We start from the raw sequence: 56,849 nt of genomic DNA, 5'->3' as shown, positions 1-56,849 counted from the left end.
GAAAACAAGCTGATTGCCCAGCGCAAAGAAAAGCTTGCGTCCGTGCGTGAGCAGGGCATTGCCTTCCCTAATGATTTCCGCCGCGATAGCTACTGTGCGGACTTGCAGAAACAGTACGTCGATAAGACCAAGGAAGAGCTGGCTGACGCCGCGATTCCGGTCAAGGTTGCCGGTCGTATCATGCTCAACCGTGGCTCTTTTATGGTGCTGCAAGACATGACCGGTCGCATTCAGGTCTACGTCAACCGTAAAACCCTGCCGGAAGAAACCCTGGCTGCGGTGAAAACCTGGGACTTGGGCGACATCATCGCCGCTGAAGGCACTTTGGCACGTTCAGGCAAAGGCGATCTGTATGTTGAGATGAGCAATGTGCGCCTGCTGACCAAGTCCTTGCGCCCGTTGCCTGATAAGCATCACGGTCTGACTGACACCGAGCAGCGTTATCGTCAGCGCTATGTCGACCTGATCGTTAATGAAGAAGTCCGCCAGGACTTCCGTGTGCGCTCACAGGTGATCAGCCACATTCGTAAGTTCCTCGCTGAGCGTGACTTCCTCGAAGTTGAAACGCCGATGTTGCAAACGATCCCCGGCGGCGCTGCAGCCAAGCCGTTTGAAACTCACCACAATGCGCTGGACATGCCGATGTTCCTGCGCATTGCGCCTGAGCTGTACCTCAAGCGTTTGGTCGTTGGCGGTTTTGAGCGCGTGTTCGAGATCAACCGTAACTTCCGTAACGAAGGTGTCTCGACGCGTCACAACCCAGAGTTCACCATGCTTGAGTTCTATCAGGCGTACGCCGACTACGAAGACAACATGGACCTGACCGAAGAGCTGTTCCGTGAATTGGCGCAGTTGGTGTTGGGCACCACTGATGTGCCTTACCAAGGCAAGGTCTTCCACTTTGGCGAGCCATTTGTGCGCTTATCGGTATTTGATTCGATCCTCAAATACACCGATGTGACAGCTGACCAGTTGCGCGATATTGATGTCGCCCGGGATATTGCTAAGAAAGCGGGTGCCAAGGTGCTGGGCTTTGAAGGCTTGGGCAAGCTGCAAGTGATGATCTTTGAAGAAATGGTTGAGCCAAAACTGGAACAGCCACACTTCATTACGCAATACCCTTTTGAGGTGTCCCCGTTGGCACGTCGCAATGATCAGGACCCTAGCGTCACCGATCGTTTTGAGTTGTTTATTGGTGGTCGTGAGATTGCCAACGCTTATTCCGAGCTTAACGACGCAGAAGATCAGGCCGAACGCTTTATGGCCCAGGTTGCTGATAAGGATGCGGGCGATGACGAGGCCATGCATTACGATGCTGACTTTGTTCGTGCTCTGGAATATGGCATGCCGCCGACTGCGGGTGAAGGCATTGGCATTGACCGTTTGGTTATGCTGTTGACCGATGCCCCTTCTATCAGGGATGTCATCTTGTTTCCGCATATGCGACCACAAGCTTAAGCTGTTGTTAAAAAGCCGCCTTCGGGCGGTTTTTTGTTTCTGCAGCAGGGTGTCGCAAAGTGATATCACTTGGTCATCTGAATGAACCTCTGCAAGTCATACTGTTGGGCAATATAAGGGTGTAAGCCACCCTGTTATTTTTCGGGCACTATGAGGGCCAACACAATAGACAAGGCGCCGACTGTTTGCCGGTGAAGCCGAAAAGCCAAGGACGTTAAAAAATCGTTTAAGTATGTGTTAGAGGATTGCTGGCCTGTGAAACAACTTATAACTCAAGACACTGATACCACAGCTGTAACCGACAACATCCAGTATCAAGGGCGTAAAGCCAGTCGCGCCGGCAGTGAAAAACGTCGTCAGGCCATTCTTGAAGCTGCGCTGCGTATTATTGTGCGCGATGGCGTGCGTGCCGTTCGCCACAGGGCGGTGGCGGCTGAAGCGCAGGTGCCGCTTTCAGCAACGACCTATTACTTCAAAGACATCAACGATCTTATCAGTGACAGCTTCACACTCTTCGTTGAACGTTGTGCAGCGAATCAGAATGAACTCTGGAGCAGCAACGATGAGATGTTGCAAGAACGCGTCAGCAGTTTTGATGGTTCTCCAGCTACATTGCGTGCCTTCGCTGATGAAGTCGCGCTAATGGCCGTTGCGTTTGTTCGTGATCAGTTGATTAATCGTCGTGATCATTTACTGGCTGAGCAAGCGTTCCGCCATGAGGCATTGCTCAATCCCCGGCTGCATGATCTGGTGCGTGCGCAAGGGCAGATCCTTTTGCAAGGCACCACACGGTTCTTCACACTCATCGGTTCAAAACAACCGATTGAAGACGCAACAATCTTGACGACTGTGGTCGAGCGCATGGAGTATCAAGGTCTGATAGAGGGAGTTGATGCGCTGGACATTGAGGCAATGTTAGCCATTCTTAAGCGTTATATGTATTTGGTTTTAGGTGTCTAAGACGCTTGCAACCAGTAAGTTGCGGTCGAACAACAACCGACAGCTGTCGGAGCAGTACACAACCCGATTTCACAAGGAGAGCTGAATGAAAGCTTGGCGCGCGCTTGTCGCCTTGTCCTTCCTGTTGTTGAGTGGCTGCCTGGTAACGTTCAAAGATCCGATTCCTGCGAATGAAGCCGCACCCATTCCGCTACTGGGTGAGTGGTCGCGCAAGGATGAATGGGGCGAATTGCAGTACCTCGACATCAGTCGCTCGGGTTCTAATACCTACAAGGCGAGAAGCTTTGAGGGCAGTCTGGACAACATAGAGAACGCTGAAGAATACGGCTTTACCGTCGCCCATCATGGCAGTCGTTGGTATTTATCGACGGGCTTGCCGAAGCGCTTGGGGGCCAATTTTGTAATTGTTGGTTTTGAGCTGACGCACAATAATGAGCTGGTGCTGTACAGTCTCGACGTAGAGCGCATGCTGCAAGAGCTTGAAGAGGGCATGTGGCAGGGCAAAATGGTTGAAATGCCGGTGGGTGAGGGCGTATTGATCACATCTCCCATGGAAAAAGTTTTCGATTATTTGAATGACCCCGCCAACTCGGACGTATTTATCGAGGTTGCGCGTTATCAGCGTGAGGCTGATTAATTCGGGTCATAAAGTCGCGAGGGCGTGATGAACAGCTATGTAGGTTTGGATGATTATCAGCTAATCGTCCGTGCGTTGTCAGACAGGATCGTCGAGGCGCAAACGCCCATTCGGGTATTGGATGCGGTGAAGTGGGACGAAAGCGTGCGTAATGAGTTCCTTAAGCACAAAGGAACCATGCTGCCTAAAGTCGACCGCGCATACTATGACAGCCGCCCGTTGGCTTTTGATGCGACAGCCAAAAAACTCGAATTTCAAAACATCGAGCGCGATATCACACGTCAACTTGGGCAATTCAATCCCGTTGGCCAGATAATGCGCCGTATGTGCCGTGAATACCGCATGGTCATACGCATGCTTGAGGCCCGAGGCACCGAGGATTTCGGTTTGATCTCGCAAGATCTCTACGGCGCGGCCTCAGACGCATTTCATGCTGGCGACCCAACGCTGGCTGATTTGGGTGTTATGTTTTCCGGTTTCCTCAACAACATTGATAGCCGTGGCGACTTAAAGGATGAGGTCAAGGACCTCAACGCCAAGGCTGCAGTCGATCTCTTGCAACACCGGCTGAACAAGGTATTCGGTGAGCATGAAGACACCATCCGTGTATTTGAATCTGACGGCATTTTGGCGGATGCAGCCGCCGGTGCTGATTACATAAAAATCCGTACCGATGCGATGTTCAACGAACGTGATGTCAAAGCCCTCGAAGTCCATGAGGGGCTGGTTCACGTTGCCACCACTCTTAACGGTCAGAATCAGCCGATTTGCACCTTCCTGGCTAAGGGGCCGCCATCTTCCACAGTGACCCAGGAAGGCCTGGCCATTCTGATGGAAGTGATTAGCTTCGCTTCCTACCCAACCCGTTTGCGCAAGCTGACCAATCGCACCCGCGCCATTCATATGGCCGAGGAAGGCGCCGATTTTCTAGAGGTCTTCGAGTTCTACCGCGAACAGGGTTTGGGCATGGAGGAGAGCTACAGCAACGCGAATCGCGCTTTCCGTGGCTCGACCCCGACCGGCTTGCCTTTCACCAAGGATTTGTCCTACCTGAAGGGCTTCATCATGATCTACAACTACATCCAGCTCGCAGTGCGTAAAGGCAAGCTGGAGCAGATCCCGCTGTTATTCTGCGGTAAAACCACCCTCGAAGACATGCGTACCTTACGGCAGTTGGTGGATGAAGGCTTGGTCGTGCCACCTAAATACCTGCCGCCGCAGTTCAGTGATTTGAACTCGCTGTCGGCGTGGATGTGTTTTTCTAACTTCCTCAACAACCTGAGTTTGGATCGTATAGAAGCCGACTACGCCAACATCCTTTAAAGCGTCCTGTATTTTGGTGATGCTGCGTTGGAATGGCGCCCGAAACTGCTCATTGGCTGGAGTAAACTCCGCTTTGGTGTGTTTGACGGACGGGCTACTGCGCTTGGCGATACTGCGTTGCAGCCCTTCTGAAAACTGCTCATTGGCTGGAGTAAACTCCGCTTTGGTATGTTTGACGGACGGGCTACTGCGCTTGGCGATACTGCGTTGCAGCCCTTCTGAAAACTGCTCATTTACTGGAGTAAACTCCGCTTTTTCAGATGGTCTGCGCCTTGTCTGGCCTGCGCTCGCTACGCCCTCGATTGGTGTTGTCGGCAAGTATGAAAAAGCTCAAATTCGAGTCTCCCGCCTAAGGATTTTTAATGACCAGCCACGAACTTGAGTACGAAATTCTCGGCAACTCTGCGCAGAGTGTTGAGGTGATTCTGGACCCGGGAGAGGCTGTGATTGCTGAGGCGGGTGCGCTTAACTACATGACAGAAGATGTGCGCTTTGAAACGCGTATGGGCGATGGTTCATCCTCTGGTGTACTCGGCAAGTTGTGGAGTGCGGGCAAGCGCATGGTTACTGGTGAGTCGATGTTTATGACCCACTTCTCCAATGCCGGCAAGAAGCAAGCGCGTGTCGCCTTTGCTGCGCCCTATCCGGGCAGTGTCGTGCCGGTATCACTGCCGCAGGTGGGCGGCTCGTTGGTCTGTCAGCGCAATGCATTTTTATGTGCAGCACGTGGCACGTCCATTGGCATTAGTTTCAATAAGCGTTTGGGTGCCGGTTTTTTCGGTGGCGAAGGTTTTATTCTGCAAAAGCTTGAAGGCGATGGTTTGGTATTTTTGCATGCCGGTGGCACGGTCATTCGTAAAGAGCTGAATAATGAAACCCTGCGTCTCGACACCGGTTGCCTGGTTGGTTTCAGTTCGGGCATCGATTACGACATCAAGCTGGCAGGCGGCCTGAAAAGCATGCTCTTTGGGGGCGAAGGTATATTCCTTGCCACGCTCAAGGGCACCGGTACCGTTTGGATTCAGAGCTTGCCGTTCTCGCGGCTGGCAGACCGTATTTATGAGGCCACCTACAAGGCGCGCGAAGAAGTCCGTGCGGGCGGCGAATGATGCGGTTTTTTATACTGCTGGTAATCGTTTTGCTGCAAGGCTGTAGTTCGCTGTTGTTTTATCCCGAGAAAGGTTTGCCATTCACCCCTGAGCGCGCCGGACTTGAGTTTCGTGACGAATACCTGACTGCCGCCGATGGTACCCGCCTTAATGCATGGTGGTTGCCAGCAAAGGCTGGGGTTGCGGTCAAAGGCACAATTCTTTATTTGCATGGTAATGGCGGCAACATGGCCATGCATTTGGGCGGACCATGGTGGTTGCCTGAGCAGGGCTATCAAGTGTTGATGCTCGATTACCGCGGCTACGGTCTGTCCGAAGGTGAGCCGAGCTTGCCGGCCTTGTATGAGGACATTGATGCAGCCTTCACTCAGCTTGATAACGCAGCAGAGGTCCGGGGTAAGCCGGTGTTTGTGCTCGCTCAAAGCTTGGGCGGCGCCCTGGCGGTGCACTACTTGGCTGAGCGCCCACAACAGGCCAGCAAGATCGATGCGTTAATCATCGACGGCACACCGGCCAGCTACCGTGATGTTGCTCAATACGTGCTGAGCACATCGTGGCTCACTTGGTTGTTTCAAGCGCCACTCAGTGAGTTTGTGCCGGACAGTGATAGTGCAATTGCTGCAATTCCCAAGCTCAAAGGCTTACCATTACTTATGTATCACAGCATCGATGACGCCGTGGTGCCGGTGTCCAATGCGATTAGCTTGTATAAAGCTGCTCCGGCGCCAAGGGTTCTGCAACTGACCCGTGGCCCGCATGTGCAGACCTTTAATGACCCAACCTGGCGTCAGGTGTTGTTGATGTTTATGAGCGATCCGCAAGGCTTTAAGGGCCTGCGCCGCTTAGCTGAAGTTCCTAACTCTGAGAGTCCGCAATGACTGAACGTGATCCTGCAATTCCAATGATTTTGACTGCTGTAGCCACTGTCTGCGCTACCGTGGCGATACTGACTTATTATGGCTACATACAGTTTTCGAAGCCGGAGGATGCCTTGTTGCTGTCTGAGTTCACCATGCTCAAGACAGTGCCGGGTGAGGACTACAAAATCTCCCTGAAGCCTGCGTCTGAAGTGGCTCAGTGCGTTGATGGTGTTGTGGTGATGTTTGATACCGAGCAAAAAGGCCTGAGTGGCGTTTTGGTCAATAAGCACAAGCAGGCTGTGCATTGTGTCGGCGAGAAGACACCGCAAAAGATTGAACCCTAAGCCAGAGGTTCGCTTTGCAGAGCAAGTTTCAATCGCCGCGCAGCTGCTTTAAATCGACAGAAGTTGGCACCACGCAGGTTTTGCGCCTGCGTGAGGTCTAAGCCATTGGGCTAAATCGCCCGGTTCAGTGGTCCGTGCTTTGTTGCTGCTGTGTCAGGTCGTGCAGGTATTTGCGCGACAGCGCCAAAAAGCGCGGTGTCGGGCCGATATCTTCAAACAGCGGATCGCCAAGTTCGTCGGTTGCAACTACGTGGCTGCCCTTGACGTAAGGCAGGCTGGCTTCCAGCTCTTCAAGCGCAGCACCAATCAGCTCACCCAGAAGCTCCTCAGGGCTGCGTTTGGGGTACATCTCAGCTAACGCCGCTACACGTGCGGCCGCCTCAACGTCCAAGTGGATTTGATAAGGGCTGCGGGTCAGGCGACCTTTAGCATTCTCTTCCCAATGGCCTACAAGTTCGCGAATTCTCATTATTACCTCATCCTTTGCCCGCTCGTGGCAGGCTTCAGTGCGATCTTGGTTCGGCGTGATTTCCTGAAACACGCCTACTACACAAGACTAGACCCCTAATTGGCTTAATGAGTTCGATGTCGTGCGCTTGTAAGAGATTGCCGCAATGGGGCACTCTTGGGTTATGCATCACTCTGTTTAACGTAACGGGGAGCACGAATATGGCTGAGATTGACGCGCGTTTGCGCGAAAACGTCCACCAACTGGGTGAGTTGCTGGGGCAAACCATCCGTACCCAGTATGGCGATGAGTTCCTCGATAAAATCGAGCGCATTCGAAAGGGCGCAAAAGCAGCGCGCCGTGGCTCCAAAGAGGGTGCGCAGCAGCTCAGTGAGACCCTCAATAGCCTCAATGATGATGAGTTGCTGCCCGTCGCGCGAGCCTTTAACCAGTTCCTCAACTTGGCCAATATCGCCGAGCAATATCATCGCATTCGCCGGCGAACCAGTGCTGAACCAGAGCCTTTTGAATCGCGGGTGCTGAGTGAGTTGTTACAGCGATTGCTCGGCAGTGGCCATAGCCCCGATGAACTGGCCCGCCAGCTCAGCCGGCTGGACATTGAGCTTGTGCTCACGGCACACCCAACCGAAGTTGCGCGGCGTACCTTGATTCAAAAGTACGACGCTATTGCTGGCGAACTTGCGCATCAAGATCACAGCGATTTAACCGGCAATGAGCGAAAACAGGTCAGTGATCGTCTGCGCCGATTGGTTGCAGAGGCCTGGCATACCGAAGAAATTCGCCGTACCCGGCCAACCCCGGTTGATGAGGCCAAATGGGGCTTTGCCGTTATCGAGCATTCGCTATGGCAGGCTGTACCGAACTTCATGCGTCAGGCAGACATTGCCCTGCATGCAGCGACCGGCCTGCATTTGCCGCTGACAGCCGCGCCCATACGATTTGCTTCCTGGATGGGCGGTGACCGTGATGGCAACCCCAATGTCACGGCTTCGGTAACCCGTGAAGTTCTGTTGCTGTCGCGCTGGATGGCGGCGGATTTGTACCTGCGCGATATTGATCAGCTCGCCGCTGAGCTGTCGATGCAAGAGGCCAGTTCAGAATTATGTGCAGTGGTGGGGCAAACCGCTGAGCCCTATCGCGCCTTGCTTAAACAGTTGCGTGAGCGCTTACGTGCAACCCGTAGCTGGGCTCAAGATGCACTGCACTGTGAGGCCCAAGCCAGTGAGGCAGTATTGGCGGATAACGCAGAGCTGCTGGAGCCATTGCAGCTGTGTTATCGCTCATTGCATGAATGCGGAATGGGCGTGATTGCCGATGGGCCTTTACTTGATTGCCTGCGCCGCGCCGCTACATTTGGCCTGTTCTTGGTTCGACTGGATGTGCGTCAAGATGCTTCTCGACATGCAGCGGCTCTTAACGAAATCACTGATTACCTGGGCCTCGGCAGCTATGCCGATTGGGATGAAGATCGACGTTTGCAGTTTTTGCTGACCGAGCTGGAAAATCGGCGGCCGCTGCTACCTGAGCATTTCAAACCCAGTGCAGACACCGCTGAAGTGTTGGCAACCTGTCGGGAAGTGGCGCGAGCGCCAGCGGCATCCTTGGGTTCTTATGTGATTTCCATGGCCGGTGCTTGTTCAGATGTGCTGGCGGTGCAGCTCCTACTTAAAGAGTCAGGGCTGCTACGGCCTATGCGGGTGGTGCCGTTATTTGAAACCTTGGCAGACCTGGATAACGCCGGGCCGGTGATTGACCGCCTTTTAGGCATCAAAGGCTATCGCGCCAGGTTGCATGGCCCGCAAGAAGTGATGATTGGTTACTCCGACTCCTCGAAAGATGCCGGCACCACCGCCGCGGCGTGGGCGCAGTATCGGGCTCAGGAGGCCTTGGTTGATATTTGTAAGGCCCATGATGTCGAACTGTTGTTGTTCCATGGTCGTGGCGGCACTGTCGGGCGCGGTGGTGGCCCAGCGCATGCGGCGATTCTCTCTCAGCCGCCGGGCTCGGTTGCCGGAAGGTTTCGTACGACCGAACAAGGGGAGATGATCCGTTTCAAGTTTGGCCTGCCGGACATCGCCGAGCAGAATTTGAATTTGTATCTGGCTGCCGTGCTTGAGGCCACACTTTTGCCACCGCCAGCCCCACAACCTGCCTGGCGGGAGATGATGGATAAACTGGCCACAGATGGCGTCGGTGGCTATCGCGCAGTGGTCCGAGAGACCCCCGAGTTTGTTGAGTACTTCCGTCAGGCAACCCCTGAGCAAGAACTCGGCCGCTTACCCTTAGGCAGTCGCCCGGCCAAACGTCGCGCGGGTGGCGTTGAGAGTCTGCGGGCGATTCCTTGGATCTTCGCCTGGACGCAAACACGGCTGATGCTCCCAGCGTGGCTGGGTTGGGAGCGTGCCTTAAACAACGCGTTGCAACGTGATGAGGGCGATTTACTGGAACAAATGCGTGAGCAATGGCCGTTCTTCCGCACCCGTATTGATATGCTTGAAATGGTGCTTAGCAAGGCTGATGAGGCAATCGCAGGGCTTTACGATGAGCAGTTGGTCGACCTGGCGTTGCAGCCCTTAGGTGCTCATCTGCGCGACCTATTGTCGCAGGCTTGTACGTGCGTGCTAGGTCTGACTCAACAGTCGCAACTGCTGGGACACAGCCCTGAAACATTAGAGTCAATCACTGTACGCAACACCTACCTAGACCCACTGCATCTGTTGCAAGCTGAGCTATTGGCGCGCTCCAGGCTGCGTGAGAATCAGGCAGATAGCCCTCTGGAACAGGCTTTGTTGGTCAGTGTGGCCGGTATTGCGGCAGGTTTACGCAATACGGGGTAACTCAGTCGCTTTTCGGTGCCTGTTAATAGCCTTGCTAGCAGCGCTGCAGCCCCGTTCCAGCAGGGTTGTAGTGCTCAGTGCCTAAGTGGCCGTGCTCAGTGCTGAGGGATGTATCCGACTTTCGGTGGCTTGTGCAGGGTGGGACTGCTGTGTATCTTGATCGGCCTTTGGCAGTTTGTTGAGTGAGTTTGCGGCTGCCCTGAATATTCTGAGATTGGCCCCAAGAGGCGAGTCCACTGATTTAATACTTATAAGTTGAGGAGCACATCGATGCGCGTGATTTTGCTAGGGGCGCCCGGTGCCGGAAAAGGTACCCAAGCGGGCTTTATTACCAAGAAGTTCGCCATTCCACAGATTTCGACTGGCGATATGCTGCGTGCCGCAGTCAAAGCCGGCAGCCCACTTGGCTTGAAGGTCAAAGGTGTTATGGATAGCGGCGGTCTGGTCTCTGATGAAATCATCATTGACCTGATCAGAGAGCGTATCACCCAAGAAGATTGCGCCAATGGTTTCCTGTTTGACGGCTTTCCTCGCACCATCCCGCAGGCAGAAGCACTTCAGCAAGCGGGCGTGATCATCGATTACGTGGTTGAAATTGCTGTAGAAGATGAAGAAATCGTCAGCCGCATTGCCGGTCGTCGCGTTCACCCAGCCTCTGGCCGTGTGTATCACACCGAGCACAATCCCCCTAAGGTCGCAGGTGTTGACGACGAGACAGGTGAAGCGTTGATTCAGCGTGAAGACGACAAAGAAGAGACCGTGCGTCATCGTCTCTCGGTCTATCATTCGCAAACCAAGCCGTTGGTAGATTTTTACCAGAAGATGGCCGCTGCTAATGGCACGCCAAAGTACAGCGCTGTTGCTGGCGTTGGTTCTGTAGATGAGATCACCACCAAGGTATTGGCGGCGCTGTCTTAAGACAATTGCAAACAACTGGGCTCAACGCTTTGATTTGACCTCGGTATGATTTCACTCAACGGCTCGCTTAGGCGGGCCGTTGTTGTTTGGGCCATTTGTGTCGGCGCATAAACATCGTGGGTAGACAGCCGGGAGCCGTACGCCTACAGCTTCTTGGCTGCAGCGTTTATACTGCGCGGCCATCTGTTTGCTGGATCCAGCCATGACCACCCTGTTGGCCCTCGATACCGCCACTGAAGCCTGTTCGGTAGCCCTGCTGCACGACGGTAAATCCATCAGCCATTATGAAGTGATACCTCGCCAGCATGCTCAACGCCTGCTGCCGATGATCAAAACACTGATGGCTGAGGCGAATTTACCCTTGTCCGCACTCGATGCCATTGCGTTTGGCCGTGGGCCGGGTGCCTTTACCGGGATTCGCATCGCTATTGGGGTGGTGCAAGGCCTTGCATTTGCTCTGGATCGCCCCGTTATTCCTGTGTCAAACCTGGCCGTGTTGGCTCAACGCTCCCTGCGTGAGCAGGGCGCCGTGCAGGTTGCCGCAGCGATTGATGCTCGGATGGATGAGGTCTATTGGGGGTGTTATCAGGCGCAACAGGGGGAGATGCGTTTACTCGGGCGTGAAGCTGTACTTGCCCCCGAGTTAGCCGCTCTTCCGGAAGGGGTAAGCGGTGACTGGTTTGCTGCGGGGACCGGTTGGGGGACATTTGCTGAGCGCATTAATGTCCAGCCCAGCGCTCAGGATCCTTCGATGCTACCCCATGCGCAAGATTTGCTGACGCTGGCGCAATTTGCCTGGGCACGTGGAGAGTCTGTCGTGGCCGATCAGGCGCAACCGGTTTACCTACGTGATCAGGTAGCAACCCCCAAAGCGCCCCGTTAATGCACAGTTACAAGGCTATTGGTGCAAAAAATGCTTACGGCTGATCAGTTGTTGATTGCCAAGCCGCTCACGCAGGGCTAAATTGCAGCTGCAAGCACCGTGTTGACTGGATTTCAGAGCTCTAATTGATGCGCATTGACGGCTCCATACTCTCATACTCGCCAGATCGTGGCCCTCGCTCGGGGACTGCAGTCACCCCGTATCGCGAAGCCCAGCGCGAGGCTGAGACGCGCCGTGAACAACCTGCAGCAGTTGGCGCCACCCAAGGTTTTGAGACAACGCCTCAGATCCGTCGGGTACAGGCCTCCAGCGAATCCGGTCAGAGTCGCGCCTTGCAGGGGCAAGCACTTGCTTACCAACAGCCTGCCATCAGCAATCGAGCCTCCCAAGCGATTGCCAGCTATAGCAGCACCGCTGAGTTCATTACTGAATCCGATGCGCAGCAGGTGCTGGGTCTCGATCTTTACGCCTAGTGCTGCCGTATTTTCTCGGCTGTCCATCATGGAGTGAAGCTGCTTGGCGCGGTGCAGTTTATCCACAAAGCACCCCCTCCACAGCGTTCCTTAAGCACTATTGCCGACTGTTCAATGCGGTTGAAGGCAACACCACTTTTTATGCGCGCCCCGCACCTGAAACCATCATCAAATGGTCGCAGGCGATGCCGGAGCATTTTCGTTTTTGCGCCAAACTACCGCGTGATATCAGCCATGCCGGTGACTTGCGCGAGCAATTACATGCCGTGGATGACTTCCGTCGATTGTTGGCTCCGCTAGGAGCACGCGTGGCACCTTACTGGCTGCAATTGCCAGCCAGTTTTGGCCCGCAGCGCCTGAGTGAATTATCAATGCTGATAGAGCATTGGGGCGCGAGCTCGGAACATTTCGGTGGACGCGCTCTCGCTATAGAAGTGCGCCATCCAGCGTTTTTCGCCAAAGGCGATGCTGAGCGTGCGCTTAACCGGCTATTGCTGGATCAAGGCATAGAGCGCATTTGTCTGGATTCACGAGCACTGTTTAGTTGCGCCTCGACAGCCCCTGCAATTATTCATGCGCAGGATAAAAAGCCACGTTTGCCGACTCGACCCACTGCCTTTAGCAAGGCGCCGCAATTGCGCTTCATTGGTCATCCACAATTGCTGGAGAATGACCCATTCATGGCTCCGTGGCTGGATAAAGTTGCCAGTTGGATCGAGCAGGACCTGAGCCCCTATGTGTTTTTGCACACCTCAGATAACCGCTTGGCACCGCAGTTGGCCCGGCGTTTTCATGAGCAGTTGCAGGCGCGCTTGCCCGGACTGCCAGAGTTGCCAGCTCTCGATATAGAAGCCCCAGCTGAGCAACTGGGGCTACTGTAGGCGATTTAGCTCGCTTTTTTATGCATCAACAAATACGCCGCCGGTAATACAAACAGTGATAACAGAGGTGCTGTAATCATGCCGCCCACCATGGGCGCAGCGATTCGGCTCATCACCTCACTGCCGGTGCCGCTGCCCCACATGATCGGCAGGAGACCCGCAATAATTACCGCCACTGTCATCGCTTTAGGGCGCACACGTTGTACTGCACCTTGGCGTATCGCATCGAGTAATCCGCTTTGATCGCTGAAGCCTTGCTCTTGACGCTCCAACCAAGCGTTTTTCAGGTACAACAACATGATCACCCCAAACTCCGCTGCGACTCCCGCCAACGCGATAAAGCCGACACCTGTAGCGACAGAAAGGTTGTAGTCAAGCAGGTACAGGAGCCAGATGCCTCCGGTCAGGGCGAAGGGCAGGGTTGTCATAATCAACAAGGCTTCGCTGAACCGCGAGAAGGTCAAATAGAGCAGCACGAAGATAATCACCAGCGTTGCCGGAACAGCCAGTTTTAACCGCTCATTGGCCCGTTGCAGAAACTCGAATTGCCCGGCATAGCTCAAGCTCATGCCAGGTTGCAGAGTGACTTGTTGCTCCAGGGTATTGCGTAGGTCGACCACAACCGACGCCAGATCTCGACCGCGTACATCCACATAAACCCAGCCAGACGGGCGCGCGTTCTCGCTTTTGAGCATTGGCGGGCCATCGGTAATCTTCAAATCGGCAACGCTGCCCAAAGTGATTTGATTGCCCTGTTGGGTGTAGATAGGCAAGGATTCCAAGCGGCTCAATGAGTCACGCCACTCCCGTGGGTAACGCACGTTGATTGGGTAGCGAGCCAGCCCTTCAATCGTTTGGCCAACATTGGCTCCGCCAATTGCACTGGCAACAATAGCCTGCACGTCAGCAATATTCAGCCCGTAGCGTGCGGCGGCCTGACGGTTAATGTCGACGTCGATATAGCGTCCGCCGGTGAGTCGTTCAGCAAGGGCTGAGCTGACACCATCGACGCTTTTCGCGATGCGCTCTATGGCTTGGGTGACCTGATCTATTTGTTGCAGATTCGGCCCGGCCACCTTGACCCCAATCGGGCTTTTGATACCGGTGGCGAGCATGTCGATACGGTTACGTATGGGTGCAATCCAAATATTACTTAGACCTGGCACCTTCACCACGCGGTCGAGTTCTTCAATAAGCTTCTCAGGTGTCATTGATTGACGCCACTGGTCACGGGGCTTGAACTGAATGGTGGTTTCAAACATTTGCAGTGGTGCTGGGTCGGTGGCGCTTTCAGCACGGCCTGCTTTACCAAATACCTGTGCGACCTCAGGCACCGTTTTGATCAGACGGTCGGTTCTTTGCAACAGTTCGGCCGCTTTTTGTACGGATAAACCGGGCAGCGCCGACGGCATATAGAGCAAGTCACCTTCATCCAACGGCGGTAAGAACTCGCCCCCAAGCTGCGATGCGGGCCACGCCGCACTGATCAGTACCAGCGCAGCAACAGCCAAGGTTGCCTTGGGTTTGCGCAGCACTGTATCCAACGCAGGTTGGTAGATTTTGATTAACCAGCGATTGATCGGGTTTCTTTCTTCATCTGGAATTCGCCCGCGAATCCAGTAACCCATCAACACCGGAATGAGAGTGATCGACAGGCCTGCAGCCGCCGCCATTGAATAGGTTTTGGTGTAAGCCAGCGGGGCAAACAGGCGACCTTCTTGCGCTTGTAGGGTGAACACCGGAATAAACGACAGGGTGATAATCATCAGACTGAAAAACAGTGCTGGGCCCACCTCAACGGCAGCAGCGCAAATCACTTGCCAATGTTGTTCGCCGCGCAGTGCTTGATTGGGGTGTTTAGCGTGCCAGGCTTCAATCTTTTTATGGGCGTTTTCGATCATAACCACCGCCGCATCAACCATTGCGCCAATAGCGATGGCGATGCCGCCCAAGGACATGATATTGGCGTTGATACCTTGCTGCTGCATGATGATAAATGCGACCAAAATGCCAATAGGCAGTGAAACGATTGCAACCAGCGAGGAGCGCAAATGCCAAAGAAATATCAGGCAAACCAAGGCCACCACGATAAATTCTTCGAGCAACTTAAAGCTCAGGTTATCGATAGCCCGGTCAATCAATTGGCTGCGGTCGTAGGTGCTTACAATCTCCACGCCTGGCGGTAGGCTGGCTTTGAGTGAGTCGAGCTTATGCTTCACCGCTGTCAGCGTTTCACGCGCATTTTTGCCACTGCGCAAAATCACCACGCCACCGGCCACTTCGCCTTCGCCATTAAGCTCGGCAATACCGCGACGCATTTCTGGGCCAATCTGGATATTGGCAATATCACCCAGGGTAATCGGCACTGAATTGGCGTCAAGGCGTAAGGGAATGCTGCGAAAATCACTGAGGTTCTGCAGATAACCCGAGGCCCTGACCATAAATTCGCTTTCCGCCATGGAAATTACAGCACCGCCAGTTTCTTGATTGGCCTTGCCGATAGCGTCAGTGACTTGGCGTTGAGTAATACTCAGGCCTGCCATCTTCAAAGGGTCGAGCTGGACTTGGTACTGCTTGACCATACCGCCGATACTGGCTACTTCGGCAACATTGGGCAGGGTTTTTAACTCGAACTTGAGAAACCAATCCTGCAGCGATCGCAACTGACTGAGATCATGTTTGCCAGTGCGGTCGACCAGAGCATATTGGTAAATCCAACCCACTCCAGTGGCGTCCGGGCCTAAGACGGGCTTCGCGCCTTCGGGTAGCTTGTCTTGGATCTGACTGAGGTATTCAAGCACTCGTGAACGCGCCCAGTACAGGTCTGTGCCATCCTCGAACAGGACATAGACATAACTGTCACCAAAGAACGAATACCCCCGTACTGTTTTCGCGCCGGGCACTGACAACATGGTTGTGGTTAGCGGGTAGGTAACCTGATTTTCGACAATCTGCGGGGCTTGGCCTAGATAAGGCGTGCGGATGATAACCTGCACATCAGACAAGTCAGGCAAGGCGTCGATGGGAGTATTCTGCACCGACCAAGCCCCCCACATCGCTGCAAACGCAGTGGCAAGCAAGACCAAAAAGCGGTTGCCGATAGACCAACGAATCAGTGATGCGATCATGGCTGCATCTCCATTTTCACAGGTTCTATGTGCTCAATTACCAGCCCGCTATCACCTTCGCTTACACCCACTCGGACAGCGTCTCCAGCCTGTAATCCTTCGAGGAGTTCTGGGGCAGCAACAGGGAATTGCATGGTCATGCCTGGCATCGACAAGGTTTTGAATGGGCCGTGGGCGAGGGTGATGCTGGTCGTATCAAGGCTGACAATTTGCCCTTCAGCCTGATGCAATGCAGGTTTGATTACGGCGCGGCTTGAGCCGTCGAGTGCTGTTATCTCAATACCGCGTAAGCTGGCTTCTGAGTCGAGCAGAAACTGCCCCGATGCGACGACTTGTTGGCCGGCATCTAAGCCTTGAGTAATCTCGACCTGATTGCCTGATTCTTGCCCTAACGTCACTTCAGTTGCTTGATAGCGACCGTCTGCACTTGCCAGCATTACTAATGCACGACGCCCGCTGCGGATTACCGCTTCGCTTGGTACCAGTATTGCGGGTGCTGTTGCGCTTTGCATGAGGCGCACGTTGGCGGTTTGGCCGGGACGCAGTTTGCCTGCAGGATTATCCAACTCAACACGTACGCTCAGGGTGCGTGACTGCATATCCGCTTTAGGCAAAATGGCGCTGATACGACCCTTGATTACCTCGCCAGCAAGGCCAGGTAAGCGGGCTTCAATCGCTTGATTGGCAGCCAAGCCTGTGGCTTGAGCTTCTGGAACTGCGATGTCCAACCAAACGCTGCTTAACCCGTTGATACGGGCTAAGGTCATGCCAGCGGACACTGTCATGCCCTGACGAATATCGAGTTGCTCAATGACTCCGCCGATAGGGCTGGTCACTGTCCATTCGGGGTGTGGTTTTCCACTGCGCACGACTTCAGCGATCAGCCCTGCGGGCATACCCGACAGTCGCATACGCTGCTTTGCCGCGCCGATAAGGTTGGTCGCGCCGCTGCTACGTAGTGCCAGGTAATCCTCTTGGGCGCTGGACCATTCAGGTACGTATATCTCTGCCAGCGGTGCCCCGGCGGGTATTACATCTTGTGGAGCGCGCGCATACACGCGCTCGACGAACCCCATGCTGCGGGCTTGAACAACAGCAACATCGCGGTCATTAAGGGTCAAAATGCCGGCGGCTTGTATTTCAGGATTAAGCGAGCCTAATGTTGCTGTTGCGAGGCGTATGCCCAAGTTTTGCGTGACACTTGAATCAATGCTGACACCAGCAGAATCGCCAGCTTCACCGCCGTAGCGCGGCACCAGTTGCATATCCATAAAGGGCGACTTGCCTGGCTGATCAAACTTTTGTTGCGGGAACATTGGGTCGTACCAGTACAGGGCTTTTTTTTCTGTACTGGCAGCGTTATTTGGCATCTCTGCTGACATTGCGCTACTCGTGAGTCGCTGGTTGGCAAACCAGTAGCCTCCAGCTGCGCCGGCAGCAAACAAGACACTCGTAATGATTAATGTTGGAAAAATGCGGATGTTCACAGGCCTGCCTCCAAGTCAGTGAAATACAGGCGCGCGCTGGCCAGTGCTCGCTGCTCTTTGATATCAATTTGCTTAAGCTGGGCTGCAATAAGTTCTTGGCGGGCGCTGATCACTGTTGATAGTTGATTGCGAGCCGCGCGGTAGTCGGCCATAGACAGTTTTACTTTGTCTTCGGCGAGTGGAATCAATGTCATTTGGTTGCGCGTGAGTGCGCGATCCAAACGCCGGTAGCTGGCAAGATCGTCCTCAAGCTGTTGGATGTGCGCGCGCAGTTGTGCTTCGCGCTGTGCTTCGATTTGGTTTAGCGCAGAGCGGCGTGCGGCGATTTTTGGGTCTTGGCGTGAGCCACTGAAGATCGGTAGGTCAATGCTTACTTGCAGGCTCACCAAATCACCGAAATCCTGATCGCGGTTTTGGTAGGCGACCTCCCAGCTCCAGTCGGACTTTTTTTCAGCTTGTGCTTCGCGCAGCCGTGCTTCTGCCTGGCTGGTCATTGGCCCATAAACTGCCAGATTAGGGTGCCGGTCGAGGTTATGTTTGTAGTGCTGTGCATCAACAGGCCAGTTGGGCATCGGCCCCGTTAGTTGTTCATTCGCGCGCACGCCGACCCAGCGGCGCAATGCAGCACGTTGTTGAACAAGCTGCTGACGTAATTGGTCTTCCTGCTCCTCAAGCAGTGCCGCCTCGATTTTTGGTGCAACACTGTCTGCCGTTTGTCCCTTACCGCTGGCAAGGCGGGCTTTAACAGCTTTGCTAAACAATTGGTTCTCGGTGTAAAGGGTCTTGAACAGAGCAATTTTTTGCTCAATTGCCAAGGTTGAAATCCACGCCAGTGCGGTTTCGCGGCGCACCTTTAAACGTTCTACCTGTTGTTTAACACTGGCCCGTTCAACGCTGGCATGGGCGCTATCAACCCGGGCTTTGCGCTTATCGCTGTTGATCATTTGCTGTTTCACACCGATTTTTGTAAAGGTCATCGGTACAGCATTTAACTCGCCGCTATCGGGGCCGTTGATAGGGAAGTTTTGTAAGCCGAGCAGCAGCTTTGGATCAGGTAGTTCTCCAGCAGGTATCGCATCGTTGCGTGCGGCTTCCACTTCAGCGGCTTGGGCCGCGAGCGATGGTGCATCACGTTCTGCTGCGCGCATGGCTTCGCGAAGTGTTAGCGCATGAGCACCATTGCTGGTGAGCCCAATGGCTAAGGCCCAGGCGAGTGGGCGTAAGCCTGGATATCTAAAATTCATTACGACGATTCCAATCATGTGGAAGTTGCGTCACGTGCTGACTCCTGCAAAGGAGAAACAGACGCGCAACGACTAACCGGGATCGTTATGGATCCGGTTTCAACTCAGTACAGAGGGTGGGAATCAGGCGCGAGGAGGGCGCCAAACGCTGCTGGGAGCAGCGCTTGCGATAAACTCAGTGTTCGCCAAAACAACTGGCTGATGAGCATATTGGGTAGGGGGTTTAAAGCTTAGAAGCTGAACCATAATGCTTATGGCTTGGCACTGAACACCGCTTTTGCAGAGTTTTTTAGCCGTGTCCACTTGCTCAACGCAGCACTCCATTGCGTTGTGCTGCCTGGAGCTGGCCTCGTTCATTGGGCATGGCAAGCGCACCTCAGCTTGCACCAAGCCATTAAAGGCCAGTGTCAGGCAGATCAAAATGCGCAGTGCATGCTTAATAAACATATTCGCTAACTTTACTTCAGACCATATCGGCGGGCAACCAGATGGTCTAGCGAGAAAATGCCAGGCCCCTTGCTGATCAGCATTAAGAATACTGCCGCCCAGACGCCGTGTGTTGGGTAAGCGCTTGGATAAACGAGCAACTGAATCACCAGTGTCATCACCAACAAGCCTATCGCAGAGAAGCGGGTGGCAAACCCAAAAAGCACCAGTATCGGCAGAATATGTTCAGCGCTTGCAGATAGCGTGGCTGCAAACTCAGGAGATAAAAAAGGCAATTTGTATTCATCCGCAAATAGTGGAATTGCCGAAGGGGAGAGTGATGGAGCGCCTAGATTGAATGTGCCGGAAACTATGTCAATCTCAAGGCCTGAAACCTTGGTTTGTCCGGACTTCCAGAATACGGCCGCAATGGAGAAACGACCGATAAACGCAATCAAGCTGTAGGGGATTTTTTGCAGTAAATCGATCAGGTTGGTAATGAAGCGTACCGGTGCTGACGCCTGTTGATGGGTTAAGTCATTCATGTTTCGTCCTTGTTAGGCCGTGCTGTAGTTGGTAATTGCACCTGCTTGAATCAGGTGAGCTAGAGTCGGTGTTAAATCAAAATTAAGTTCGCAGGCCATGGCGTATTCGGCTGCATCGGCAAGTGTTTGGTGATCCATTAGCGCGCCAATAAACGCTGCCGCGGCAGCGGAGATTTGCATCACCTCAACCTCTAAATGATTGCGCAAAATCAGAGCATGCTCGGCGTTATTCGGATTGACCCGCGCTATATCCATGTGTCCTTGATGTGCACCCCACAAAGAAACAATCGCGTGGGCACAATTAAGCACTGTAAGGGAGGGGTGTAGGGTAAAGGTCATCCGTTCAAGCGCTTCGGGGTTGGCCAGTGCTTGAGCAATTTGCTCGGCACCTAAGGCAGGGGTATCGGCGCTGTGATACGCCTGGATACGCGCAAACTCAAGGCGTGAAACATCAGCAAGATAGGGCAGGGTTCGAGCGGGTGGAAAGGACTCGATAAACCGGGCAAGACCTGCGCCGTAGCTACTTAGAATGCGCGTCTGGGGTGGGAACTCGCGTACAAATATATTGGCCATTGCGCGGAAGAACTGCTCGCCGACCAACTGCAATGTCACCGGGAAGTTATCCGCCAGTGCGTTGACCAGCGAACTGACAACATTGTTGCGATACACCGCAAAACGGCTGCTGCTGTCCGAGCCATTCCAGGTTTTGAGCTGAGGTGGACAAGGTTGCTTCGCATTGAGTAATGCGCTGGAGAAATCACGCTGGCCGCTCATGTTTATGCGCGCTCCAGCAATTGCGGGTGCCGTGCCAATAACGCTTCAGCCTGTCGCGCTTCAGAGAGTAATACCGCAAGGGCAGGGATGTCGTTATCCCGTTCAATCAAGGTTGGCAGTGGGCCGGTGCGCTTGAGAACATCGCTGTACAGCGACCAAACAGCATTGTCGATGGGTGAACCATGGGCATCTATTAATAGGCGTGCACCCAAGCTGTCCTGGTCTTCAGCGAAGCCCGCCAGGTGTATTTCACCGACAGCTTCTAGCGGCAAGCTGTCGATATAATGCTGCGGGTTCCAATTGTGGTTAATGCAGGATACGTAGACATTATTAACGTCGAGCAATAGGCCGCAGCCAGTACGTTTAATGACTGCACTGATGAAGTCGGTTTCGCTCATGCTGGAGTGTGCGAACTCAACATAAGTCGAAGGATTCTCGAGCAGCATGGGCCGCTGCAACCGCTCTTGGACGCGATCAATGTGCTCACAAACACGGCTTAGTGTGGCCTGATCGTAGGGGATCGGTAATAGGTCGTTATAAAAGTTCTCGCCGTGGCTTGACCACGCTAAGTGCTCTGAGAACGAATGTGGCTGGTAGCGATTGAGCAATTCAGCCAAACGGTCCAGATGGTCTTCATCGATGGCGTGTTCCGCACCGATAGACAAGCCAACCCCGTGAATTGACAACGCATAACGCTGACGAATCTGAGATAGGTGGTGGTGAAAGGGGCCGCCTGCAACCATGTAGTTTTCGGCGTGCACTTCAAAAAAACCGATATCGGTTTTTTCGCTAAGAATTTGCTGGATGTGTTGCGTTTTTAGCCCCAACCCTACCTCTATAGGTAAGGCTGGGCTTTTCTCGCGGGCGCCGCAGGCATGGGACTGTGCGAGTAATGTCATGTGCGGCGCTCCACGTCGTCAGTGCTTAAGCTTTTGGCTTGTACTCAGTGAGCTGACCAAAGCCAGTTGGTGAGGTGGCCGACTCAGTTTTTTCACAGGTGCCCGTTGGAACATATTTCCAGGCGTTGGCTTGGTAGTCGGTTGTTGAAGTACCAGCGCATGTAGTGCCAGCACCTGCTGCACAATCGTTTTTGCCCTTCATGGAAATACCGAAGCATTTTTCGTTATCGGCAGCGTGTGCAGTCGTGACTGCTGCAGAGGACAGTGCAACAGCAGCACCCAGTGCGAGTGCGAGGCTAGCAGCGGAAACAGTACGAGTTTTGCCATTCATAAAGGTGAATCTCCGTTCGTAGGATGCGTTAGGGTCAAACTCAGGGGTGGCGACACACATTACAAGCGCTGTGAGCGCATTCAATAAGCAGGTTGGCTAGTCAATAGAACGTCTAGGGAACGATTTATGTGAGTAAGCGCGCCTGCTATTAATGAGAATCTACACAGCGGTTTGTTACAGCTCTAATCGAAAAAACATTTAAAAGGTGCGAACCAACCATTGGGTTTGCAGGTGGGTATTACTGCGTTGTGCATGTCAGCCACCATTACCCGCTAGGCTCTGGCAAAATAGGCATCAGGTTAGCGGCGGTAGTTCTGCGCAACCCAGACCAATTTAGCTGCAGATGAGCAGATGTAGATGAGTGAACAAACACAGATCGCCTTGGTGCGTTTGGATGCCCTGGCCCCACACTTGGCTGGCGCGGCTGCGCAATGGGCTGCACGTTTGGGTTTGCCGCAAAGCGGTGAAGCTGAGTTTGCTCTGCAATTAGGCGAAGGCGGCTTGCAATTGGCCGAGTTGGGCCCGCAAGCACCTGGACCTGTACGGGTTGATTTTGTTGAGGGCGCTGTGGCTCATCGGCGCTTATTTGGCGGCGGTAGCGGTCAGATGATTGCCAAGGCTGTGGGTATTCAGTCGGGTGTGCGTCCGCTTGTGCTGGATGCAACTGCCGGGCTTGGGCGCGATGCTTTTGTGCTGGCAAGTTTGGGTTGCACAGTGAGCATGATTGAACGTCAGCCGCTTATAGCAGCCCTGCTTGAGGATGGTTTGACGCGTGCAGAACGCGACCCTGATGTGGCTGTTATTACCGCACGTATGCAGTTGTTGATTGGTAATGCGATCAGTCTGATGGCGGAGTGGCAAGATGAGCGCCCGCAGGTGATCTACCTTGATCCAATGTTTCCCCATCGCGATAAAAGTGCGCTGGTAAAGAAAGAAATGCGCGTATTCCGCCCATTGGTGGGGGATGACATGGATGCCCCAGCGCTACTCGCGGCGGCGCTAAAATTAGCGACACACCGGGTGGTGGTTAAACGTCCGCGTAAAGCGCCAATAGTTGAGGGTGCAAAGCCTGGTTATGCGCTTGAAGGAAAATCCAGCCGGTACGATATCTACCCCTTGAAAAAACTGGCTCCAGCGGACAAGTAACCAGGCACTAATCGGCTTTGTAAGCGCGGATAAACATGGCGACGTGTTGCTTGATGTGGTGCAGGGCCTCATCACCTTCAAGGGCGTCCTCCAGACCAATCAATACGCAGAAGTTTGCGCCGCCCTTTATCAGGCAGAAAAACTGATCCGCGGCGATATGGCTGTCTTCAATTTTAAGCTTGCCGCTGGCGTTGGCGCGTTCCAGTAAGCGCTGCATGTCATGGAGTAAGCGCTGTGGCCCGGCTTCAAAAAACAGCTTGGACAGTTTGGTGTCCTGGCCGCTCAGGCTCACCATGACCCGGTGCAGCTCAATCGACTCGCGGCTGTTAATCAGGGTATGAAAGGCCAGGGCTACATTGAGCAATGTTGTCTCGATGGGCGTGTCATCGCTCAGTTCAAATAACAGTTCGGGTATTTGCGCTTCGCATTTGGCTTTGACTGCTGCTGAAAACAGGGTCTCTTTATCGGTGAAGTGGTTGTACACCGTGAGCTTAGAAACCCCAGCCTCTGCAGCAATCGCATCCATGCTGCTGCCGTCATAGCCATTGCGCAGGAACAGCGTTTTAGCTGCTTCCAAAATGGCGCTGCGCTTTGCAAGATCCTTGGGGCGACCTGGGCCGTTTGTCTGCAACAACTTGTTTGGCATTGGCGTTTTTTAATACTGGACTGGTGAGTTTGGTATTTATACTATACCGACGAGTATAAATATTCTAAAACTTTCCTCAAAGGCCTTCGGTCATGTTCCAGGTTGTCTTGCGAGCTGCACTTCCTATAAGTCTTATGGCCGCCTTGGCCGCCTGCGGTAACGGTGAAAAAACCGAGCCGGTGGTGCGTCCGGCATTGGTGGTGCAACCGGTGCCTTCTGCAGCGCTGCAGGATACCTATCCGGGTGAAGTGCGTGCCCGTTATGAGCCTGATTTGGCATTCCGAATTGGCGGCAAGGTGATCAAGCGGCAGGTCGATGTGGGTGATCGGGTCAAAAAGGGCCAGCCATTGGCCGAGCTTGACCCGCAAGACGTGCGTTTGCAGCTCGAGTCGTCCCGCGCACAAGTGGCGTCTGCACAGGCGAATTTGCAATTGGTCAAGGCCGAGCGCGACCGCTACAAGACTCTTCAGGGCCGTCAGTTGGTCAGCCGCTCGCAATATGACAACGCTGAAAACCTTTATCGCGCAGGGGCTGCACGTCTGAAGCAAGCTCAGGCGGAGTTTAATGTCGCCAACAACCAGAGTGACTATTCGGTACTGGCCGCCTCGCAAGACGGCGTGATTGCTCAGCGAGAGGTGGAAGTCGGGCAGGTTGTCGCAGCCGGCCAAACGGTCTTTTCACTGGCTGTGGACGGTGAGCGTGAAGTGCGTATTGATTTGCCGGAACAAGCCTTCGAGCATTACCAGGTGGGCCAGCAGGTAACTGTTGAGTTGTGGTCACAGCCGGATAAACGCTTTAAAGGTCATATCCGCGAGATGTCACCGGCAGCTGATGCGCAGTCACGCACCTTCGCCACGCGTGTGGCTTTTAACGCAGGAGAAGTACCGGCAGAGTTGGGCCAGAGCGCTCGGGTGTACATTGCCCGTGAAGGCGAGGTGGCGTTAGCCGTGCCGCTTTCTGCGCTCACAGCTGATGCTGGCGAGCCCTATGTATGGGTGGTTGATCCGCAGCATTCAACGCTGAAGCGCACGCCCGTGCGTGTTGGGCCGTACAAGGATAACTCTGTACCGGTACTGGCCGGCCTCAAGGCGGACGACTGGGTGGTTGCGGCGGGCACTCAGGTTTTGCAAGAGGGTCAGCAAGTTAAGCCATTGGATCGCGACAACCGCGCAATCAAGCTGACGGCGAAGGACTAACTCCGATGGATTTTAACCTTTCGCGCTGGGCACTTAACAACCGGCAGATCGTTCTCTACATCATGCTTTTGCTAAGTGTGGTGGGGGCAATCTCTTACACCAAGCTAGGGCAGAGCGAAGATCCACCGTTTACCTTCAAAGCCATGGTTATTCGCACCAATTGGCCAGGCGCTTCGGCTGAAGAAGTGGCGCGGCAGGTGACTGATCGCATCGAAAAGAAGCTCATGGAAACCGGCGAGTACGAGAAGTTGATCTCGTACTCGCGCCCGGGTGAGTCCCAGGTAACCTTTTTAGCCAGCGACTACCTCAAGCCTGCTGAAGTAAAAGAGCTGTACTACCAAGTGCGTAAGAAAGTGGGCGATATCCGCCACACCTTGCCGCAAGGTATCCAAGGCCCGTTCTTCAATGATGAGTTTGGCGATACCTTCGGTAATATCTATGCACTGACCGGCAAGGGATTTGATTACCCGATTCTGAAAGACTATGCCGACCGCATACAGCTGCAGCTGCAGCGCGTTCAGGACGTCGGCAAGATTGAATTGCTCGGCCTGCAGGATGAAAAAATCTGGATTGAACTGTCGAATACCAAGGCCGCGACTTTAGGTTTGTCCTTGGCCGCTGTACAGCAGGCGCTCAATCAGCAAAACGCCGTGACCACAGCTGGTTTTTTTGAAACCCCGACCGACCGTGTCCAGGTCCGTGTCGACGGTCGATTCAAAACGCCTGAAGAAATTCGTAATTTTCCAATTCGCGTTGCCGGGCGCACCTTTCGGCTGGGTGATGTTGCCGAGGTTAGACGCGGCTTCAATGATCCAGCCGCACCGCGTATGCGCTTTATGGGTGAGGATGCACTGGGCATTGCGGTTTCGATGAAGGCCGGGGGTGACATTTTACAGCTCGGTGATGCACTTGAGAAACAGTTCGCCCGCATCCAGCAAACCTTGCCCGCGGGGATGCAGCTGCACAAAGTGTCTGATCAACCTGCCGCGGTAAAGTCGGGTGTCGGAGAGTTTGTCCAAGTCCTTGCAGAAGCACTGATCATCGTTCTGCTGGTGAGTTTTTTCTCACTGGGCTTGCGCACCGGGTTGGTGGTGGCTCTGTCGATTCCCCTGGTGCTGGCGATGACCTTTGCGTCCATGTATTACTTGGGCATTGGCTTGCACAAAATATCCTTGGGTGCGCTGGTGCTAGCCCTTGGCTTGCTGGTGGACGACGCGATCATTGCGGTTGAGATGATGGCGATCAAGATGGAGCAGGGCTACGACCGCTTGAAAGCAGCCAGTTTTGCCTGGACCAGTACCGCCTTCCCAATGTTGACCGGCACTCTGATTACCGCCGCAGGGTTCTTGCCGATTGCCACCGCGCAGTCAGGTACCGGGGAGTACACACGTTCGATATTTCAGGTGGTGACGATTGCGTTGCTGGTCTCATGGATTGCTGCTGTGGTTTTTGTGCCTTACCTGGGGGCCAAGTTTTTACCTGATCTTGCCAAGCTCCACGCGCAAAAGCATGGCGGTGATGCTGCGGGGCATGACCCTTACTCGACCGCTTTCTATCGGCGTGTACGCAGCACCATTACCTGGTGCGTGCGCCACCGTAAGACAGTGATTGTGGTTACGGTGCTTATGTTTGTGGTCTCACTGGGCTTATTCAAACTGGTACCGCAACAGTTCTTTCCTGCTTCGAATCGCCTTGAACTCATGGTCGATTTGAAACTGGCTGAAGGGGCTTCTTTACGGGCCACTGAGGAGCAAGCCCTGCGTTTGGAAGCCTTGCTCAAAGCCCATGACGGCATTGATAACTATGTGGCTTACGTGGGTACAGGCTCGCCGCGCTTCTACTTGCCACTCGACCAACAGTTACCTTCTGCCAGTTTTGCCCAGTTTGTTGTGCTCAGCAAAAGCATTGAGCAGCGTGAGGAAATTCGCAGCTGGTTGATCCAAACCATGAGAGAGCAGTTCCCGACCCTGCGCACCCGTATTTCACGGCTGGAAAATGGCCCGCCAGTGGGCTATCCAATTCAATTGCGGGTCTCGGGTGAGCACATCGATAAGGTGCGGGCGCTGGCGCGTGAGGTCGCCGTTAAAGTGCGGGAAAACCCTTATGTGACCAATGTGCATCTGGACTGGGAAGAGCCAAGCAAAGTCGTGCGGGTCAATATTGACCAGGACCGTGCGCGAGCTCTGGGTGTCAGCTCAGAAGATGTCGCCAATTTCTTGCGCGGTACCTTGGTAGGCAACAGCGTCAGCCAGTTTCGCGATGACGATGAGTTGATCGAAATACTCTTGCGCGGTACGGACCAAGAACGGCATAGCTTGGACATGCTGCCGAGTTTGGCGATCCAGACCAGCAGCGGGAAAAGTGTTGCGCTGTCTCAGGTTGCGACGCTGGAATACGGCTTTGAGGAAGGCATCATCTGGCACCGTGAACGCCTGCCGACTGTCACCGTTCGTGCAGACGTATACGGTAAAGAGCAGCCTTCAAGCATCATCACGCAAATATTACCGACCCTGGATCAAGTTCGTGCTGAGCTGCCTTCAGGCTATTTGCTAAACGTTGGCGGCACGGTTGAGGACTCATCCAAAGGCCAGAAGTCGGTGAATGCCGGTATGCCACTATTTGTTGTAGTGGTGTTGACGCTGTTGATGTTGCAGCTCAGAAGCTTCTCACGCACGGCAATGGTGTTTATTACCGCGCCACTCGGGTTGATCGGTGTGACCTTGTTTTTGCTGCTGTTTAATCAGCCGTTTGGATTCGTGGCCATGCTCGGTACCATCGCACTGTCGGGAATGATTATGCGCAATTCGGTAATCCTGGTTGACCAGATTGAGCAGGACATCAGTGCCGGGCATGATCGCTGGAGCGCGATTATCGATGCTACTGTACGCCGGTTCCGGCCGATTGCCTTGACCGCACTGGCTGCTGTGTTGGCGATGATTCCGCTGTCGCGCAGTATCTTTTTCGGGCCAATGGCGGTGGCGATTATGGGCGGGCTGATCGTCGCGACGGCGCTGACGCTGCTGTTTTTACCGGCACTTTATGCAGCCTGGTTCAGGGTGGAAGAGAAACCCGGTAACTAGTTTGTTCAGCTCCCTTGTGCACGACAAGGGAGCTATTGCGGGTTTGGCTTGTCTATCTATTGGCGCAGGCAGGGATAAGCGCTATGCCTAGGGCACAGCTGCCCTTGCCGTTATTGCAAATACACTCCTCCGTTGGGCATCACGCGATTTTCACAGGCGAAGGTGCACAATATCAGGGTGTTCACTCAATGAGGGCGTCACTTTGAAGTTGCAATCTATGAAAGCACTAATGGTCTCAATTCTTGCGCTGGGTCTAATGGCTCCGGGTCTCTCAGCCGCTCAGTCGGGAAAAGTGTTCGGTTGGGTCGAGAAGGGCTCTATTGAGCCAGAAGGCATTGAAGTCAAGATTAAGCTTGATACCGGCGCCAAGACGTCATCCATGCACGCCGAGGATCTTGAGCGCTTTAAAAAGGATGGTGATGAGTGGGTGCGTTTCAACATCGAACTTGAAGACATTGACAGCGGCAAGAAGAAAAATGTCGAAGTTGAACGCAAGGTTGTGCGAAATATCAAAGTGCGCGGTGCCGGTGGAGCAGAGCGTCGCCCGGTGGTGATGATGAGCATGTGCATTGGCGATGAGGTGCATAAAGAGCAGTTCTCGCTGAACAACCGCAGCAAGATGAATTATCCGGTACTGATTGGCCGCAGCACCCTTGAACATTTAGGTTTGGTAGATGTGTCTAAGACATTCACCAGTGAACCAAAGTGTAAAAAATAACGCTGGCTGGAAAACGCCAGCGATATAACAGTCGTCGGGTGAGCGCGAAGCTTGCCCACCAATGTTGGCGTGCAGGGCTGGCGTGCAGGCGAACCATCGGCGTTGCAGCGGGTGGATGAAAAAAGCGTCATCCACGAGGCAATCGCCGTCGGTTGTGAAAATGGGTGGCTTAAATCAGCTCGGCCCACATGTCATATTCGTCTGCATCGACAATCACCACGCGGACTTTGTCACCTGGCTTCACATCAGTGTTGGCGATAAATACGCTGCCGTCGATTTCGGGGGCGTCGGCGTAGCAGCGCGCGACGGCACCTTGATCGTCAACTTCATCGATCAAGACTTCCATCTCTTTGCCGACCTTTAATTGCAGGCGGGCAGTGCTGATGGCTTGCTGGTGGGCCATAAAGCGATCCCAGCGATCTTGTTTGACGTCATCTGGCACCAGATCATCAAGCAAGTTAGCCGGTGCGCCTTCAACTGGTGAGTACTGGAAACAGCCAACACGGTCGAGCTGGGCTTCAGTCAGCCAGTTGAGCAGGTATTGGAAGTCCTCTTCGGTTTCACCGGGGAAGCCGACAATAAAGGTCGAACGGATGGTCAGCTCAGGGCAGATCTCACGCCAGTTCTTGATTCGTGCCAAGGTCTTATCTTCAAACGCCGGGCGTTTCATCGCCTTAAGCACTTTCGGGCTGGCGTGCTGGAACGGAATATCCAGGTACGGCAGGATCTTGCCGGCTGCCATCAACGGGATCAGCTCGTCGACGTGCGGGTAGGGGTATACATAATGCAAGCGCACCCAAACGCCCATGCTTGAAAGGGCTTCGCACATCTCGGTCATGCGCGTCTTAACCGGACGGCCGTTCCAGAAATCAGTCTTGTACTTAACGTCGACGCCATAAGCGCTGGTGTCTTGAGAGATTACCAACAGCTCCTTAACACCGGCTTTTACCAGGCGCTCGGCTTCGCTGAGCACTTCGCCAACCGGGCGGCTGACCAACTTGCCGCGCATCGAAGGAATGATGCAGAAGCTGCAGCTGTGGTTACAGCCTTCCGATATTTTCAGGTAGGCATAATGGCGCGGCGTCAGCTTGACGCCCTGTGGCGGCACCAAATCGATCAGCGGGTTGTGATCCTGACGCGGCGGTACCACTTCATGCACGGCGTTGACCACTTGCTCATACTGTTGTGGGCCTGTAACCGACAGCACGCTTGGATGAACGTCGCGGATTGAGCCTTCCTCAACGCCCATGCAGCCGGTCACGATAACCTTGCCGTTTTCGGCAATGGCCTCGCCAATCACTTCCAGTGACTCAGCTTTGGCGCTGTCGATAAAGCCGCAGGTATTGACCACAACCACGTCAGCGTCTTCGTAGGTCGGAACGACCTCGTAACCTTCCATGCGCAACTGGGTCAGGATGCGTTCGGAGTCCACTAGGGCCTTGGGGCAACCCAGTGAAACGAATCCGACTTTAGGAGCGGTGGTGGACATGCGGCAAACCTCTGGCTACGAACGGCGGGCACGAAGGTGGCCCGTTGATCAAAAAGTGCGCAATTCTAGCGGCGCTTGCTGGAGTTTGCCAGTGTATTTAAAGCGCTGGTCGCCTGCTGGAGTGCTCGTTTCACATCTAGGTATGGCCCAAACAGGTATTAAGTGCAATTCGAGCTCGAACACAGCGAGTTGTGATGGTGGGTGAAGCGGGGCTCTTTAGGCGTAGCAAACCCGGATCAGAGAGTTTCTGTCCGGGTTGCTCAGGGCGAGGGTCTTACTGACCGCGCTGAGGCAGCATGCGGGTCAGGGTGTTATCGCGCAGGACATAGTGATGAGCGATACCCGCCAATGCATGTAAGCCAATCAACCAATAACCCGTGACGCCTGCCAGTTCGTGCCAGTATTTCACTTGTTTGGCTAAGTCAGGATTCTTTGCCACCAATGCAGGCAGTTCAAAGCCGAAGAAGGGGATAGGTTTGCCTGCCGCACTCAGAATAGTCCAGCCAGCAAGGGGCGCGCCGATCATCAGGGCGTAAAGTGCTAAGTGCATGAGTTTGGCCGGGAGCGCTTGCCATTGTGGGATCGCTGGGACGATTTTGGGCGTAGGGGCGATCAAGCGTGCCAGTAGCCTCAGCCAAACCAGTGCAAAAACCGACAAGCCAAGCATAAAGTGCCATTGCTTTAGCAGCTCACGCATGTCGCTGCCTTTGGGGAAGTTTCCTCGAAGCTCTATGCAGCTATAAACCCCGATTAACAGAAGGACCATCAACCAATGCAGTCCTATGGACAGGCTTCCATAGCGGTGTTCATTATTTTTCCAAGTCATTTTTTTGGCTCATCACGGCAAGTTGTTTTTTAAAAATAGCAACGGATTCTTAAGCTGCGCTGAATATCGACAGCGGCTTTATTAGAATGCATGAACGGCATAGCGCGAGGCTTGATTCAAGTCTGTTAAATCTTCGATAAAGCCGTTGTACAGGAGTTCCTGAGTGTGGGTGATTATGCAGGGGTCTGTGCTGGGTCTGGTTGATGCCCTGGGTCGGCTGTTTGCTAGTGCGCTCGACTCAGCGCGGTTGAGTGCTTTGACGTAAAACCCACCAGTAGTCGCTATAGTTATCATGTAGTCTATAAGTCGGTAGTGTAATGCGCTGCCTTTGTGTTGAAAGGCTTAAGGTTTTGCATAAAAAGGAGTCAGGCATGCACAGTAACTTGCAGGACGGATTCGGTCGACGCATCGACTACCTGCGTATGTCAGTGACCGATCGCTGTGATTTTCGCTGTGTGTACTGCATGGCAGAGGAAATGACTTTCCTGCCGCGCCAGCAAATCCTTTCGCTCGAAGAACTCTATCGTCTGGCGGCGTTGTTTGTCGGCCAGGGGGTGAAGAAGATCCGGCTGACTGGCGGTGAGCCTTTAGTCCGCAAAGGCATTGTCGGGTTGTGCGAGCAAATTGCTGCATTGCCCGGTTTGCGTGAGTTGGTGATGACCACAAATGGTTCTCAATTGGTCAAGCTAGCCAAGCCGCTTGCCGAGGCCGGGGTCAAGCGCCTGAATATAAGTCTCGATAGTTTGCAGGCTGATAAATTTCGCGCCATTACCCGCACCGGTGAACTCAAGCAAGTACTTGATGGCATTGAGGCGGCGCGAGATGCGGGGTTTGAGAGTATCAAGCTCAATACCGTGGCGATGGCCGGTCGTAATGCCGACGAGGTGCTGGATCTAGTCGAGTACGCCATGGCCCGCGATTTAGACATTACCTTTATTGAAGAAATGCCATTGGGCGATGTCGGGCGTTCGCGCGGCGAGAGCTTCTTCTCCAGTGACCAAGTGCGAGCGTTGATTGCCGAGCGTTATTCGATAATCGACAGCGCCGAGCAAAGTGGCGGTCCAGCTCGCTATATCCGCTTAGAAGGCCATGCCAACAGCCGCGTTGGTTTTATCTCGCCGCACTCACATAACTTTTGCGCCACCTGTAACCGCGTTCGGTTAACGGTGGAAGGGCGCTTGTTACTCTGTTTGGGCCATGAAAACTCGGTCGATTTGCGAGCATTGTTGCGCCGTTACCCTGAAACGGATCAGCCATTATTGGATGCGGTAGGCGCAGGGTTGCAGCGCAAACCGGAGCGCCATGAATTCAGCCATGATGATCAGATTCAAGTTGTGCGCTTCATGAACGCAACGGGCGGTTGATTTCAGCGCCGTTCGCTACTGTTATAAAGGCTGCTGATGCGGCCTTTTGTATTTTGCAGGTATCACGCCGAGGAGGGGCTGTTCAACTCTGATGATTGTGCCCCAGAAACAAAAAAGGCCACTCAATTGAGTGACCTTTAAATGTTTGGTTGCGGGAGCCGGATTTGAACCGACGACCTTCGGGTTATGAGCCCGACGAGCTACCAGACTGCTCCATCCCGCGGCCGCCATTCTATCTATCTGAGTCTCAGTGTCAAACCTAATCTGTAATAAAACTGTTTTCTGTTCAGTCGTTTAGGTTTGTTTGGGGGCGGTGTGCGATGCAGGGCACCGGTTGTACGTGGCTTGTGCCTGCACTAAGGCAGTTCGCCAGCGCCAAAGAAAGGGGCTTGGATAAAACAGGCGGATAGCAAAAGGCCCCGACAGTTTTCACTGCCGAGGCCTTATGCATGAATCTGGTTGCGGGAGCCGGATTTGAACCGACGACCTTCGGGTTATGAGCCCGACGAGCTACCAGACTGCTCCATCCCGCGCCGGCAATTCTACTCAGATGAGAGATGTTGTCAATCTATTTCTGCTTTTTAATCAAATACTTAAATCATCAGAAGCGCAGAAACAAAAAAGGCCACTCAATTGAGTGACCTTTATATGTTTGGTTGCGGGAGCCGGATTTGAACCGACGACCTTCGGGTTATGAGCCCGACGAGCTACCAGACTGCTCCATCCCGCGGCGGCTATTCTATCGTCTGAAACGCTGCGGTCAACCACCCAACACAGAAAAAACTGCTGTTTGTTCAAATGCTTAGGCATATTGCTTGTCTACAGTCAGGCCTTAGCCCTTGTCAGCAGTGGCTTAGCGGGGTTCGATTGCGCTTCATCTGATTGTCATAAAATTAGATAGTTATCGGCTTATTACAATGGCCTAGCTGCTGAGGCGGCTGCCCTGATAGAGTTCAGGGCGATTTTAGTGAGGGTGTTATGGCAAATAAATGTAAAGCCTGTGGTGTTGCGGTCGAGGCAACCGACAAGAAGTGTTCGGCATGTGGTGCAGAGCTGCCAGCAAAACCAAAGCTGCTGCCAATCGCCGCTTTTATGTTGATCGTTATTTTGGTGCTTCAAGCCTATATGGATAAGCCTGAAAATAAAGATGCAGCACCAACTGAGCCGGTCAAAGCTGCGGCTCAGTAGTGGCTGCGCCACGGCTTAGGAAATCTCTATCTGATAGCGAAAGGTATCGGCTGCCCCCCGGGAAATTCGGTACTCAAGCGGGGTGCTGTCGTAACTCAGGGCAATCCGCTCAATAACCACTACCGGCTTTCCAGCGTCTATACCTAAGGCTGCACTGGTTTGCGCGTCAGCCGGTTCGACTGTCAGGGTCTCCTTAGCTGAAGCAATCAACTGCCCGCATTGCTCTTCGTAAAAAGGGTAGAGCAGGTTGCCGAATTCGTTCAGGCTCAGGTCAAGCAGCTTGGCGAAACGTGGGGCGGGTAGCCAGATCTCTTCACTGAAAATAGCGCGTTCATTACCCATCCTGATGCGCTGCATGCAGATAGCCGCGTCTGCGCGGTTGAGATTCAAGGCGTGGGTTACTGCTTCTGGCGCTTGTTCAAGGTTGAGCGAAATAATGCGGCTTTGCGGAACTTGCTGCTCTCCGGAACTGCTGACCTGCCGGAAAAAACGGAACAGCGAGGCATTGAAGTCAGGTCGGCGCACATAGGTGCCTCGGCCTTGGTTGCGCTGCAACAAACCATCAGCTACCAGTGTGTCTACGGCTTTTCTGACCGTACCAATCGCCACGCTATAGATTTTAGTGAGTTCAGCCTCCGTCGGGATTGGCTCGCCAGGACGCCACTGGCCTGAGGAAATCTTTGCCAGCATCTCATCGCGAAGCCTTTGGTAGAGCGGCAGACGCTGATCCGAACCTAGGTTTAAGCCATTCATACATACATCCACAGGACTTGTCTGGACACACTTTAGCACTGACCAATGGTGTCTGAGTTGTATTGACAGGTAGCAAGGCTAAATATATGGTCATTCAGTCATATATATGAATGTATGATTGAATAAAATGTGTCCTGCGACGGCACGCTAAGAAAAATTGTCCAAGGTAATGTCCTATGACCTCTTCGCAACTGCCGCGAATTACGGGTATCGACACCCACGCACATATTTTTAACCGCGAGTTACCTTTGGCTCCCGGTCGCCGCTATAGCCCTGAATACGATGCTCTGGCTGAGCAGTTTTTAAGCCTGCTCGATAGTTGCGGCTTGTCCCATGGCGTGTTGGTACAACCTAGTTTTCTGGGAACCGATAACAGCTTCATGCTCGCGGCTCTGAACAACTACCCGGAGCGTTTGCGCGGCATTGCCGTTGTCTCGCCTGGCATCGGCCCCAGTGAGTTGGATCAGCTAGTTGCATCCGGGGTTGTGGGTATTCGTTTAAATTTGGTTGGCCAGCCGCTTGAAGACTACAGCGATGATCACTGGCAGGCTTTTTTTCAGCAGTTAGCTGCGCGGCAATGCTCGGTTGAAATTCAACGCAGCATTGATGATCTGGCGCAGATACTGCCAGCAATTCTGAGCGCAGGCGTCGACGTGGTGGTTGATCATTTCGGCTTGCCCGTCGGTGGGATCAACCCCAAGCAGGCAAGCCATAAAGCGTTTCTCGATTTACTCAGCAATCAGCAGCTCTGGATCAAACTGTCAGCGCCTTATCGCAGTCACTCTAGCGCGGGGCAAGTCGCACAGATGCTTGAATTGCTGCGCAGTGCCAGTGGCGGTGTCGAGCGCATGCTATGGGGTAGCGACTGGCCAAATACTCAGTTTGAAAGCTCGACCCATTACCTTGAGCAGTTTCAAAGGATTCAATCGCTGCTGACCGATCCGTTGGAGTGGGAAAAAGTCTTGATCGAAAACCCGGCTCGACTTTTTAAGTTCGCCACCCAAATTCAATCCGTACAAAAATAATAGGCGGGTCAGTAAATGATGAGTTTGATTGTTATCGCGGCTATCGTGATTTCCATAGCCCTGGGCTACAAGACCAAGATCAATATTGGTTTGTTTGCCATTGCCTTTTCTTACCTGATTGGTTGCTTTGTGATGGGCCTGAGCCCCTCTGATGTAATCAAAATGTGGCCGCTGAAAATGTTTTTCATCATTTTCTCGGTCTGCCTGTTTTACAGTTTTGCGATTGTGAATGGCACCCTTGAAAAGCTGGCTGAGCATTTGCTCTACAGTTGCCGCAAATTCCCGCATTTGTTGCCCTATGCGGTGTTTCTGACTTCGGCATTGATTGCGGGGTTGGGGGCAGGTTATTACACGGTGCTGGCATTTATGGCACCACTGACCTTGATGCTGTGTGAGCGAACCCGCATGAGCTTGATTCTTGGGGCCATGGCGGTGAACTACGGCGCGCTGGGCGGTGCCAACTTTGTTTCGAGCCAGAGCGGGATTATCTTCCGCAGCCTGATGACCAACTCGGGTATTGCTGAGAACACAGCGTTTATTAACAGTTTCGGTATTTTTATCAGCACTTTTGTCATCCCGTTGATCGTCATCACCGGCTTTATGCTGTTTACCGGGCACAAGCAGCAGATGCAAAGCTCGACGTTCACCATCAGCGAGCCAAGCCCGTTGAACAAGCAACAGAAAACCACTTTGTTACTGACGATAGTCATGATGGTATTGGTGTTGATTGCACCCATTGCGCAGATCCTGTTGCCGGATAATCAAACGGTTGGTTTTATAAACTCGAAGATGGACATCGGCCTGATTGCCAGTGTGTTCGCTGTGATTGCCCTGTTACTCAAACTGGGTGATGAGCGCAAGGCTATGGCAACCGTGCCTTGGGCCACGCTGGTAATGATTTGCGGTGTAGGCATGTTGATCGCCATTGCAATCAAGGTCGGCACCATTGACCTGCTGGCCTCATGGATCGGCACCTCGATTCCCCCGGTTATGGTGCCGGTAGCCTTTGGTATCGTGGCGGCGCTGATGTCGTTGTTCGCCAGTACCTTGGGCGTGGTGACACCTGCGCTGTTCCCGATTGTGCCGCCCATCGCGGCATCCCTGGGAATTGATCCGCTGGTCATCTTCGTGTGTATCGTTGTTGGCGCGCAAGCCACTTCAATCTCGCCGTTTTCTTCGGGAGGCAGCCTGCTATTGGGCTCATGCCCGACCGAACAAAGCCGTTCTGAGTTTTTCCCTAAGCTACTATTCCGCGCAGCTCCACTTGGGTTTGCGGTGGCTTTGATCTTCAATGTCGTGCTGACCCTGGTCTACTAAAAGGCGCCCCTAGGGTCTTATTGATTGTTCGAGTGGCGGTAACGCGTGCCGGTTTGCGTGTTGTTGGGTGATAATGCCAGCCATTCGAAAATCAGTAAGGAGCTCATTGGTGGCGTTCGAAGTCAAACCCTTTGATCCGCAGCTTTACCGACAGCAAACTCGGCGCAGCACGCTGCTGGTTGCTGCGACTTTTGTACTGCTGACCCTGCTGTGCTCGACCCTGGCTGTTAAGCTCTTTGGCCTGCCCGGCGGAGATAACTTTCGCCTCAATATTGCTGGGGTGATTGTGGCCTTGGTGCTGACTATTGCGTTGGTGCGCGGGGTGTTTTGGTCGCAGCCGTGGATGGCCGCAGCGGTTTATAGCTGGCAACTCAAGCGGTCGCTAATGCGTATCACCAACGTCATGCATCACGTCACAGCGGGGGTTAGAGTTGAAGACCCCCTGAGCATGAAAATACTGCGTTTTTATCACCTTGGCGTGAGTCAGATGCACCTGCTCGATGGCAACTCCAGTGAGCATGTGCAAATGCTCGCTGAAATCGATCAGCATCAACAGAAGATGACGACGCTGGGGATTGAGCTCGACCAGTCCAGATTCGACTCTGAATGGATCAAGCAGCTTGAACGTCGCGCTTGATGCATCGAGCCCTGGTAAATGCCGTGTTCAGCGGATGCGTGACTCTATTGGCCACGACTAATCGCAAAATCATTCACGTTGACTGTGACTGCTTTTACGCAGCCATTGAGATGCGTGATGATCCCAGTTTGGCGGGTAAGCCGCTGGCGGTGGGCGGTACTGCTGATCGGCGTGGTGTTATTGCGACCTGCAATTATGAGGCGCGGGCATACGGTGTGCGTTCGGCCATGGCTTCCGGGCATGCTCAAAAGTTGTGCCCTGATTTGCTGATTGTCAGGCCACGGATGGATGCCTATAAAGCGGTTTCCCGGGAAATTCACGCCATTTTCCGTGATTACACCGATCGAATTGAGCCGTTGTCGCTGGATGAAGCCTTCCTGGATGTTAGCGACAGCCCGCACTTTGGCGGGAGCGCAACGCGGATTGCTCAGGATATTCGTCGGCGTGTTTCCTCTGAGTTGCATATCACCGTGTCGGCTGGAGTCGCGCCCAACAAGTTTTTAGCCAAAATCGCCAGCGATTGGAAAAAGCCCAACGGTCTGTTCGTGATTACCCCGGATCAAATCGATGATTTCGTGGCGGATCTGGCGGTCAGCAAGCTGCACGGTGTTGGCAAGGTCACCGCCGCAAAGTTGGCGCGCTTAGGCATTCAAAAGTGCAGTGAGCTGCGTGAGTGGGACAAGCTTGGCTTGGTCCGTGAGTTTGGAAGCTTTGGTGAACGCTTATGGGGTTTGGCGCGTGGGATTGATGAGCGTCCAGTGCAAACTGACAGCCGTCGGCAGTCGGTCAGTGTGGAGAATACCTACAATCAGGACCTGCCTGACTTAGCTGCTTGTTTAGAGCAACTGCCGGACTTGCTACAAGAGTTGGATCGGCGCATGGCCCGGCTTGATAACAGTTACAGAGCGGATAAGCCCTTCGTCAAGATCAAGTTCCACGATTTTACCCAAACCACGCTTGAGCAAGCAGGTGCGCGCCATGACCTGGACAGCTACAAGCTGTTGATGAGCGCAGCATTCTCTCGGGGTAACAAAGCGGTGCGACTTTTAGGTGTGGGGGTGCGTTTGCACGACTTGCGAGGTCGACATGAGCAGCTTGAGCTATTTGAACGCTAGCGTGCGAATAACCCAAGCCAACCATTGAGTTTCAGTCTGTGATTGGCCACAAGCGCAGTGGTTTACCTTCGCTTGGCCACAGGCGCAGCTGACTGGTTTCGGAAAAGTCCCAGCGGGTAATGCTTGGCAGGCTCTGGAGGAAGCGAGCTTCTTGCTCCATCAGGGCTGGAGCGCACATTTTGCGTGTGCTGCCGGGCTGTTCGAAGCGAATGTTGTCGCCATCCAGCGTATAGCTGGCGAACCAATGGTTGCAGCCAGCATTGCCATAGGCGCGGCCGTCGGCACCCAGGGTGATGGTCAGGTGGCTGTTGTCGATCAGCGGACGTTCACCAATCCATTCAACTTGATAGCTTTGATCGGTTTCAATGTTCATTGAACTGCTTGCACAACCCACTAGGCTGGCGCTGATTAAGCTGATGGCGAGTAATGCTTTCATCGTCATTCCTTTTGACATTGCGGGCAAGTGTGGCGCTCGTTTTTACTGAGCCACCCCAGTTCATTGACCCGCTGATGCGCTGCAAGTGCCTGAGCTTTTTTGCCAAGTGCGCTGTCAACCGCAAATTCGAGGTCAAGTTGCTTGCCGCAGCTGTCACACGTGACCTGCCATTGATGAATTGCCAGCTCTTTAAATACGGGGCCGCGAGCGACAGCAACCCACTGGCCCGGTGGGTTGATCAGGTGACGTACTTTTTCGACTTGCAGGCGCATGCTTAGATCACGACTGCCTTTGAGGGTCACGATCAGGCTGTCGGCGCTTTTGATTGAGCCGCCGTTGCCAGTGACTTGATAGCGCCCAGGCGCCATCGCCCGGCATTCAATCAAGGTATGTTCGGGGTTGAGTAAGCTGTAGCGAAAATCGTGTTCGGCCATGGTTCCTCCAGATTCGCGCGAATGCTACCACGCAGCGCCCTAAACCTGATGGGTATCTGTGCCTGAGGCTCACTGTTTATAGCACAGCGTATGACCGCGCAGCGCCGCCGTACATCGCGGTGTGGCCATGGCTTGTGAAAATACGCTGACTAGCTGAGTTGGGTCTCACCCATTAAGCGTTCAATAGCCGTTTCGAGCTGGTCCAATGCATTTTTAGCCGTTGGGTCGTCCTGTTTGAGCAGCGTCTCGCTGCGCAGGCAGGTTGCTCGTAACTGTGGCACGCCGCAGTAGCGGGTTGCACCATGTAAGCGATGTACCCGCTCAATAAGCAGTATGTGATTGGCTGATTCGCGAGCTTGACGTATCGCATGTAAGTCGGTCGGCAAACCCGCCAGCAACATATTCAGCATATCCGCGGCCAAATCCGCTTTTCCAGCGGCCAGACGCAACCCTTCTTCAGCATCCAGCGTGCTGATCTGGTTGAGGTCTATGTCTGGGCGTGCACTTTCTTCGAGAGGTTCAGGCATCAGCGCTCGTAACGACAGTCCAGTCCACTTCAGCACGACTTGAGCCAGTTGTCGTTCGCTTATCGGCTTGGTGAGGTAGTCATCCATACCGCTTTGCAATAGCGTGCGCTTTTCATTGGACAGCGCGTGCGCGGTGAGGGCGACTATCGGCACCGGGCTTTTGTTGTGCTCTGTTTCCCAGAGGCGAATTGCTTCGGTGGTTTCTCGACCGTCCATACCTGGCATTTGTACGTCCATGAAGACCATGTCGAAACGCTCATGTTGGGCTTTGTTTAGTGCTTCATAGCCATCTTTGGCGGTACTGGCTTTGGCGCCCATGTCATCAAGCAGGGTCTGCACCAAGAGTAAGTTGGCCGGATTATCGTCAACACAAAGAATTTTTGGCGGCCGTATCAGCTCCGGCAACTCAGTGATAAGGCGTTGTTGGCGGGGGCTAATCATCTCGCTCAAGGTACGTTGTAGTTTGCGTGTACAGGCGGGCTTGGCATGTAGCTGGGTATACGCGTCGGGAAGTGAGCCGTGATAGAACAGTTGCTCGGTAGTGGGGCAGAGCACAATGCACTTGCAGGACATTTGTTCGAGCTGGCGGATGTACTGGTCGAGCGTCTCGGGTGGGAGCTCGCGTAAGGTTACGCCGAGGACCGCTATGCCTATTGGCGACGGGGCATTTTGTGAGTGTTTAATTGCCTCAATTAGGCTTTCTGGTTCACTAAATGAACTGACATTCAGCCCGCAGTCTTCAAGCTGGTGTTGCAGTGCCTGGCGTGACAGTTCGCCGCTTTCCATAATCGCGACGCTACGCCCGAGCAGTGGCGGTCGAGGCAGGTCTTCGATATCTGCCCGAGCCTTAGGCAGGCTCAGGCTTATCCAGAACTCCGAGCCTTCGCCCGGTGCGCTGTCGACACCAATCTCGCCACCCATTTGCTCGATCAGGCGTTTCGAGATGGCCAGACCCAAGCCGGTACCGCCTGCTTGGCGCGACAATGAGTTGTCGGCCTGATTGAAGGCTTGAAAAAGCAGGCGCAGGTCATCGTCTGAGAGGCCGATGCCGCTGTCCTGAACGCTAATGCGTATTTGTGCGCGAGCATCACTTTCATCTTCGAGCATCACGCGTACGACAATGCTGCCTTCGCGGGTAAATTTGATCGCGTTATTTACCAGATTGGTCAGGATTTGCTTGAGGCGCAATGGGTCACCAAGCAGTGAAAGGGGCGTGTCGCGGTAGACCAAGCTCAGCAGCTCAAGGTGTTTCTCATGGGCGGTTGGAGCCAGGATCGTCAGGGTGTCCTGAATCAACTCGCGCAGGTTGAAGGGGATATTCTCAAGCACCAGCTTTCCGGCTTCAATCTTGGAGAAATCAAGAATTTCATTGATGATCCCCAGCAGGTTGTCTGCCGATTTTTCAATGGTGCTGAGGTAGTCTTGCTGGCGAGGGGTCAACTCGCTTTTTTGCAGCAGGTTGGTAAAACCAAGGATGCCATTGAGCGGTGTGCGAATTTCATGGCTCATATTGGCCAAAAACTCGGATTTGATGCGGCTAGCCTCAAGGGCTTCTTTACGTGCGAAGTCCAGTTCGATGTTCTGGATTTCGATGGTTTCGAGGTTTTGTCGAACGTCTTCGGTCGCTTGATCAATACTATGTTGCAGCTCTTCCTGAGCATTTTGCAGGGCTTCGGCCATGCGGTTGATGCCTGATGCCAGCTCATCTAACTCTTGGCTGCCAAGTGGCGGCAGACGTGTTTCAAGCTTGCCTTCTTTAAGCTGTGACACGCCTTCTTTAATCCGGCGTAGGGGGTCGTTAATAGTGTGGCTCATGCGCAGGGCGAGCAACGCGGTTAGCACTAGACCGGTAGCCACCAGTAATAAGCTGGTGAGTAAGCTGTGATAACCGCTGAGCAGCGTGGCATGGTGCGATAGCTCAAGCTCAACCCAGCCGACCAGTTCGTCGTTGCTTATATGCAGCGGCTCGCCAGTCAGGCTCAAGTGGTGTTCAAACACTGGAAGCAAAAAGCGCGTGGCATCTTCGTTGGAACGTTTTGCTGTAAGTTTTTCGGTGCCGCTGCCAACGGTGGGCATTGGGTTGAGCATGCTAGGCCCGGCATGGGCGAGCAGGACTTTGTTTTTATCGAGCAGGCTGACTGCTCGAACATCGTCCTGATCAAGGGATTGGCTGGCAATGCGCTGGAGTACACTGATATCGCCGCGCAGAAAAGCTGGAGCGGTAAGTGGTGCCAGTTGTTCGGCGATCATCTCGCCGCGTTGCAGCAACTGGCCCTGAAGGTTTGAGAGCTGCGCCCAAATAAAGTATCCGCCGAGCAAGAATGCCAGCAGGCTGGTCGGCAACAGCGTCAATATCAACACGCGGCCTTTTATGCCTAGGTCCTTGAACACGCAGATCTCCCACTGATTATTAGGGTGCAGTGTACCGTTTGCGCCTTATCCAACAATAGGCTAGCCCAGGTTCTTATAACAAAGCGGGCTAGGCTTTATTGTGGGTCCGCAGTGGTTTGCCGTTATCATAGGCCCCCCTCAAGTCGTTTGGACCTGTTGACGTCATGACTTTGCAATTTCCGACCATCGCCGAGTGCATCGGCAACACACCTCTGGTGCGTCTGCAGCGCCTGCCTGGCAACACCTCCAATACCCTGTTGGTAAAGCTTGAGGGGAACAACCCAGCCGGCTCGGTGAAGGATCGTCCGGCGTTGTCGATGATCAGTCGTGCAGAGTTGCGCGGAGATATTCAACCCGGTGACACGCTGATTGAGGCGACCTCGGGCAATACCGGGATTGCCTTGGCGATGGCTGCGGCGATCAAGGGTTACAAGATGATCCTGATCATGCCGGATAACTCGACAGCTGAACGCAAGGCGGCGATGACTGCTTATGGCGCTGAGCTGATCCTGGTCTCTCGTGAAGAGGGCATGGAAGGCGCGCGTGATCTGGCGGAAAGCTTGCAGCGTGGTGGTCGCGGCAAAGTCCTTGATCAATTCGGTAATGGCGACAATCCCCAGGCTCATTACGACACCACGGGCCCGGAAATCTGGCAGCAGACGCAGGGCACTATTACGCATTTTGTCAGCTCAATGGGTACCACAGGCACCATTATGGGCGTCTCGCGCTATTTAAAAGAGCAAAGCGCGCAGGTGCAGATTGTCGGTTTACAGCCGCAAGAAGGTGCCTCGATTCCGGGCATCCGTCGCTGGCCCCATGAGTACCTGCCGAAGATCTTTGATGCCGAGCGGGTTGATCAGGTGGTTGATATGGGCCAAGACGAAGCGGAGCAGGTAATGCGCCGTCTTGCCCGTGAAGAAGGCATATTCTGCGGCGTTTCTTCGGGTGGCGCAGTTGCAGCCATGCTGCGCCTGTCGCAGCAGGTCGAAAATGCAGTAATGGTGGCGATCATCTGTGATCGTGGCGACCGTTATCTTTCTACCGGTATTTACGATGCGCCGCACGCTTAATGGCCAAGAAAAACGGCGGTTTACGCTTCCAGCCTAGCGGTGGCACACGTGCGCCGCAGGTGCCCGTTGGCAAAAAGCAGAAACTAAGCATAGAGCGCTTGGCTAACGATGGTCGTGGCATCGCATTCAGTGAGGGGCGCACCTGGTTTGTCTCGGGTGCGCTGGCGGGCGAGCAGGTTGAAGCCCGTGTGCTGTCGTCGCGCAGCCAAGTGGTTGAAGCACGCAGCGAGCGCATCCTGACGGCGAGCCCTGAGCGCCGGCCTGAACCATGCGTCCATGCTCGTACTTGCGGTGGTTGCAGCGTGCAGCACATGCCGCATAGTGATCAGTTAGCGCTTAAGCAGTTGATGCTTGAGGAGCAATTAACCCGTTTGGCTCAAGTACAGCCCGAGCAGTGGGCTGCACCATTGACGGGGCCAGAGTTCGGTTATCGGCGTCGTGCGCGTGTGGCGGTGCGCTGGAACCCTAAGCTTAAGCAACTGGCGGTAGGTTTTCGTGCAGCCGCAAGCCAAGAGATTATCTCGATCGATGATTGCCCCGTTCTGGTACAGCCCTTGCAGCCCATTCTGCGTGGTTTGCCTGAGGCGCTGCGTCTGCTTGATAAACCACAGGCTATTGGTCATGTTGAGCTCTTTAACGGTACAACCAGTGCAGTCTTGGTGCGCCATACTGCACCTTTGGGTGATGCTGATCTCAACGTTTTACAACAGTTTTGCCTTGAGCACGATGCGCAGCTCTGGTTGCAGGGGGATTCTGCGCCTGAGCCTTTTATCGCCGGTCACGGTTTAGGTTATGCCTTGACCGACTGGAGCTTGGAGTTGGCTTACCGGCCCGGTGATTTTGTTCAGGTCAATGCGCCAGTTAACCAGTCGATGATTGCTCAAGCGTTGGAATGGCTCGCACCGCAAAGCGATGAGCGAGTGCTTGATCTATTTTGTGGGCTGGGTAACTTTGCACTGCCGTTGGCGCGCCAAGCCCAAGAAGTGGTCGCGGTTGAAGGCGTGCAGGCAATGGTTGAACGGGCGGCTGTAAATGCACTGGATAATTCGCTGAATAATGTGCACTTTTATCATGCGGACTTGTCCGAATCGCTGGCTGAAAAAAGTTGGGCCAAAGGTGGGTTTGCTGCAGTGTTACTTGACCCGCCGCGCGATGGTGCCTATCAAGTTGTGAAACAACTTGCTGAACTGGGTGCCAAGCGGGTGGTGTATGTTTCTTGTAATCCGGCAACCCTTGCGCGTGATACTCAACAGTTGATTGCCCAAGGTTACCAGTTGAAAAAAGCTGGCATCCTCGACATGTTTCCACAGACGGCGCATGTTGAGGCCATGGCTTTATTTGAACTGGCTGATTAGCCGGCTTGACTCTTGCGGGTCGAAGGGCGTGAAAACGTCTTATGTAGTTCGAAGGTGGTAGATCAGGACCGTAGCCACTGCTCTAAACTGAGTAGTTCTGGTTTGCCCATGCAGGGGTGTGAAGGATTTGCGCCTAACAGCAGTTAAACCGACCGGCTCAGTTCGAGGGTTGGCGTAGTTTCGTAGCGCAAAGCGCGCTTCGTAGGGAAGGTATGCAAAATGGTTCAGGTGAGAGCGCATCAGCCGATCAACGATGACGGCAGCATCAACCTTGAGGCCTGGCTGGATCATGTGCTGGGTGTTGATCCTGCACTGGATCGTGATGCATTGCGTGGCGCGTGCGAGTTCGCCCGTGAGGCCGAGCAGCAAGCTAATGCAGCGCAGAATCTTTGGAGTGAAGGTGCCTCCAGTTTCCGCGTAGGCCTGGAGATCGCTGAGATTCTGGCCGACCTCAAACTTGATCAAGATTCTTTAGTGGCTGCGGTACTGTATCGCGGTGTTCGCGAGGGCACCGTCGAACTGGCTGCTGTGCATCAGCGCTTTGGTCCTGTGGTCGCCAAGCTGATCGAAGGCGTGCTGCGCATGGCTGCGATTAGTGCCAGCATGAACCCGCGTGACTCTTTAGTGCTGGGCTCACAGGCGCAGGTCGATAACCTGCGCAAAATGCTCGTGGCCATGGTTGATGACGTGCGCGTAGCACTGATCAAGCTGGCTGAGCGTACTTGCGCTATTCGTGCCGTGAAGTTGGCAGATGACGAGAAACGCCAACGGGTTGCCCGCGAAGTCTTCGATATTTACGCGCCACTGGCTCACCGTTTAGGCATCGGTCATATCAAGTGGGAGCTTGAAGACTTGTCCTTTCGCTACCTTGAGCCTGAGCAATACAAACAGATTGCCACCTTGTTGCATGAGCGTCGGCTTGATCGTGAGCACTACATCAATGAAGTGATGGATCAGCTGCGTTCAGAACTCGAAGCCACGGGCATCGAGGCCGACATCAGCGGGCGGGCCAAACACATTTATTCGATCTGGCGGAAAATGCAGCGCAAAGGCCTGCAATTCAGCCAGATTTATGACGTGCGCGCCGTTCGGGTTTTGGTGCCGCAAATGCGCGATTGCTACACCGCGCTGGGTATCGTTCACACCCTGTGGCGGCATATTCCCAAAGAGTTTGACGATTACATCGCCAACCCCAAGGAAAACGGCTATCGCTCGCTGCACACAGCAGTTCTGGGTCCTGAAGGTAAGGTGCTCGAGGTGCAGATACGCACCGCGGCCATGCACGAAGAGGCCGAGCTGGGGGTCTGTGCTCATTGGCGTTATAAAGGCACCGACGTTAAGGCCGGTTCGAATCACTACGAAGAAAAAATTTCCTGGCTGCGTCAGGTGCTCGAGTGGCATGAGGAACTGGGTGATATTGGCGGCTTGGCGGAACAACTGCGCGTCGATATCGAGCCTGACCGCGTCTATGTCTTTACCCCTGACGGGCATGCGGTTGACTTGCCCAAAGACTCAACGCCGCTGGACTTTGCCTACCGGGTTCACACCGAAATCGGTCACAACTGCCGTGGCGCCAAGGTCAATGGCCGTATTGTGCCGCTCAGCTACAGCCTGCAAACCGGTGAACAGGTCGAGATCATCACCAGTAAGCAAGGCACGCCGAGCCGGGACTGGCTGAACTCTAACTTGGGTTACATCACCACCTCCCGTGCCCGGGCGAAAATCGTCCATTGGTTCAAGCTGCAAGACCGGGATCAAAACGTTATTGCCGGTAAGGGCTTGCTTGAACGTGAACTGGGACGCTTGGCACTGTCCCACGTTGACTTTGAGAAGCTGGCTGAAAAGGCCAACCTGAAGTCCTCTGAAGACCTGTTCGCAGCCTTGGGTGCAGCGGATGTGCGTTTGGCGCATGTGGTCAATCTAGCCCAGCAGTTGATTGAGCCGGAGCGTAACAGCGAGCAGCTTGAGCTGATTCCCCGCAAAGCGTTGGGCTTCAAGCCCGGCAAGCGGGGGGATATTCAGATTCAGGGTGTCGGCAACCTGCTGACGCAGATGGCGGGCTGTTGCCAGCCACTGCCGGGCGACCCCATCGTGGGCTACATCACCCTCGGCCGCGGCGTGAGCATTCACCGTCAGGATTGCGCGGCAGTGCTGCAGCTGGCTGGGCGTGAGCCCGAGCGAATGATTCAGGTCAGCTGGGGGCCGGTGCCGGTTCAAACCTATCCAGTCGATGTGGTTATTCGTGCCTATGACCGGTCAGGCTTGTTGCGCGATGTCACGCAGATATTGCTCAATGAGAAGCTTAATGTGCTGGCGGTCAATACCCAGTCGAACAAGGAAGACAACACTGCGACCATGTCGATTACCATTGAGATTCCTGGCCTGGAAGCGCTTGGGCGTTTGCTCGGGCGGATATCCCAATTGCCTAATATCATTGAAGCTCGCCGTTTACGCAGCACGTCCTGAGGGTTTATGTACCAGTTAAATGACCTGCTACACCTTATGGCGCGCTTGCGGGATCCGCAGCATGGTTGCCCTTGGGACTTGCAGCAGTCGTACGCGACGATCATCCCCTACACACTTGAAGAGGCTTATGAAGTCGCTGACGTCATTGAGCGGGGCGACTTTGACGAGCTCCCCGGCGAATTGGGTGACTTGCTGTTTCAGGTTGTTTATTACAGCCAGCTAGCCGCGGAGGAGGGGCGCTTTGGTTTTGCCGAGGTGGTCGACTCTATTACCCGCAAGCTGGTACGTCGTCATCCCCACGTGTTTCCTGATGGTGATCTGTACGGCGCGCCCGAACTGCCCAAGCTGGATGAGGCTGCCGTTAAACAACGCTGGGATGAGATCAAGACTGAAGAGCGTGCAGGCAAAGCCGAGCAACCTGAGCAACTTTCACTGCTCGACGATGTGCCCAGCACATTGCCGGCGCTGGCGCGTGCAGTAAAGCTGCAAAAGCGTGCGGCGCAGGTTGGCTTTGACTGGCCGCAAGCACTGCCGGTTGTTGATAAAGTCCGCGAAGAGCTGGATGAAGTCCTTGAGGCAATGAGTGAAAACGATGAGCAGGCAATCGCAGAAGAACTCGGCGATCTGCTGTTTGTGGTGACTAACCTGGCCCGGCATCTAAAGGTCAATCCTGAAATGGCACTGCGCGCAGCAAACAGCAAATTTGAGCGGCGTTTTCGCTTTATCGAGCAAGCGCTGAAAGCCTCCGGGCGTGACATTGCTCTGTGCGACCTGGAATCACTCGATGCATTGTGGGGTGAAGCCAAGAAGCTGGAAAAGCAGCAAACACTTGGCTGCTAGGCCGTAAGCCATCAATATGCGCGGTAAGTTGTTTGGGTTGCGCCTTTAGTTTGAGTGCAGCACCGCTGTATTGGATCAATAAACATGGCAACAACGCCTAGATCGAGGTTGCTGTCGTTGAATACTGTTTGGGATAGGTAATTCATGGCTTTATCACTACGCGACCAACTACTGAAGGCAGGGTTGGTTAACGAGAAACAGGCCAAACAGGCTGGTAAGCAAAAGCAAAAACAGCAGCGCATGGAGCACAAAGGCCAAGTAGAGAAAGACAACTCGCAACAGCTCGCAGCGCAACAGGCGAAGGCTGAGAAAGTTGCGCGTGACCAGGAGCTCAATCGCCAACAGCAAGAGAAGGCTGAGCAAAAAGCTAAAACGGCTCAGGTTAAACAGCTGATTGAAGCGTCGCGCTTGCCTAAGCTGACGACTGAGGACTACTACAATTTTGTCGACGACAAGAAGGTTAAGCGTCTGTCGGTGAACGATCTGATGCGTAACAAGCTAAGCAGTGGTTCGCTGGCAATTGTGCGCCATGGCGGCAGTTATGAAGTGATTCCGCGTGAAGCCGCGCTGAAGATTCAAGAGCGTGATCCGCGCCGTGTGGTGCTGCTCAACACCCCAACCGAAGCGCCAGATGCTGATGATCCCTATGCGGCCTATCAAGTGCCTGATGATTTGATGTGGTGATACTGCGCACTATCCAAAGCCGGGTTAATTCTCGGCTTTTTTATGCCTGCTCGCTCCAGCGATTAGCTTGAACGCTTCGGGCTGTTCAGTTCAACGCGTTTGAAGCGGGCGCCTTCGGTCACGGCAGTAATCGCTTGTAGGTGGTCCAGACGCAAGCGGATTCTTTCGTCTGCAACTCTGATAATTAGAAATTCGTGTTTATCTGCGCTGGTTTCAGTGGTCAGCGCTTGTCCTTCTAGCATCCCGCCATCAACTAGCTCGATGACCAAATCGTAACGATGCAGGCAGGCGACCTCTATGACGTCATACAGGTCGCAGGCAAGTGGTTGATAGGGTGTTGGCTGCATTGCTGAGAACTCCGAATTGATGACTGGATGGCCCGGTTTATAGAGCTATTCAAGAAAATCAATGGGTTGGCAAAATGATGGCTAAATGATATCTTCGCCCGCCGCCTGGGGCGACCAGCCTTTTGCTAGGTTTGAGGCCTATTCTAGACGTGTTAGAAAGGCTTTGAAGAGGGAATTTTCAGCAATTTTATGGATGCCGTAATGAACGCTCATGTGAGTCATAATCCACAAGCCAAGAACGATGAAATTGATTTAATTGCCCTGGCTGTAAGCCTGTGGCAACAGCGCTGGTTAATCGCTGGAGTTATGGTGCTGGTTGGTATCGTTGCTGCTGCCTACGCCATGTTGGCAACGCCTTACTACCAAGCGCAAAGCGTACTCAAGCCAGCATCGTTGAAAAGCTTCGACCAACTCAATCTTACTGGCGTGTATAAAGTTGATAGAGATCAGGTGCTTAAGCGGATTGGTATCTCACTTGAGTCTTACTCAACCCGCTATGCCTTCTTCCAAGCTAATCCTGAGCTTTTCCAGGCGTTAGAAAAGCCCGGAATCCCTGTAGAGCAGGCTTTCGAGCGATTAAATGCGTCGGCCTTTACTATTTTAAAGCCCGATGCCAAGAAGTCTGATTCCTTGGCCAACTATGTGGGCTTGAGCTTTGTCTATCCAGAGGGTGTTGATGGGCCGGCAGTGGTCAATGGATTAATCGCCTATGCGGTCGACCAAGAGCGTACCCGTATTGGCGCTGAGGTTAATACCTTGGTGGCTAATCGCCTGAATAAGCTGCAAAGCCAGATTTCCGCTGCACGTATTGGCTATGAAACCGATAAGCAATCCAAAATCGCCTCATTGCTGGAGGCTGATAGCGTCAAGCGGGCGGATCTCCTTGATGAGCTATCAGGTCTGCGTCAGCAGCTTAAGCTACGCCGCCAAAATCGTATTACCCAACTGACAGAAGCAATGATGATTGCCGAACAGTTAGGCATACATAAGCCCGCTACACCTTCATCTTTGCGTGAGATTGGCCAGCAGAATTCAAATAACCTGGTTCGCACCGAAGTAACGAATCAACAAATTCCTCTGTATTTTATGGGGACTGAGGCTTTAGGTGCTGAGCGTAAGGCTCTAAGGGCGCGTACCTCCGATGACTTTACCGATGCACACGTTGGCGAAATAGAGAAGCAGTTGCGGATGCTGCGGCATAATCGAGAAGTCGAAGCATTACGCAAGCGCGACAACGATGACCTGTTCCTGAGCAAGCTAGCCAAGTGGGAAGAAGAGTCATCCTATTTGCAGTCATTAAAGCCTGAATTGCTATTGCAGGACTTGGTTGATGTTGACCAACCCGCTGTTAGCCCACTTTCACCGATCAAGCCCAAAAAGGCTTTGATTGTTGTTTTGGGGCTGGTATTGGGATTGATGCTTGGAGTGTTTCTGGCCTTGGTCAAATCTGTAATGACACGCATGCAGCCAGTACCGCTTAAGGTGCTGAGCCCCGTGCCCGTTGAGCAAGCTAGCCCTGCTGTGATGCTCAGAGGCTAATTGCGGACATAAAAAAACCGAGCAATGCTCGGTTTTTTTATGCGCCTCTGTATTAGCGGCCTTTAACGGCCTTACCGTTTACAGTGCCTTCTTCCAGCATAATTTGGTATTCCTTGCCGTCTTTCTCGATCTGGTTCAGAGCAACCAGCAAGTAATCCCAATTTTTGGCGAACCACAATGTGGTTTTGCGTTTGCTTTGAGTAGGGTCGCGGACCCGCTCGACCTTGATCGCGTCGATTTGACCAACCTTGGTCGTGACGGCTTCTTCGCCCAAGACGCGGAAGTCATAGGTTTCAATGTCATCGCCATCAACCACTTGATAGCTCATGCTTTTCTTGCCAGCGGCTACGTCGTGCTGCAACACCATCTGGTAGGTGGATTTATCCAGCAGGCCACGGTTCAGTGGAAGACGCACAGCGTTTCCACGGTCATCGCCGATGACTTGCTTGGCCGACCAATCAAAGTCTTGCTCGACTGATTTGCCTTTGCCTAAGCCACCACGCTCATATTTGTAGCTCAGGGGCATAAACGCATTGTCTTCAATGCGAAAGGTGCTGGTTTCGGTGAGGCTGGCAACCAGCATTGAGGCTTCGAAGTTTAACTCCCAGCGGCCGTCACCTAAATCAGTCAGGTTGCGTTCTGCTGAACCGCTGACAGGGAGTTGTTTCCAGTCTGCGGTGTAGCTTGCGGTAAAGGGTTTGATCTCGTCTGCAAAGACGGGTGCGCTGATTAGCGCAAGTGCGAACAGTAAGGCGCGACGCATGTTCTCTCCTAAGTTCGGAAAATATAGCCAGTACTTGCCAGTGGCTTACCATCAAGCATTGCGCCTTGCGAGCTAAGGTGCAAGCGTTGATCGGCAAACCAATGTACTGCTAGCGGATAGATCTGGTGTTCTAGTTGATGAACCCGTTCAGCCAGACTCGCCGCTGAGTCGTCAGCATTTACTGGTACTACAGCTTGTACGACCAATGGTCCGCCGTCGAGTTCCTCTGTAACAAAGTGCACGCTACAGCCATGTTCGCTGTCTTTAGCGTCCAGAGCCCGCTGATGGGTCTGTAGGCCTTTGTATTTAGGAAGCAGCGAAGGGTGGATGTTGAGCAGTCGTCCTGCATAGTGCCGAACAAAGTCGGCACTGAGTATGCGCATAAAGCCCGCCAGCACAACGAGGTCTGGTGCATGGGCGTCAATGTTTTCCATTAACGCCTTATCAAATGACTCGCGGCTTTCATACTGGCGGTGGTCCAGCACCTCAGTTGCAATGCCAGCGACTTTGGCACGCTCAAGTCCATAGGCATCTGCGCGATTTGAAATCACCGCGCAGATGCGGGCTGAACTGCTTGAGTCGAGGCTGTCGATCAGCGCTTGTAAGTTGCTTCCAGAACCTGAAAGCAACACAACTACATTGCAAGGCATCGCCATTAATGACTTTTCAGGTTGTTAAGCACGACCGGCTCAGCATTTTCTGCAGCATCGGCAATCTGGCCGATCACCCAAGGCTGTTCGCCTGAGGCAGTCAGATTGTTCAGAGTTGTTTCTACTTGATCCTGAGCAACACAAATAACCATGCCAACGCCACAGTTCAGAACGCGGTGCATTTCGGTTTCTTCAACATTGCCCTGAGCTTGTAGCCAATCGAACACGGCAGGGCGCTTCCAGCTGGCGACATCAACAATGGCCTGAGCGCCTTTTGGCAGAACCCGTGGAATATTGTCGAGCAGGCCGCCACCGGTAATGTGCGCCATGGCTTTAACCGCCCCGGTGTCTTTGATCAGCTTGAGCAATGGCTTAACGTAGATGCGCGTTGGTGCCATCAGCAAGTCGGTGAGGGGCTTGTCTTCAAGTTGAGTGTTTTCGATATCGGCACCCGAGACTTCAATGATCTTGCGGATCAGTGAGTAACCGTTTGAGTGTGGGCCAGAAGACGGCAGGGCGATTAGCGCATCACCGGCGCAGACTTTGCTGCCGTCGATGATTTCAGCTTTCTCCACGACACCGACACAGAAGCCTGCGAGGTCGTAGTCTTCGCCTTCGTACATACCTGGCATTTCAGCGGTTTCTCCGCCGACCAGCGAGCAACCAGCCAGTTCGCAGCCTGCGCCAATGCCGGTTACCACTTGGGTGGCAACATCAACATTGAGTTTGCCGGTGGCATAGTAATCAAGGAAGAACAGTGGCTCAGCACCGCAAACGATCAAGTCATTAACGCACATGGCGACAAGGTCTTGACCAATGCTGTCATGCTTGTTGAGGTTTAATGCCAAACGCAGTTTGGTGCCGACACCATCGGTGCCCGAAACCAATACAGGCTGTTTGTAGCCAGCAGGTATTTCGCAAAGCGCGCCAAAGCCGCCCAAGCCACCCATGACTTCCGGACGAGCGGTGCGCTTGGCGACACCCTTGATGCGTTCAACTAGGGCTTCACCTGCGTCGATGTCTACACCTGCGTCCTTGTAGCTGATGGAGGGTTGCTTGCTCATAGATCCAGGCCTTTAGGAAAATTCGGATGTGTACCGGCATTGTATGGGCCGGGCTGCGAGGCGCGCGATTTTATCAGGCTTGCCAGGCAGCGACCACCCACGAAGCGCTATGGTTGCCGGGGGACGAGCGGCTGTTTAAGGTATAGCCTGTTTAATGAAGCGTTTTAACCGCTCCCAGCCCGTCGAGAACCTAATTAATGCGCCTGATCGCTCGTATGCTCGCCCTGTCATTACCCCTGCTGTATAGCTTGCCGAGCCTGGCGGCCACGGTTTCTGACCTCTATGAAGTGCGTGAGGCGGGTGCTAGCCAGCAGCCTGATCAGCGCAATACTGAGTTAGGTCGTGCCCTGGATACGCTGGTTATGCGTCTGACCGGCAAGGCCGATGGATCAAAAAATCCAGATTTGGCCGAGATTTATAAAGATCCGCAACAAATTGTTACTCAGTATGGATTTGAAAGTGACAGCATTGTGGTCAATTTTGACCCTTCAAGTGTTGATCGTGCGCTGCGCCAGGCGGGCCTGCCGATTTGGAGCGCCAATCGCCCAGCAGTCATGACTTGGTGGCTGAACGAGGACGTCAGTGGTACCAGTTTGGTCGGCGACGGGCTTGCCAGTGCTGAACCTTTGAATCGTGCAGCACAACACCGTGGGTTGCCCTTGCGTCTGCCCTTGGCTGATCTCAGTGAGCAACTGGTCGGTACTGCCGAAAACCTAAGCGCCGAGTCGCCAGATGAGTTGCGCAGTGCGTCTGAGCGTTACTCAGCTGATGCGCTGCTGGCTGTGCAGGCCCATGAAGCTGAAGGCAAGTGGACTGCGGATTGGCGTCTTTGGGTCGGTAACGATGATTTCAAAGGTAGCGCGCAAGGCGATGATCAAGCAGCAGTGGCTGATTCGGTGATGCTAGCGGTGAGTGAGTTGCTGGCTAAGCGCTTCGTTGCGGCGGCAGGTTCTTCGACCGATCTGACCCTTGAAATCGAAGGGGCCAGCTTGGCCCGGTACGCTGAGATTCAGCGCATACTTGAGCCGTTCGACTCCAGCTTTAGCAAAGTCGACAACGGGCGCTTGGTGTTTAAAGTCAAAGCCAACGCAGAACAGTTGCGCTCTCAATTAGCACTTGCGGATCTGCAAGAGATACCGGCCACCGCAGATCCTGAGCCTGCAGCCCAGGACGACACACCTGCGACGCCAGGGACCAACGCACCGGAGACCGCAGCAGAGGGTGCTGCGCCACAGGCTCCAGCGCCTCAAAGTAATGTGCCACGCGCCAATGTGTTGCGGTTTCGCTGGTAAGCGTTGAGCCGTTACCTCTCTTGCTCAACAACCGCTGACTGTTTCAGCGGTTGTTTTGTCTGTACCCCATACAATGATTACCTGAGGATTTAGGATGAAGGCTCTGCCGCGCTGGTATTGGATTGCAGGTTTCGCACTGCTGGCATGGCTGCTCTATCTGCTTGGGCCGATGCTGTCACCTTTCATCGTTGCAATCGTGCTTGCCTACATGGGTGATCCATTGGTGGATCGCCTAGAGCGGATGAGGATTTCACGAACCTGGGGCGTGATCATTGTCTTCGCTGTTTTCAGCTTGGTCTTGACCATTTTATTGGTGGTTTTAGTCCCGCTGCTCGGCAAACAACTGGTGCGCTTGTACGAGTTAGCGCCAAAGATGATCGACTGGACACAGCACATTGCCTTGCCTTGGGTGCAGGCAAAGTTTGGCTTGAATGACAATTTCTGGCGGCTTGACCAGCTCAAGGGCGCGCTCTCTGACAACCTCGGCAAAACCACTGACATCGTCGGGGTGGTTGTGAAAAAGGTCACCGCCTCAGGCATGGTCTTGGTTGGCTTGGTGGCGAACTTACTGTTGATTCCGGTGGTTAGCTTTTATCTGATGCGCGACTGGGACTTGATGGTGGCAAAAGTCCGCCTAATGTTGCCGCGCCAGCATGAAGGCACCATCGTAAGATTGATGGGGGAATGCCACGAAGTTATCGGTGCCTTTATGCGTGGGCAGTTGTTGGTGATGTTGGCGCTTGGCGTTATGTACGCCACCGGGCTGATGCTCATCGGGCTTGAACTCGGCCTGTTGATCGGTGTGTTCGCTGGTTTGGCCAGTATCGTCCCGTATCTGGGGGTATTCGTCGGTATTTCGTCGGCATTGATTGCAGGATTATTTCAATTCGGACTTGAACCCTACCCACTGATGGCCATTGCTGCGGTATTTATTGTGGGGCAAATGCTTGAAGGCATGCTCCTAACCCCATTGCTGGTAGGTGACCGTATCGGCTTGCATCCAGTCGCGGTGATCTTCGCAATCATGGCCGGCGGGCAGCTATTTGGTTTCTCCGGGATTCTTCTGGCACTCCCCGTTGCAGCTGTGATCATGGTTTTGCTGCGTCATGCTCATGATTTCTATAAACTTTCCACACTTTATGGAGAATCTCCAGCCAGCGCTTTTGAAGAGCCGCAAAACCCCGTATGAAACCGATTCAATTGCCCTTAGGTGTGCGTCTGCGAGATGACGCCACGTTTGCCAACTTTTACCCCGGTGCCAATGCTGCGGCGCTGGGCTATGTCGAGCGCTTGTGTGAAGCCGATGCAGGCTGGACCGAGAGCCTGATTTATCTGTGGGGTGCCCACGGCGTAGGGCGCAGTCACTTGATGCAGGCGGCTTGTCTTAAGTTTGAGCAGCGCGATGAGTTGGCGGTGTATTTGCCATTGGCGGACGTTGCCATTCACGGTATTGCCTTGCTTGATAACCTAGAGCGCTGCGAGTTGGTGTGCCTCGATGATCTGGAAACAGTGGCTGGTCAGCCAGTTTGGGAAGAGGCGCTGTTTCATCTGTTTAATCGGTTGCGAGACAGTGGCCGCAAGTTGTTGCTGTCTGCCAATACCTCGCCGCGAGAGTTGAAAATCAAGCTGCCAGACTTGAAATCACGCCTGACACTGGCCTTGGTTTTTCAGCTACAGGGGTTGTCTGACGAAGATAAATTGCGCGCGCTGCAATTGCGTGCCTCACGCCGTGGTCTGCACATGAGTGAAGAGGTGGGGCGGTTTATTCTGACGCGGGGCGAGCGCAGCATGAATGCACTGTTTGATCTGCTTGAGCAGTTGGATCAAGCGTCGCTGCAAGCTCAGCGTAAGTTGACCATACCCTTTCTCAAGGAAACCCTCGGTTGGTAAAAATCTGCTTTTAAGCGGCTGCGCTTGGTGATACTGCGTTGAAGGACTACCTGAAAATGCTCACTTACAAGAGTAAGCTCCGCGTTTCAGGCAGTCCTTCGCCTTGTCTGACCTGCGCTCGCTACGCTTAAAAGTCAGATTTTGGGTTTTGGGTTAAAAGCACAAAGCTGATGGTGATACTGCGTTGAAGGGCTACCCGAAAATGCTCACTTACAGGAGTAAGCTCCGCGTTTCAGGCAGTCCTTCGCCTTGTCTGACCTACGCTCGCTGCGCTTAAAAGTCAGATTTTGGGTTTTGGGTATTGGGTTAAAAGCACAAGGCTGATGGTGATACTGCGTTGAAGGACTACCTGAAAATGCTCACTTACAGGAGTAAGCTCCGCGTTTCAGGCAGTCCTTCGCCTTGTCTGACCTGCGCTCGCTGCGCTTAAAAGCCAGATTTTGGTTTTAGGTATTGGGTTAAAAGCACAAAGCTGATTAAGCGGCTGCGCTTGGTGATACTGCGTTGAAGGGCTACCCGAAAATGCTCACTTACAGGAGTAAGCTCCGCGTTTCAGGCAGTCCTTCGCCTTGTCTGACCTACGCTCGCTGCGCTTAAAAGTCAGATTTTGGGTTT

Annotated in this window: 50 protein-coding genes and 3 tRNA genes (1 of these 53 cut by a window edge); 31 read left to right on the top strand and 22 right to left on the bottom strand. The window is 53.7% G+C overall.

The genetic code is table 11. The features are described from left to right. From lysS to ACIGCM_RS13425, 7 genes are all read left to right on the top strand, one after another. Nucleotides 1-1,458 carry the 3' portion of a lysine--tRNA ligase gene (lysS, locus tag ACIGCM_RS13455; protein WP_397502567.1) on the top strand. It extends 42 nt beyond the left edge of the window, so 1,458 of the gene's 1,500 nt are visible here — the last part of the coding sequence; its start codon lies off the left edge, out of view; it ends in the stop codon at nt 1,456-1,458. Nucleotides 1,459-1,713: 255 nt separating this feature from the next. Beyond that, nucleotides 1,714-2,418 (top strand): TetR/AcrR family transcriptional regulator, encoded by a 705-nt coding sequence (locus ACIGCM_RS13450; RefSeq protein ID WP_397502566.1) that lies wholly within the window; start codon nt 1,714-1,716, stop codon nt 2,416-2,418. Nucleotides 2,419-2,503: 85 nt separating this feature from the next. Next, a complete protein-coding gene (locus ACIGCM_RS13445) occupies nt 2,504-3,055 on the top strand; it encodes a hypothetical protein (protein WP_397502565.1) in 552 nt (183 codons plus the stop codon). 27 nt (nt 3,056-3,082) lie between these two features. Then, on the top strand, nt 3,083-4,378 hold the full coding sequence (locus ACIGCM_RS13440) for a flavohemoglobin expression-modulating QEGLA motif protein (RefSeq protein WP_397502564.1): 1,296 nt from the start codon (nt 3,083-3,085) through the stop codon (nt 4,376-4,378). A 362-nt stretch (nt 4,379-4,740) separates the two neighbouring features. Continuing rightward, nucleotides 4,741-5,487: a TIGR00266 family protein gene (locus tag ACIGCM_RS13435; RefSeq protein ID WP_397502563.1), complete on the top strand. Its 747-nt coding sequence runs from the start codon at nt 4,741-4,743 to the stop codon at nt 5,485-5,487. Continuing rightward, nucleotides 5,484-6,365 (top strand): alpha/beta hydrolase, encoded by an 882-nt coding sequence (locus ACIGCM_RS13430; RefSeq protein ID WP_397502561.1) that lies wholly within the window; start codon nt 5,484-5,486, stop codon nt 6,363-6,365. Before ACIGCM_RS13435 ends, ACIGCM_RS13430 begins: the two co-directional genes overlap by 4 nt. After that, nucleotides 6,362-6,691, top strand: a complete 330-nt coding sequence (locus ACIGCM_RS13425; RefSeq protein WP_397502559.1) for a hypothetical protein — start codon at nt 6,362-6,364, stop codon at nt 6,689-6,691. The genes ACIGCM_RS13430 and ACIGCM_RS13425 overlap by 4 nt, the downstream gene beginning before the upstream one ends. Before the next feature lie 124 nt (nt 6,692-6,815). Here the strand turns inward: ACIGCM_RS13425 and ACIGCM_RS13420 are convergent, their stop codons facing one another. Beyond that, on the bottom strand, nt 6,816-7,160 hold the full coding sequence (locus ACIGCM_RS13420) for a pilin assembly protein (protein WP_397502558.1): 345 nt from the start codon (nt 7,158-7,160) through the stop codon (nt 6,816-6,818). A gap of 200 nt (nt 7,161-7,360) precedes the next feature. On the opposite strand from ACIGCM_RS13420, the gene ppc reads away from it, so the two are divergent. The 5 genes from ppc to ACIGCM_RS13395 all read left to right on the top strand — a co-directional run bounded on the left by ppc (nt 7,361) and on the right by ACIGCM_RS13395 (nt 13,152). After that, a complete protein-coding gene (gene ppc / locus ACIGCM_RS13415; RefSeq protein WP_397502557.1) occupies nt 7,361-9,997 on the top strand; it encodes a phosphoenolpyruvate carboxylase in 2,637 nt (878 codons plus the stop codon). 270 nt (nt 9,998-10,267) lie between these two features. Further along, nucleotides 10,268-10,915: an adenylate kinase gene (adk, locus tag ACIGCM_RS13410; RefSeq protein WP_397502556.1), complete on the top strand. Its 648-nt coding sequence runs from the start codon at nt 10,268-10,270 to the stop codon at nt 10,913-10,915. A 202-nt stretch (nt 10,916-11,117) separates the two neighbouring features. After that, nucleotides 11,118-11,798 (top strand): tRNA (adenosine(37)-N6)-threonylcarbamoyltransferase complex dimerization subunit type 1 TsaB, encoded by a 681-nt coding sequence (gene tsaB, locus ACIGCM_RS13405; RefSeq protein WP_397502555.1) that lies wholly within the window; start codon nt 11,118-11,120, stop codon nt 11,796-11,798. 128 nt (nt 11,799-11,926) lie between these two features. Next, on the top strand, nt 11,927-12,271 hold the full coding sequence (locus tag ACIGCM_RS13400) for a hypothetical protein (RefSeq protein WP_397502554.1): 345 nt from the start codon (nt 11,927-11,929) through the stop codon (nt 12,269-12,271). Beyond that, nucleotides 12,271-13,152 (top strand): DUF72 domain-containing protein, encoded by an 882-nt coding sequence (locus tag ACIGCM_RS13395; RefSeq protein ID WP_397502553.1) that lies wholly within the window; start codon nt 12,271-12,273, stop codon nt 13,150-13,152. Before ACIGCM_RS13400 ends, ACIGCM_RS13395 begins: the two co-directional genes overlap by 1 nt. A 5-nt stretch (nt 13,153-13,157) precedes the next feature. Here the strand turns inward: ACIGCM_RS13395 and ACIGCM_RS13390 are convergent, their stop codons facing one another. From ACIGCM_RS13390 to ACIGCM_RS13360, 7 genes are all read right to left on the bottom strand, one after another. After that, the gene (locus ACIGCM_RS13390) at nt 13,158-16,280 is read right to left on the bottom strand and encodes an efflux RND transporter permease subunit (protein WP_397502552.1); all 3,123 of its coding nucleotides are present in this window, start codon (nt 16,278-16,280) and stop codon (nt 13,158-13,160) included. Beyond that, nucleotides 16,277-17,767: an efflux RND transporter periplasmic adaptor subunit gene (locus tag ACIGCM_RS13385; protein ID WP_397502551.1), complete on the bottom strand. Its 1,491-nt coding sequence runs from the start codon at nt 17,765-17,767 to the stop codon at nt 16,277-16,279. The genes ACIGCM_RS13390 and ACIGCM_RS13385 overlap by 4 nt, the downstream gene beginning before the upstream one ends. Then, entirely contained in the window at nt 17,764-19,011 is a 1,248-nt protein-coding gene (locus ACIGCM_RS13380; RefSeq protein ID WP_397502550.1) for a TolC family protein, read from the bottom strand. The genes ACIGCM_RS13385 and ACIGCM_RS13380 overlap by 4 nt, the downstream gene beginning before the upstream one ends. 458 nt (nt 19,012-19,469) lie before the next feature. After that, nucleotides 19,470-19,982 carry a DoxX family protein gene (locus ACIGCM_RS13375; protein ID WP_397502548.1) on the bottom strand — a complete coding sequence of 171 codons (513 nt, stop codon included), beginning with the start codon at nt 19,980-19,982 and terminating at the stop codon, nt 19,470-19,472. Nucleotides 19,983-19,994: 12 nt separating this feature from the next. Further along, a complete protein-coding gene (locus ACIGCM_RS13370) occupies nt 19,995-20,756 on the bottom strand; it encodes a DUF2063 domain-containing protein (RefSeq protein ID WP_397502547.1) in 762 nt (253 codons plus the stop codon). Between the two features lie 2 nt (nt 20,757-20,758). Beyond that, nucleotides 20,759-21,655, bottom strand: a complete 897-nt coding sequence (locus tag ACIGCM_RS13365; RefSeq protein WP_397502545.1) for a DUF692 family multinuclear iron-containing protein — start codon at nt 21,653-21,655, stop codon at nt 20,759-20,761. A 25-nt stretch (nt 21,656-21,680) separates the two neighbouring features. Then, the gene (locus ACIGCM_RS13360) at nt 21,681-21,986 is read right to left on the bottom strand and encodes a DUF2282 domain-containing protein (protein ID WP_397502544.1); all 306 of its coding nucleotides are present in this window, start codon (nt 21,984-21,986) and stop codon (nt 21,681-21,683) included. Nucleotides 21,987-22,343: 357 nt separating this feature from the next. Between ACIGCM_RS13360 and ACIGCM_RS13355 the strand changes: the two genes are divergently transcribed. Beyond that, nucleotides 22,344-23,132 carry a class I SAM-dependent methyltransferase gene (locus ACIGCM_RS13355; RefSeq protein ID WP_397502543.1) on the top strand — a complete coding sequence of 263 codons (789 nt, stop codon included), beginning with the start codon at nt 22,344-22,346 and terminating at the stop codon, nt 23,130-23,132. A 7-nt stretch (nt 23,133-23,139) separates the two neighbouring features. On the opposite strand, the gene ACIGCM_RS13350 is transcribed toward ACIGCM_RS13355, so the two are convergent. Beyond that, nucleotides 23,140-23,778: a TetR/AcrR family transcriptional regulator gene (locus ACIGCM_RS13350; RefSeq protein ID WP_397502542.1), complete on the bottom strand. Its 639-nt coding sequence runs from the start codon at nt 23,776-23,778 to the stop codon at nt 23,140-23,142. Between the two features lie 92 nt (nt 23,779-23,870). On the opposite strand from ACIGCM_RS13350, the gene ACIGCM_RS13345 reads away from it, so the two are divergent. From ACIGCM_RS13345 to ACIGCM_RS13335, 3 genes are all read left to right on the top strand, one after another. Then, nucleotides 23,871-24,974, top strand: a complete 1,104-nt coding sequence (locus ACIGCM_RS13345; RefSeq protein ID WP_397502541.1) for an efflux RND transporter periplasmic adaptor subunit — start codon at nt 23,871-23,873, stop codon at nt 24,972-24,974. Nucleotides 24,975-24,979: 5 nt separating this feature from the next. Next, complete coding sequence (locus ACIGCM_RS13340; RefSeq protein WP_397502540.1) at nt 24,980-28,054, top strand: efflux RND transporter permease subunit; 3,075 nt, start codon at nt 24,980-24,982, stop codon at nt 28,052-28,054. A gap of 217 nt (nt 28,055-28,271) precedes the next feature. Next, entirely contained in the window at nt 28,272-28,772 is a 501-nt protein-coding gene (locus tag ACIGCM_RS13335; protein ID WP_397502539.1) for an ATP-dependent zinc protease, read from the top strand. 169 nt (nt 28,773-28,941) lie between these two features. Here ACIGCM_RS13335 and rimO read toward each other — a convergent pair whose 3' ends face one another. Then, complete coding sequence (gene rimO / locus ACIGCM_RS13330) at nt 28,942-30,261, bottom strand: 30S ribosomal protein S12 methylthiotransferase RimO (RefSeq protein WP_397502538.1); 1,320 nt, start codon at nt 30,259-30,261, stop codon at nt 28,942-28,944. Nucleotides 30,262-30,535: 274 nt separating this feature from the next. Further along, entirely contained in the window at nt 30,536-31,087 is a 552-nt protein-coding gene (locus ACIGCM_RS13325) for a cytochrome b (RefSeq protein WP_397502537.1), read from the bottom strand. 371 nt (nt 31,088-31,458) lie between these two features. Between ACIGCM_RS13325 and moaA the strand changes: the two genes are divergently transcribed. Beyond that, nucleotides 31,459-32,451, top strand: coding sequence for a GTP 3',8-cyclase MoaA (moaA, locus tag ACIGCM_RS13320; RefSeq protein ID WP_397502536.1), 993 nt, complete (start codon nt 31,459-31,461; stop codon nt 32,449-32,451). 146 nt (nt 32,452-32,597) lie between these two features. Here moaA and ACIGCM_RS13315 read toward each other — a convergent pair. The 3 genes from ACIGCM_RS13315 to ACIGCM_RS13305 form a co-directional block, all read right to left on the bottom strand. Continuing rightward, a tRNA-Met gene (locus ACIGCM_RS13315) sits at nt 32,598-32,674 on the bottom strand. A 233-nt stretch (nt 32,675-32,907) separates the two neighbouring features. Further along, nucleotides 32,908-32,984, bottom strand: a tRNA-Met gene (locus ACIGCM_RS13310). A 120-nt stretch (nt 32,985-33,104) separates the two neighbouring features. Continuing rightward, nucleotides 33,105-33,181, bottom strand: a tRNA-Met gene (locus ACIGCM_RS13305). Between the two features lie 248 nt (nt 33,182-33,429). On the opposite strand from ACIGCM_RS13305, the gene ACIGCM_RS13300 reads away from it, so the two are divergent. Continuing rightward, a complete protein-coding gene (locus ACIGCM_RS13300; RefSeq protein WP_397502535.1) occupies nt 33,430-33,639 on the top strand; it encodes a hypothetical protein in 210 nt (69 codons plus the stop codon). Between the two features lie 15 nt (nt 33,640-33,654). On the opposite strand, the gene ACIGCM_RS13295 is transcribed toward ACIGCM_RS13300, so the two are convergent. Next, nucleotides 33,655-34,392 (bottom strand): GntR family transcriptional regulator, encoded by a 738-nt coding sequence (locus ACIGCM_RS13295; protein WP_397502533.1) that lies wholly within the window; start codon nt 34,390-34,392, stop codon nt 33,655-33,657. A gap of 176 nt (nt 34,393-34,568) precedes the next feature. Here ACIGCM_RS13295 and ACIGCM_RS13290 point away from each other — a divergent pair, with 176 nt between their 5' ends. From ACIGCM_RS13290 to dinB, 4 genes are all read left to right on the top strand, one after another. Next, nucleotides 34,569-35,417, top strand: coding sequence for an amidohydrolase family protein (locus tag ACIGCM_RS13290; protein WP_397502532.1), 849 nt, complete (start codon nt 34,569-34,571; stop codon nt 35,415-35,417). Between the two features lie 15 nt (nt 35,418-35,432). Further along, a complete protein-coding gene (locus ACIGCM_RS13285) occupies nt 35,433-36,734 on the top strand; it encodes an SLC13 family permease (protein WP_397502530.1) in 1,302 nt (433 codons plus the stop codon). Nucleotides 36,735-36,807: 73 nt separating this feature from the next. Then, entirely contained in the window at nt 36,808-37,371 is a 564-nt protein-coding gene (locus ACIGCM_RS13280; RefSeq protein WP_397502529.1) for a DUF3087 domain-containing protein, read from the top strand. Continuing rightward, nucleotides 37,371-38,486, top strand: a complete 1,116-nt coding sequence (gene dinB / locus ACIGCM_RS13275; RefSeq protein WP_397502528.1) for a DNA polymerase IV — start codon at nt 37,371-37,373, stop codon at nt 38,484-38,486. Before ACIGCM_RS13280 ends, dinB begins: the two co-directional genes overlap by 1 nt. Before the next feature lie 31 nt (nt 38,487-38,517). Here the strand turns inward: dinB and ACIGCM_RS13270 are convergent, their stop codons facing one another. From ACIGCM_RS13270 to ACIGCM_RS13260, 3 genes are all read right to left on the bottom strand, one after another. Continuing rightward, complete coding sequence (locus tag ACIGCM_RS13270; protein ID WP_397502527.1) at nt 38,518-38,922, bottom strand: META domain-containing protein; 405 nt, start codon at nt 38,920-38,922, stop codon at nt 38,518-38,520. A gap of 2 nt (nt 38,923-38,924) precedes the next feature. Next, nucleotides 38,925-39,356 carry a hypothetical protein gene (locus tag ACIGCM_RS13265; protein WP_397502526.1) on the bottom strand — a complete coding sequence of 144 codons (432 nt, stop codon included), beginning with the start codon at nt 39,354-39,356 and terminating at the stop codon, nt 38,925-38,927. Nucleotides 39,357-39,505: 149 nt separating this feature from the next. After that, nucleotides 39,506-42,274 carry a response regulator gene (locus ACIGCM_RS13260; protein WP_397502525.1) on the bottom strand — a complete coding sequence of 923 codons (2,769 nt, stop codon included), beginning with the start codon at nt 42,272-42,274 and terminating at the stop codon, nt 39,506-39,508. A gap of 164 nt (nt 42,275-42,438) precedes the next feature. On the opposite strand from ACIGCM_RS13260, the gene cysM reads away from it, so the two are divergent. From cysM to ACIGCM_RS13235, 5 genes are all read left to right on the top strand, one after another. Then, nucleotides 42,439-43,344 carry a cysteine synthase CysM gene (gene cysM, locus ACIGCM_RS13255; protein ID WP_397502524.1) on the top strand — a complete coding sequence of 302 codons (906 nt, stop codon included), beginning with the start codon at nt 42,439-42,441 and terminating at the stop codon, nt 43,342-43,344. Then, nucleotides 43,344-44,699 carry a 23S rRNA (uracil(1939)-C(5))-methyltransferase RlmD gene (gene rlmD / locus ACIGCM_RS13250; RefSeq protein WP_397502523.1) on the top strand — a complete coding sequence of 452 codons (1,356 nt, stop codon included), beginning with the start codon at nt 43,344-43,346 and terminating at the stop codon, nt 44,697-44,699. Before cysM ends, rlmD begins: the two co-directional genes overlap by 1 nt. Nucleotides 44,700-44,918: 219 nt before the next feature. Continuing rightward, nucleotides 44,919-47,165 carry a GTP diphosphokinase gene (relA, locus tag ACIGCM_RS13245; RefSeq protein ID WP_397502522.1) on the top strand — a complete coding sequence of 749 codons (2,247 nt, stop codon included), beginning with the start codon at nt 44,919-44,921 and terminating at the stop codon, nt 47,163-47,165. Nucleotides 47,166-47,171: 6 nt separating this feature from the next. Next, nucleotides 47,172-48,005, top strand: coding sequence for a nucleoside triphosphate pyrophosphohydrolase (gene mazG, locus ACIGCM_RS13240; RefSeq protein WP_397502521.1), 834 nt, complete (start codon nt 47,172-47,174; stop codon nt 48,003-48,005). Between the two features lie 144 nt (nt 48,006-48,149). Next, complete coding sequence (locus tag ACIGCM_RS13235) at nt 48,150-48,689, top strand: DUF2058 domain-containing protein (RefSeq protein ID WP_397502520.1); 540 nt, start codon at nt 48,150-48,152, stop codon at nt 48,687-48,689. 62 nt (nt 48,690-48,751) lie between these two features. Here the strand turns inward: ACIGCM_RS13235 and ACIGCM_RS13230 are convergent, their stop codons facing one another. After that, nucleotides 48,752-49,036 (bottom strand): Rho-binding antiterminator, encoded by a 285-nt coding sequence (locus tag ACIGCM_RS13230; RefSeq protein WP_397502519.1) that lies wholly within the window; start codon nt 49,034-49,036, stop codon nt 48,752-48,754. 201 nt (nt 49,037-49,237) lie between these two features. Between ACIGCM_RS13230 and ACIGCM_RS13225 the strand changes: the two genes are divergently transcribed. After that, entirely contained in the window at nt 49,238-50,575 is a 1,338-nt protein-coding gene (locus ACIGCM_RS13225) for a Wzz/FepE/Etk N-terminal domain-containing protein (protein ID WP_397502518.1), read from the top strand. 52 nt (nt 50,576-50,627) lie between these two features. Here ACIGCM_RS13225 and ACIGCM_RS13220 read toward each other — a convergent pair whose 3' ends face one another. The 3 genes from ACIGCM_RS13220 to purM are packed head-to-tail and all read right to left on the bottom strand — an operon-like array spanning nt 50,628 to nt 53,052. Beyond that, nucleotides 50,628-51,338, bottom strand: coding sequence for a DUF3108 domain-containing protein (locus ACIGCM_RS13220; protein WP_397502517.1), 711 nt, complete (start codon nt 51,336-51,338; stop codon nt 50,628-50,630). A gap of 8 nt (nt 51,339-51,346) precedes the next feature. Continuing rightward, entirely contained in the window at nt 51,347-51,994 is a 648-nt protein-coding gene (gene purN / locus ACIGCM_RS13215; RefSeq protein WP_397502516.1) for a phosphoribosylglycinamide formyltransferase, read from the bottom strand. After that, a complete protein-coding gene (gene purM, locus ACIGCM_RS13210; RefSeq protein WP_397502515.1) occupies nt 51,994-53,052 on the bottom strand; it encodes a phosphoribosylformylglycinamidine cyclo-ligase in 1,059 nt (352 codons plus the stop codon). Before purM ends, purN begins: the two co-directional genes overlap by 1 nt. Nucleotides 53,053-53,249: 197 nt before the next feature. Between purM and ACIGCM_RS13205 the strand changes: the two genes are divergently transcribed. The 3 genes from ACIGCM_RS13205 to hda all read left to right on the top strand — a co-directional run bounded on the left by ACIGCM_RS13205 (nt 53,250) and on the right by hda (nt 56,234). Beyond that, nucleotides 53,250-54,344 (top strand): DUF2066 domain-containing protein, encoded by a 1,095-nt coding sequence (locus tag ACIGCM_RS13205; RefSeq protein WP_397502514.1) that lies wholly within the window; start codon nt 53,250-53,252, stop codon nt 54,342-54,344. A 94-nt stretch (nt 54,345-54,438) separates the two neighbouring features. After that, nucleotides 54,439-55,533 carry an AI-2E family transporter gene (locus tag ACIGCM_RS13200; protein WP_397502513.1) on the top strand — a complete coding sequence of 365 codons (1,095 nt, stop codon included), beginning with the start codon at nt 54,439-54,441 and terminating at the stop codon, nt 55,531-55,533. Then, nucleotides 55,530-56,234, top strand: coding sequence for a DnaA regulatory inactivator Hda (hda, locus tag ACIGCM_RS13195; RefSeq protein ID WP_397502512.1), 705 nt, complete (start codon nt 55,530-55,532; stop codon nt 56,232-56,234). Before ACIGCM_RS13200 ends, hda begins: the two co-directional genes overlap by 4 nt. Nucleotides 56,235-56,849 lie beyond the last annotated feature (615 nt).

It is taken from the genome of Pseudomonas sp. NPDC078700 (assembly GCF_044542375.1).
Taxonomy (GTDB): Bacteria; Pseudomonadota; Gammaproteobacteria; order Pseudomonadales; family Pseudomonadaceae; genus Aquipseudomonas.
The sequence above is the reverse complement of the archived record's forward strand: the minus strand, read 5'-3'. Positions and strand labels throughout refer to the sequence as shown.

What these genes read in the sequence shown, in the direction of transcription:
- ACIGCM_RS13445 (WP_397502565.1), top strand. Translation starts at nt 2,504, where the DNA reads ATGAAAGCTTGGCGCGCGCTTGTCGCCTTGTCCTTCCTGTTGTTGAGT.
- ACIGCM_RS13440 (WP_397502564.1), top strand. Translation starts at nt 3,083, where the DNA reads ATGAACAGCTATGTAGGTTTGGATGATTATCAGCTAATCGTCCGTGCG.
- ACIGCM_RS13435 (WP_397502563.1), top strand. Translation starts at nt 4,741, where the DNA reads ATGACCAGCCACGAACTTGAGTACGAAATTCTCGGCAACTCTGCGCAG.
- ACIGCM_RS13430 (WP_397502561.1), top strand. Translation starts at nt 5,484, where the DNA reads ATGATGCGGTTTTTTATACTGCTGGTAATCGTTTTGCTGCAAGGCTGT.
- ACIGCM_RS13425 (WP_397502559.1), top strand. Translation starts at nt 6,362, where the DNA reads ATGACTGAACGTGATCCTGCAATTCCAATGATTTTGACTGCTGTAGCC.
- ACIGCM_RS13420 (WP_397502558.1), bottom strand. Translation starts at nt 7,160, where the DNA reads ATGAGAATTCGCGAACTTGTAGGCCATTGGGAAGAGAATGCTAAAGGT.
- ppc (WP_397502557.1), top strand. Translation starts at nt 7,361, where the DNA reads ATGGCTGAGATTGACGCGCGTTTGCGCGAAAACGTCCACCAACTGGGT.
- adk (WP_397502556.1), top strand. Translation starts at nt 10,268, where the DNA reads ATGCGCGTGATTTTGCTAGGGGCGCCCGGTGCCGGAAAAGGTACCCAA.
- tsaB (WP_397502555.1), top strand. Translation starts at nt 11,118, where the DNA reads ATGACCACCCTGTTGGCCCTCGATACCGCCACTGAAGCCTGTTCGGTA.
- ACIGCM_RS13400 (WP_397502554.1), top strand. Translation starts at nt 11,927, where the DNA reads ATGCGCATTGACGGCTCCATACTCTCATACTCGCCAGATCGTGGCCCT.
- ACIGCM_RS13390 (WP_397502552.1), bottom strand. Translation starts at nt 16,280, where the DNA reads ATGATCGCATCACTGATTCGTTGGTCTATCGGCAACCGCTTTTTGGTC.
- ACIGCM_RS13380 (WP_397502550.1), bottom strand. Translation starts at nt 19,011, where the DNA reads ATGAATTTTAGATATCCAGGCTTACGCCCACTCGCCTGGGCCTTAGCC.
- ACIGCM_RS13375 (WP_397502548.1), bottom strand. Translation starts at nt 19,982, where the DNA reads ATGAATGACTTAACCCATCAACAGGCGTCAGCACCGGTACGCTTCATT.
- ACIGCM_RS13370 (WP_397502547.1), bottom strand. Translation starts at nt 20,756, where the DNA reads ATGAGCGGCCAGCGTGATTTCTCCAGCGCATTACTCAATGCGAAGCAA.
- ACIGCM_RS13365 (WP_397502545.1), bottom strand. Translation starts at nt 21,655, where the DNA reads ATGACATTACTCGCACAGTCCCATGCCTGCGGCGCCCGCGAGAAAAGC.
- ACIGCM_RS13360 (WP_397502544.1), bottom strand. Translation starts at nt 21,986, where the DNA reads ATGAATGGCAAAACTCGTACTGTTTCCGCTGCTAGCCTCGCACTCGCA.
- ACIGCM_RS13355 (WP_397502543.1), top strand. Translation starts at nt 22,344, where the DNA reads ATGAGTGAACAAACACAGATCGCCTTGGTGCGTTTGGATGCCCTGGCC.
- ACIGCM_RS13350 (WP_397502542.1), bottom strand. Translation starts at nt 23,778, where the DNA reads ATGCCAAACAAGTTGTTGCAGACAAACGGCCCAGGTCGCCCCAAGGAT.
- ACIGCM_RS13345 (WP_397502541.1), top strand. Translation starts at nt 23,871, where the DNA reads ATGTTCCAGGTTGTCTTGCGAGCTGCACTTCCTATAAGTCTTATGGCC.
- ACIGCM_RS13340 (WP_397502540.1), top strand. Translation starts at nt 24,980, where the DNA reads ATGGATTTTAACCTTTCGCGCTGGGCACTTAACAACCGGCAGATCGTT.
- ACIGCM_RS13335 (WP_397502539.1), top strand. Translation starts at nt 28,272, where the DNA reads ATGAAAGCACTAATGGTCTCAATTCTTGCGCTGGGTCTAATGGCTCCG.
- rimO (WP_397502538.1), bottom strand. Translation starts at nt 30,261, where the DNA reads ATGTCCACCACCGCTCCTAAAGTCGGATTCGTTTCACTGGGTTGCCCC.
- ACIGCM_RS13325 (WP_397502537.1), bottom strand. Translation starts at nt 31,087, where the DNA reads ATGACTTGGAAAAATAATGAACACCGCTATGGAAGCCTGTCCATAGGA.
- moaA (WP_397502536.1), top strand. Translation starts at nt 31,459, where the DNA reads ATGCACAGTAACTTGCAGGACGGATTCGGTCGACGCATCGACTACCTG.
- ACIGCM_RS13300 (WP_397502535.1), top strand. Translation starts at nt 33,430, where the DNA reads ATGGCAAATAAATGTAAAGCCTGTGGTGTTGCGGTCGAGGCAACCGAC.
- ACIGCM_RS13295 (WP_397502533.1), bottom strand. Translation starts at nt 34,392, where the DNA reads ATGAATGGCTTAAACCTAGGTTCGGATCAGCGTCTGCCGCTCTACCAA.
- ACIGCM_RS13290 (WP_397502532.1), top strand. Translation starts at nt 34,569, where the DNA reads ATGACCTCTTCGCAACTGCCGCGAATTACGGGTATCGACACCCACGCA.
- ACIGCM_RS13285 (WP_397502530.1), top strand. Translation starts at nt 35,433, where the DNA reads ATGATGAGTTTGATTGTTATCGCGGCTATCGTGATTTCCATAGCCCTG.
- ACIGCM_RS13280 (WP_397502529.1), top strand. Translation starts at nt 36,808, where the DNA reads ATGCCAGCCATTCGAAAATCAGTAAGGAGCTCATTGGTGGCGTTCGAA.
- dinB (WP_397502528.1), top strand. Translation starts at nt 37,371, where the DNA reads ATGCATCGAGCCCTGGTAAATGCCGTGTTCAGCGGATGCGTGACTCTA.
- ACIGCM_RS13270 (WP_397502527.1), bottom strand. Translation starts at nt 38,922, where the DNA reads ATGAAAGCATTACTCGCCATCAGCTTAATCAGCGCCAGCCTAGTGGGT.
- ACIGCM_RS13265 (WP_397502526.1), bottom strand. Translation starts at nt 39,356, where the DNA reads ATGGCCGAACACGATTTTCGCTACAGCTTACTCAACCCCGAACATACC.
- cysM (WP_397502524.1), top strand. Translation starts at nt 42,439, where the DNA reads ATGACTTTGCAATTTCCGACCATCGCCGAGTGCATCGGCAACACACCT.
- rlmD (WP_397502523.1), top strand. Translation starts at nt 43,344, where the DNA reads ATGGCCAAGAAAAACGGCGGTTTACGCTTCCAGCCTAGCGGTGGCACA.
- relA (WP_397502522.1), top strand. Translation starts at nt 44,919, where the DNA reads ATGGTTCAGGTGAGAGCGCATCAGCCGATCAACGATGACGGCAGCATC.
- mazG (WP_397502521.1), top strand. Translation starts at nt 47,172, where the DNA reads ATGTACCAGTTAAATGACCTGCTACACCTTATGGCGCGCTTGCGGGAT.
- ACIGCM_RS13235 (WP_397502520.1), top strand. Translation starts at nt 48,150, where the DNA reads ATGGCTTTATCACTACGCGACCAACTACTGAAGGCAGGGTTGGTTAAC.
- ACIGCM_RS13230 (WP_397502519.1), bottom strand. Translation starts at nt 49,036, where the DNA reads ATGCAGCCAACACCCTATCAACCACTTGCCTGCGACCTGTATGACGTC.
- ACIGCM_RS13225 (WP_397502518.1), top strand. Translation starts at nt 49,238, where the DNA reads ATGAACGCTCATGTGAGTCATAATCCACAAGCCAAGAACGATGAAATT.
- ACIGCM_RS13220 (WP_397502517.1), bottom strand. Translation starts at nt 51,338, where the DNA reads ATGCGTCGCGCCTTACTGTTCGCACTTGCGCTAATCAGCGCACCCGTC.
- purN (WP_397502516.1), bottom strand. Translation starts at nt 51,994, where the DNA reads ATGGCGATGCCTTGCAATGTAGTTGTGTTGCTTTCAGGTTCTGGAAGC.
- purM (WP_397502515.1), bottom strand. Translation starts at nt 53,052, where the DNA reads ATGAGCAAGCAACCCTCCATCAGCTACAAGGACGCAGGTGTAGACATC.
- ACIGCM_RS13205 (WP_397502514.1), top strand. Translation starts at nt 53,250, where the DNA reads ATGCGCCTGATCGCTCGTATGCTCGCCCTGTCATTACCCCTGCTGTAT.
- ACIGCM_RS13200 (WP_397502513.1), top strand. Translation starts at nt 54,439, where the DNA reads ATGAAGGCTCTGCCGCGCTGGTATTGGATTGCAGGTTTCGCACTGCTG.
- hda (WP_397502512.1), top strand. Translation starts at nt 55,530, where the DNA reads ATGAAACCGATTCAATTGCCCTTAGGTGTGCGTCTGCGAGATGACGCC.